The following is a 55,603-nucleotide window of genomic DNA, read 5'->3' as shown; positions in this document are numbered from 1 at the left end:
CCGCGCCACGTGCTCTCGAGCTTCTGGAACTCGGGCGCATGCATCACGGCGCTCAGCTGCGCGGAGATGAGCGCGTCCAGGTCGGCCACGCGGGCGTCGATCATGGCCGAGACGTTGTCCGAGACGATCACGGAGCCTTCGAGCACCTGGCTGACCAGTTCGCCGATGAGGTCCTTGGCGCGCGTGTGTTCGGCGTCGGACTTGGCGACCTTGCTCTTCTCGACGATCTGGTCGAGCAGGTCGACCGAAGCTTCCGGCGAGGCGGCACCGCTCGATGCCGATAGTGCTTGCGCAGTCATGTTCAGCTTTCGTCCTTCTTGCCAGCGCCGTGGCCCAGGCGCTGGAGTTGCTCGGTGTTGTTCAGCACGTCGGCCAGCAGGTCTTCGAGCTTGCTGTTGCCGGCCATCTTGTTGCGCAGGTCCGCCAGCTTGGTGCGCGCGTCGAGCAGGCGCTTGAGCGGCTCGATCTGGTCGACCACGGCCTCGGGCGAGAAGGCGTCCATCGAGTTGAAGGTGAGGTCGACGGCGAAGGTGCCGCCGCGCTGGTCCAGCTTGTTTTCGACCTGGTAGGCCGCACGCGGGGCCAGGCCCTTCATGACGTCGTCGAGGTTGTCGCGATCGACGTTGACGAACTTGCGGTCCTTCAGCTTGGGCTGCTCCACCTCGGACTGGCCGGCCAGGTCGGCGACCACGCCAACGACGAACGGCAATTCCTTTTTCTCGATGGCGTCGCCGAGTTCCACGTCGTACGTGAGTTGCACGCGCGGCGGGCGCACTTTCTGGAGGCGCTTTTGCACGCTCTGTCTTTTGGTCGCCATGGCTTCAATACCTTCCGAATAGGGCTGCGAGACGAATTACTACTTTGTGCGTCCTGTATTTAAAGATCGCACATCCAATTAATGCTTTGGTTTAATTAAAACCAAATCAATACGCCAGAAGATTTACTTGAGCGCATCGAATGGATTGGCGCTGCCACCCGCGCGCGGCGCGGCGGGCGCCGGGCGTGCCGGCGGCGCCGGAGCCGGGCGCACCGCGGCAACCGGTGTGGGCTGCGGTGCGTTCGACGTCGAGGCGGAAGGCGAAGGTGCGGAGGCCGGATTCGCGGCCACGGGACGGCGCGGCGGCGGCTTGGCGTCGGAGCCGGCGGGCACCAGCACCGAGAGACCGAGGGTCTCGCGCAGCAGCGCGGCAAGCCGGTAGGCGTCGGCGTTGGCATCGCCGCTCAGGGTGCTGTCCTTGCCCAGATCCTCGATGGAGCGGGCTGCCAGGCGCAGGCCGCCCACGGCGGTGATGCTCTTGGCCTGGCGGCTGGCGGGGTCCCGGCGCAGCGTTTCCTCGGCGGCCGAGATGGCCAGGCTGTAGCGGCCTTCGTTGAAGTAGATCTGCGCAATACGCGACCACGGCTCACCGCGGGTCGGGTTGTCGGTGGCGATCTTCTGGTACTGGCGGATGGCGGCGGACTTGTCGCCCGTGGCAGCGGCTGCGGCCGCATCGGCTTCCGCCAGGCTCTTGTTGAAGGCTTCGGTGGACTGCGCGACGGCGGCGTCCGGTGTGGTGGTGCAGCCCGACAGAAAGCTGGTGGCCGCAATGGCACCAGCAATCATCGTGCAAGTCATGTACTTTCGAATCAACACAATCCCTCCGCTTGGATCTGACTTTTTTTTGGCAGGTCGCAATCATTCATTAACTTGCGACCAATGACAATACACGATACTACATATTCGCTTACGTTCAATAACGAAAGTCATGTAATGCGAACTGATTAATTGCCGGATTTAGCGGCCAATTATTTAAGCCTAATGACAACTTCTTGAATTCGGTTCCATCCGCTGCCCCAATGAAAATACTGATCACGATCGGCACCCTGCTGATGGCGCTGTTGCTTGGCGGATGCAGTTCTCCGGCCCTCACGATCGCCAACATCGCCCTGGAGGCGAGCGGCCTGAAGAAGCCCGAGTTGCCCGAGTCGCAGAAGCCGCCGCGCAAGGTGTCGATGTCGATCGCGGCGGGCAAGAACCTCAACGCCGACAGCCGCAACCGCCCGCTCGCCGTGGTGGTGCGCATCTACAAGCTGAAGGAAACGACGGGCTTCTACCAGTCGTCGTTCGATGCCTTCGTCACCCCCGGACGCGACAAGACGCAACTTGGCGACGACCTTGTCGAGAGCCGCGAGATCACGCTGATTCCCGACCAGCAATACACCTGGACCGAGACCGTGCCGCGCACCGCCAACGCGGTGGGTGTGGTGGTGCTGTTCCACTCGCCCGACGCCCAGCGCTGGCGTTTCGCGTTCAACGCCGCGGACGCGGAGAAGACCGGCATCGTGATGGGCGCGCACGCCTGCGCGCTGACGGTGACGCAGGGCGCGGTGGTCGGCCAGCAGAACGCGCAGGGCGCCGCAACCGGCGGCGCGCTCAACCTCCTGGGCCCGGTGAACTGCCGGCCTTCGCCCGCCTGACGCGCTTGTTCGTCAGCAAACTACGATGCGATACTGCCGAAAAATTTAGGGGAGCTGATACGACGTGAGCTATGCCGCCAAGGTCCTCTGGGGAGAGGGCTTGTTTCTACGCCCCCAGCATTTCCAGCGCCAGGACGCGTACCACGAGGCACGCCTGCGTGCCACGGCGCAGACGCTGCATCCGTACTTCTGGGGCGTGCGCTCCATCAGCTTCGACCTCGATGCGCTCGCGAGCGGCATGCTCCGCGCCTCGCAGCTGTCGCTGGTCTTCCCCGATGGCGAACCCTACTCCGCGCCGCAGGCCGACGCGCTGCCCCCGCCCATCTCGCTCGACACACTGAACCCGGGCCAGAACGAGATCACCTTCTACCTGGTGCTGCACCCGGTGAAGGAGCTGGGCAAGAACTACACCGATCCCAACGAAGAAGGTTTCGCCGCGCGCTACACCAGCGACGCCACGCAATCGCTCGATCTCTTTACGAACGCGGTGAGCGCCGAGGTGGTGTTCCTGCGCAAGAGCGTCAAGCTCCTGGCCGACACCGAGCCGCGCGAGCAGTTCGTGTCGATCCCGGTGATCCGCATCCGGCGCACCGCCGCGGGCGGCTTCGAGATCGACCGCAGCTTCGTGCCGCCGTGCACCTCCATCGATGCCTCGGCCACCATCTTCCAGCAGCTGCGGCGGCTGCTCGACGTGCTGCAGGCCAAGGTCAACTCGCTCTACGGCATCCACCGCGAGCCGAGCAAGAACATCATCGAGTTCCGCTCGGGCGACATCGCCTCGTTCTGGCTGCTGCACACGGCCAACTCGGCGTTCGCCTCGCTCTCGCACCTGTTCCATCACCCGTCGCTGCATCCGGAGCGGCTGTTCCAGGAACTGCTGAGCCTGGCCGGCGCGCTGATGACCTTCGCAAAGACCTATTCGCTGAACGACCTGCCGGTGTACGACCACGAGAAGCCAGGCCCCGCTTTCGCCGAGCTCGACCGCATCGTGCGCGACCTGCTCGACACGGTGATCTCGACGCGCTACTTCGCGATCGCGCTCACCGAGACGCGCAACGCCTTCTACCTCGGGCGCCTCGATTCCGGAAAGATCGACGAGAAGACCGTGTTCTACATGTCGGTCACCGCCAGCATGCCGGCCGCCGAACTGGCCGAGGCGGTGCCGCAGCGCTTCAAGATCGGCGCCCCGGAAGACGTCGACAAGCTGGTGCTCTCGGCCATGCCGGGCGTGCGCATCGTTTATGCACCGCAGGTGCCGCCGGCCATTCCGATCCGCGCGGGCGCCTGCTACTTCTCCATCGACAGCAAGAGCCAGCTGTACGACCGCATGCTGCAGGCGCAGAGCGTCACCATCTACGCGCCGGCCGGCATTCCCGACATGCAGCTCGAACTGATTGCCGTGACCGGCTGATCGCCCGATCGAAATGAACACCACCACCATCAACAAGGCCCCTTCCCTGCTGGGCGCCGACGGGCCCGCCGCGTCGTTCACGCCCGCAGGCGCCGCCCCCGATGCCGACTCGAGCCTGCTCGACCTGCTGTACGACGGCTTCGTGATGCTGTTCCTGTTGAAGAAGAAGCAGCAGCCCGCCACCACCGAGCAGTTCCTGGCCGGCATCCGCAACTACATGGCCGAGTTCGAGCGCAACGCGCGCAAGCTCGATGCAACGGCCGAGCAGATCCACGCGGCCAAGTACGCGTTCTGCGCGACCATCGACGAGTTCGTGCTCTCGGCGCCGGAGTTCGCCATTCGCTCCGAGTGGGAGCGCCGCCCGCTGCAGCTCACGATGTTCGGCGATCAGCTGGCCGGGGAGAACTTCTTCAACATGCTGGAGGTCGAGCGGGCCCACGGCGCCGCGCGCATCCAGACGCTGGAGGTGTTCTACATGTGCCTGCTGCTGGGTTTCCAGGGCAAGTACGCCATCGACGGCACCGAGAAGCTGGCCTACCTCACCGCGCGCGTGGGCGACGAGATCGCCAACGCCCGTGGCAAGCGCACGCCGTTCGCGCCGCACTGGCCACTGCCCGACCTGATCTCGCATTCGCTCAAGCGCGAGGCGCCGCAGTGGGTGGTGGCCGCGCTGTTCGCGCTGATCGGTTTGCTGGGCTTCATCGGCCTGTCGGCGCACCTGGGCAGCACCACGCAGGGCACGCTCGCGAGCTACCAGGACATTGTGAAGCTCGGCCCGCGCCAGGCCAACCTGACCATCTCGCTGCCATGACGACGCGGCTCGACCTGCCGGCCCTGCTGGCCCCGATCTCGGAGGCCTCGCCATGCGGCGAGGACATGCTGTTCTCGCGCCAGTTCGACGCCATTCAGGAAGCGCGCAAGCACGACGACCCGTCGCTCGAACAGGGCGAGTGGGTCATCGAGTTGAAGGAAGCCAACTGGCCCTTCGTGATTTCCGAGTGCGAGAAGCTGCTGCGCGAATCCACCAAGGACCTGCGGCTGGCCGTGTGGCTCACCGATGCGCTGGCCAGCCAGCGCGGCTTCGAGGGCCTGGCCGACGGCTACCGTCTGCTCACCGGCCTGTGCCAGCAGTACTGGGACCAACTGCATCCACTGCCCGAGGGCGGCGACATCGAGATGCGCGTGGGCAACGTCACATGGCTGATCGGGCGTTCGGTCGAGCTGCTGCAGCGCGCGTCGATCGTGAGCGATGCCAACACCGGCTACAGCGCGCTGGTCTGGGAGACCGCGCTCGCACTCGACCAGAGCATCCGCCGCACGCCCGCGCAGGCCGACGAGCTGCAACGCAACAAGGTGACGGTCGAGCAGTTCGACCGCATCCGCCGCGCCACGCCGGCGAAGTTCTTCCAGAAGACGCACCGCGACGTGCAGGCCTGCGAACAGGCGCTGGCCGAGTTCGAAGCTGTGTTCGACGAGCGCACCGCATCGAACGGTCCCAGCTTTCGCGCCGCGAAGGATGCGGCCGCGGCCATCCGCCAGACGGTCGAGCGCTTTGCGCGCGAGGCCGGCGTGCCGATGGACAACGGCGCACCGCCCGCCCCCACGGCCGCTCCGGCCGAAGCAGGCGCGCCCGCGCCCTCCCGCATCGAGCCAGTTTTCGACGCCGTGATGCCACATCCACACCACGCCCCTTCGACGGCGCCCGCCGCGTTGCCGCCCGGCATCCACAGCCGCGCGCAGGCCATCGCCCAACTCAAGGAAGTGGCGGCGTATTTCGAGAAGACCGAGCCCTCGAGCCCCGCCGCCTACATGGCGAACAAGGCCGCGCGCTGGGCCGACATGCCGCTGCATGCGTGGCTGCGCAACGTGATCAAGAACGAGCAGGAACTGGCCCAGCTGGTGGACCTGCTCGACCTGCCCAAGAACGACGACGAGTCGCGCTGATGCGCAACGGCCTGCGCAGGCAGGCCGCGTCGCTGTTCAAACGCTTCAGGTCCGTCCGACCCGGAACTCGATGCGACGGTTGCGCGAGCGCCCTTCGTCGGTCGCGTTGCTCGCGATCGGCTGGTCCGGACCCACGCCCGAAGTCGTGAGGTTCATCGGATCGATCCCCTTGCCCACGAGGTAGCCCTTCACCGCCTCGGCGCGCGACTGGCTCAGCGCCAGGTTCGACGCGCGGCTGCCCGCGTTGTCGGTGTGGCCGACCACCGCCACCGACTTGTTCGTGAGCTTCTGCAGGATCGGCGCCATCTCGTCGAGGATGTCGCGGCCCTTGCGCGTGAGCGTGGCGCTGCCCAGTTCGAATTCGATGGTGCGGTTGGCCAGCGCCTGATCGACCGTGATCTGCTCCGACGCGGGCACGCGCAGGCTGTTCTTGATGGTGTAGGTGGGGTTGAGCGCGCTCGCCATGTCGCTCACGATCTTCTGGCGCATCGCCTCGTTGCCGACCTCGCCGCTCAGCGCCATCTGCGTGCCTTCGATCTGGAACTGGCCGCGATGGATGTCCTTGAGCGAAGGCGTGATCAGCCGCTGCACGTTGGCAGCCCAGTTGGCCGGCATGCTGACGGTGTTCACCACCTCGATCTTGTCGATGACGCTGGCAGGGCCGTAGATGCGGCGCAGCGCCTCGATGACGGCGACGCGCGTGGCCTCGTCGGGCACCTGCCCGCCGGCCACGACCTGCTCGCCCTTGGCACCGGCCGCAGGCGTGGTTTCGACCAGGGCACCGGGGGCGCCTGCCGTCTGCGCGTGCACGGCGCCGACGAATGCGAGGCCCAAGGCCAGCGACAGAACGCGCAAAGAACTTTTCATGACCGTGTCATTCCCCGATGAAGACTTCGCGAAACGCGGAGAGCACGATGTCCAGCGGCAGCTGCGGCTGGTCGAGGTAGCTCACCAGCTTGAACATCGCGTAGTTGCTGTGGATGGTGTCCTCGACCCACTCCGGGTTGTCGATGTCGATGTTGTGCTCGGTATAGACCTGCGGGTGCAGCACGCTCTGCAGGCTGCGCGGCGACAGGCCGTTGAAGCCGATCACCAGCCGCGAGCGGCCGTCGATCTCGGTGGCCATCAGCACCAGCTCGAAGTCGGCCTTGGCGAGGAACTGGGACACCAGCTCGAGCCAGAAGGTGGCGATCAGCGAGCGGTCGACCGGGTCGCGCGGCAGGGGCAGCGTGAGCCCCTTCTCCAGGTGCGACACCGCACTGGCCATCACCGGCTGCAGCAGCAGGCCGAGCGCCAGGATGGCGCGACGCAGCGACACCTTGTGGCCGTCGAAGTTGAGCATCTGCTCGATGCGCAAGAGGCTGTTGTCGCGCGTGAAGGCGGCATAGGTGGCGCGCGAGGCGGACTTCTTGAAGCCTGTCTCGATGGCCGGCTCGAGCGCCTCGAAGCGCTTGAGCTCGCCGTCGAGGTCGGTGCCCTCGGCCAGCGCGTTGACCTGCACCGCCATGCGGTCCCAGTAGGGGCCGATCAGCATCGGCGCGCCGCGCATGAAGTCGAGCGCCTCGTCGACTTCCACCGAGGTGGCCGCGAGGAACGGATAGCGGCGCGACGATTCGTCGCGGCTCGCCTTCAGGTACCCCGCGATGGCCACGCGGCTGCGCGAACCGAGGCACACGAAATGGATGGGCGCCGCGTTGTCGTAGATGATCTTCCAGCGCGGATCTTCCGACAGCATCTCCATGGTCTGCGACAGCCAGTTGTCAAACACCTTGATGAGCTGCGGGTTGTAGAGCCCCTTCACGAAGTCGCCGCGGCCGGGCAACTTGCCGAAGTAGCACAGCTGTTGTGCCTGCAAAGCGCTCATTTGCCGACTCCCAGTGCCGCAGCCGATGCCGGTACTGCTGCCCGCGCTTGCGCGGGAACGCCGATCTCCGCGACCGACGACGGCAGCACGGTACCGCGCAAGCCCTTGCCCTGCGGTGAATCGCCCGAGCCGGCCGACTGCGTGTTCTGGATCACGCGCAGCTTGACCGTCACGCTCGCGTTGTCGCGCGCCCAGGTGAGCTCGAAGCTGCCATCGGGCAGCCGCGTGCGCTGTGCCGTGCTGAGCAGGCGCTCCAGCCCGAAGTTGCCCGGCTCGTTGATGAGCTCGACCGTGCGTCCATCGAAGGTCACTGCCGTGATCCGTGCCCCCGGCGTGCCCTGCGCGTTGGGCCAGACGAAGTTGGACCACTGCGGCGGCGTGTTGCGGTAGCGCAGCTGCTGGCCGTCGATTTCCACCATGTATTCCGTCAGGCCCGAGACCGGCTGCGGCAGGATCTGGAACAGCGTCTGCGGCTGCGCGGCGCCGCCGCCTCCGCTGGCCGCGGCACCCGAGAGCGGCGCCACCCATTGCGAGAAGCCGTTCACGAAATCGGGACTCAGCGTGAGGCCCTGGTCGCCCCAGGCGCGCGGCGAGAGCAGGTCGCCGCGGCGGATGACAAGTGAACCCAGGGTCGTCGTCACGAACTTGCCGATGGCGCCTTCAGGTCCGAAGAACTGCGCGATCTCCGCCGGCGAGGCTTCGATCTTCGCGCCCGCGGCGAAGGGGTACTTGGTCGCGAGCGACTGCTGGAACGGCTGGTGCACCTGCGCGCTCCAGATCTTGTTGACCTCCACCGCCGTCGGCTGGATCGTCACCGCGTAGGCCTGCAGCAGTGGCCGCACGAGCAGCGGCCTCAAGGCCTGGCGCTGCGAGGCGTCCATGCCCGTGAGCATCTGCTCGTCGACGTACTTGAGCGCATCGGCCAGCTCGGAGCCATTGCCCTCCAGCGTCTGCTGCATGAGCTGGCGCGCGCCCGGTCCGGGGTCGCCCTGGTTCTTGATCTGGTTGAAGCGGCCGCGCAGCTTGGAGAGCGTGCCAAGGTAGCCGCGCAGCAGCGAGGTGTTGTCGCGCTCGACCACCAGGCGCGCGACGCCCGCGAACTCGCGGCCGATCGGGCCCATCGGAATCTCGGTGCGGTTGCCGCTTGCGTCGATGTTCACGTTGACCTGCGACGGCGTGGCGCGGCTGAAGAGGTTCTTGAACCAGTTGAGCGCTCCGGTGCGCGCCTGCTGCAGGCCGGCATTGACCAGCGAGGGGTTGTCCCACGAGGTCTGGTCGTAGACCGTGTCGAAGACCTTGCGGATCGGCGAGTTCTGCGGATCGCCCAAGAGGTTCATCGCCACCACGGCCTGCTCGAAGCTGCCCATGTCCTTGACCGCGATGCCCTGCAGGAAGCGCTGCCACTCCTTGGCGTACTCCAGCTTGTACATGGTGGCCAGCGTCTTGCGGATCTGCTCCGGGCTGCCTTCGAGCGTGAGGTCGTCGTTGCCCGCGACGTTGAGCACCCAGTCCTTGCTCGATGTTTCCTTGTTGGCGGCATCGCGGATCGCGTCGTCCACGTACTGCTGCCAGGCCTCGCGCGTGAAGGCGCCCGAGATGGCGACGCTGCCGGCGATGGTGCCTTCGCTCTCGGCGCCGGCCGTGGCGCCCAGGATGCGCGCCACCGTCATCGGCGCGAAACGCGTGGAGGCGCGCGCCTTTATCTCGGCGTAGACCCGCTCCCGCGCCGGCATGCCGCGCACCACGCGGCGCAGGTTGTCGCGCGTCTGCTCGACCAGTGCGAGGTTGGTGTCGGCGAGCGCCGGCCAGTTGTCGTCGCCCACGCGGCGCAGGTAGAAGGTGATCATCCGCTCGGCATCGCGGATGACCGCGGCGCGCGGCATGTCACCGCGGTTGCTCTCGAGCCAGCCGCGCCAGAAGCGCGAGATCTGGTCCGTGAGGTGCGCGGTCTCCACCTGGCGCTTGTCGGACAGCATCAGATAGGTCTTGAGCGCGTTGTAGGCGTCCTGCACATCGGCCGGCGAGGAGCCCGCATACAGGCCGCCGCTCTCCGCCGCTGGAGGCGTTGCCGGCGTGGCGGCCGAGACCGCGACCGGCGCGGCCGGATTGCCTGCCGCATCGGCACGCTTCAAACGCTCCGGATGCGCATTGACCTCGCGCAGGAACGCCTGCAGGTTGTCGGACACCGGCGCCAGCATCAGCTGCTTGACGCCGCCGTAGTACTCGGCCACGAGCTTGTCTTCGAGCTGGTTGCCCTGGTAGAGACCCAGCGAGAGCGAGAGCGGCCGGTCGTTGCGGAATTTCTCGAGCTGCTCGATGCGGTCCTGCAGGATGCCCAACGCCTCGAAGCGCGTGCGAAGCCCGGCGTCGCTGGCCTGCAGCTTGACCACCTTGTCGAGGTCGGCCTGCACGTTTTCCACCAACTGGCGGTTGCCCAGGTACGACCAGGTCCACCCGCCGAGCAAAAGCCCCAGCACCGCGACGAAAGCGAAGAAGCTCACGTAGCGCACCCGCGCTTTCACGGGGCTCGAGAACTGCCGCACCGTCTTCTTGTCGGCAAAGATCACCTTGGAGAACAGGTCGCGCAGGAAGAACCCATTCTGCGAATAGATTTCCTTGGACTTGGTGGCCGCGTTGTTCAGCGTGAGCCCGAAGCGCTTGGCGATGCGCTCGGTCGAGAGGCTGCGCATCGTGCCCTCTTGCAGCGCACTGGTGAAGTAGAAGCCGCGGAACACCGGCTTGTGCTGGAACGGATTGCTCTCGAACAGCGTGGCCAGGAAAGCGCGCAGCGCAGGCTTGATGGCCGCGAACTCGAGCGGAAAGATCAGGAGCTCGGGCGACGGATCGCTGCTGCGGTGGCTCGCGAAATGCGAGACGCTGATTTCCTTCAGGCCCATGTAGAGCTCGTCGAAGCGCTTGTCGAACAGGGCCACGGCGTCCTGCTTCTCGTCCCCGTCGTAGGGCAGCGATGCGCCCCATACGCGGTCGCGCTCCATCTTGTCGCTGTCGCCGAAGAACTCCGCAAAGCCGGTGATCAGGTCGGCCTTGGTGAACATCACGTAGACCGGCGCGAACACCTCGAGCCGCTCGGTCAACTCCTGCATGCGCTGGCGCAGGTTCTTGGCGAGTTGAATGGCGAAGTCGGGCCGGCTGCCGATCAGCTCGGGAATGCTCGCCGTGATGATGATCCCGTTGATCGGCGCCTTCGGGCGGTACTTCTTGAGCAGGTCCAGAAAGCCGAACCACTCCTTGCGGTCTTCCTGGTGAATGGAATAGCGGCCTGCGGTGTCGAGCACGATGCCTTCGGTGGTGAAGAACCAGTCGCAGTTGCGCGTGCCGCCGATGCCCTGGATCACCGCGTTGCCCTTGTCGGCGAACGGGAACTGCAGGCCCGAATTCAGGATGGCGCTGCTCTTGCCCGCCGCCGGATTGCCGATGACCATGTACCAGGGCAGCTCGTACAGCGCCTCGCTGCCCGACATCTGCCCGATCTTGGAGTTCTTGATCGTCTTGACCGCCTCGACCATGCGCCCGCGCAGCTCGTCGATCTCTGCCTTGCGCTCGGGGTCGCTGTCGCGCACGGCGGCATCGGCCTGGTCCTCGAGCATGTCACCAAGCTTGCGGTTGGCCGAGCGGGTGCGCATGCGCCGCACGAACCACACGAGCAGCCACAGCAGCAGCAGCACGACGAAGATGCCGACCGCCCAGATCGCGCCGATCTCGAGCGTCTGCGCACCGATCAGTAGGAACGCGCCGAGCGCGATGGCGCCGATCACCGAGAGGGTGCGCGGATCGGCCAGGAAACTGAAGAATCGCCGCATAGATGTTTCTGGAGTCGGTCCGGTTTAAGTGGCTTGTGGCACAGGGCTCGGGGGGATCGCGGGCCCGGCCAGCATGGCGGTCCGGGCGCGCGCGTCCTGCACGGAAAGCGCGAGCACGTACCGTGAATCTCGCAGGGCAAGGTGACAGGCGAGTGCCACGGCGGTCATGTCCGCCGCAGCCCCGAGATGGCCGAGGCTTGCGCAGACGGAAAGGTTGTTTTCGAACGGCACATGGGGGAGCCGCTCCTGCACAAGCTTGGCCACCTCGGTGACCCGGCTCGTGCGGTGATCGGCATCGCTCACGACCCAGTCGACGGCGTCGGGTTGCAGCGTAGAGGCAGCCAGCAGACGCTGGGCGAACAGGTCGAGCAGGCCGGCATCGGGCATGCGCGCGGTATCGGCGGATTCATCGCGCTGGCCGCTCGCGCTGCGCGAGAGCAGAACGGCGTGCGGCTGCGCGAACAGCGCATCGCCGGCGCGCGCCAGCAGCAATCCCGCGGCCGCTTCGCCGGGCACATGCCCGTTGCGGCGCGCAGCCGAATGAAGCAGGCCTTCGGCCTCCCAGCGGGCGATGCACTCGTTGGAGATCGCGGAATCGGCGGCCACGGCCATCCACAGCGCGGGCCGCTGCTCGCGATGGAGCGCAAGGTTGATGCGGTCGAGCAGCGCCATCGCGGAGACGCCGGCCTCGCTCTTGAAGCAGTCGACCGTCCAGTGCTGCGAAGGGTCGGCCTCGCGCGCCAGTTGCTGCACCCATTGCGTGGCAACCGCGCGCTCGCTCTCGCTCCACGCCCCGGGCAACAGCAGCGAGATGCACAGCTGCGGCGCAGATGCGGAACCGGGAACGATCGCACCGCTCGACACGAAACGCCCGGGCGCGCGCACCGAGAGCGCATCGCCGGCATTCAGCAGCGCGTCGGTCGCCGAAGCCAGCAGCTCCTGCAGCACGTCGGACATCAGGTGAATGGCGCGCAGCCTGTCGTCGGTCAGCGCATCGGCATTGAAGGCCTCCGGCGCGGGACGCAGCGACTCGCGCAGGTGTTCGCGAAGTTCGTTCGGATCGATGCCGGCGACACAGCCCGCGAGCATTGGAAAGCCTTCGCCGTCACGAAGTTCGGGCACCAACTCGGGCGCCCGCGCCTGGACGACGGCGGTGGCCACCGCGTCGGCGTCGTTGCCGCGCGGCGTGTGAAGACTCAACGCGAGCACCGCCATCTGCAGGCGCTCCTGCGTCGCGTCGGCCGCTGCCCCGGTCGACGTGGCGGCAGCTGTGACAGAGGCCGCAGGCGACGCGACGGCGGGCGGCCCAATCGCGAAGATCCGCCGCAGCAAGAGATAGAACACCACCAGCGCCAACGGCAGCACGACAAGATAAAGCGCGATGTCGCTCGTGCTCGGCATGCGCGCCGTGTAGTTCCAATAGACGACCACGATCACCCACACCGTGATGAACACGGCCGAGAACATGAGGGTGGGCTTGACCAGTCGCGCCAGCATCAGGAGTTCAGAGATGCCTTTGTCACGCGACGACGCACGCGGCCGGGACGCCGCATGCCTGCAGCCAAGGAATGGCCTTTGTCATTCGGATGCGGAAGCGATCTGGCTCGACAGCAACGTGCAGCCGCAGCGGGCCTTGTCACCATGCCGCGCGACACGCCGGCCGTCGAGCGTGACATAGCGGCTGCCAGTCACGATCGGATTGATGCCGTGGCCGGGCCGCGGGCACGAGACCAGATCGCCGATGCGGGCGACGCGGCGCTCGTCGATGCTCGTGTTCTCGGACGCGGTGATCACGATGCCGCCGTGGTCGGTCTTGTCGTGCAGGACGATCCACGGACGATCGTTGTCCGCTGCGGGCTGATCCTCATCCATTTGAACTCCCCTTGCTTGCCTCGTTGGTTTGTCGATGCAACCGATGCCGTGCTGGCATTTCAGTCGCGTGGCAATTTGAAACCGGGCTTTCGGTACTCCACATGGCCGTAATCCTTGAAGGACCATCGACCACCCCACACCAGCCCCACGGACTCGGCAACTTCGCCATAAAGACGGTAGCCCTCCATGGCCCATGGGTCCCTTTCCGAGATCACCAATTTGCCATTGCGAAAGAACGCGTTGTCTGCCGCAAGTCCGTACTGATGATAGCTTTGATTGGCCTTGGCGAGCGTCACCGTATTGCCCAACGCGGCGAGCTTGGCCTGTCGTTCGGGGCTGCGATAACCCTCCAGCAATGCGAGGTCGTAGCCATGTTTCTCTTTCATGATCTTGTAGACCAGCAGAAGCCTATTGCGGAAGTCCGCATCGAGCACTGCCCAGTCGCGACTGCCCTCCTTCGTGAGCGGGCGCACCTGCTCGACCTCTGCCGTCGCGAAGATTTCAGGAGGCAACGCAGGTGGCGGCACGAGTTGCTCGCCCTTGAGAAGCGCCTCGATCTTCGGATCGCCCGTCGTTGCCCAGTCGTCGAAAAAAAGAACGCGGCCGGTTCCGAAGGCCACGCTCAACATCACAGGAACAACGAGCAGTCCCATGCCCGACAACAGCAGATAACGATGACGTACGGCAAAAGTACGCACGCCCAAACCACCATCACGCACCAATTGAAAACTTGCTTCGGACACCAGGCCGAACCGATAACCAAACTTGATTAAAAAGACTGCAGTTGCAGTCGACAAAGAGATCGTGGCTCGCAACACACGATCACGAAAAGAAGGGAACAAGAAGATGGCAAGCGCGGCCACCGTCAAGGCAAAATAACAAAAGAGAGCGAAGAAGATCAACGGTGTTCGAAGAGTGCAATTCATTGTATGAGTCGCAAAACAATTCGAACCACTCGCACGCAACAACTGCATCCAAGTTGCAACGTTGCGTCGGTCACACCACAAGCCGCGGGGAGAAAAAACATGCCTGCTTTCGGGACCACCCATCCATGATGGGCGCGCCAGACGCCAACAAGGGACGGCCGAGCCTGCTCGGTTCGAGCGCGCCCGCAGCGGCCGCATCGCCTGCGGCATCCAACGGGGAATCGACGCGCGTGCTCGCGCAGTTCGACGGTCGCGAGAGCGGCGCGCGGTCTTTCATCAAGCGGCCGGGTGTGTGGGCTGTATTGGCACTGCTGATCGGCGTTGCGGGTGCCACGACCTATCAGTTGCAATCGAAGCGCGCCGATGCACCGGTGAACATCGCGGCCGCCGCGCTGGCCAAAGCGGAAACTTCCGCCGAGGCTGCGCCCGCAGCGCCGCCAAAGCCCGAGGCACCTCCTCCCGCCAGTGCGGCAGCACCCGCCACGCCCGAACCGGCCACCGCGCGCGTCGTCGAGGACAACACGCCTTCGCCTTCCCAGCAGCAGTCCACGCCGTTCGCAGCCATCGGCGCGCAGCCCATGGCCGTGCCGCCTGCAGCAAAGCCGGCGCGTGTCGCGGCCGCAAAGCCGCCACGCACCGACAAGACGACGACTGCCGCAGCCGCGAAGAAGCCGGAGCATGTCGCGTCATCGAAGCAGCCCGCGCACGCGGCCCGCGCGGCCGACAGCAAGCCGGTAAAGACAGCCTCCAACACATCGAAGACGCCGCGGCGCGCCAACGACACGACCCAGGCAGCATCGCGCCCCGGCAAGCCCGATCCCGACACCGACCTGCTGACCGCCCTGCTCAGGCGCAGCAAGGCACCCGACCCCGCGCCGCAGCCCTCGGCGCTGGCCGAGGTCGCGGCGGACTGCAAGTCCGGCCAGCGATGCAAACCATGAGCCACCGTGCCGACGCGAATCACGATGCCTTCCGCTGACCGCAGCGCGCTCTGGGCCGAGCTCAGCCAGACCAACCGGCTCTACCGTCTCGAATCCCCAGGCGCTTCGACCCATGCCAGCATCGACGCCCTGCGCGTCGAAGGCTGGGTGCAGCGCGAGGCCGTGTCGCAGCTCTTCGAGATGCGCATCGTCTGCCTGAGCCTGCGCGCCGACCTCGCGCTCTCGTCGATGATCGACCAGCCCCTCACGCTGGTCACCGTGCTGGCCAACGGCGCGCTCGGCAAACGCACGGGCCTCATCCGCGCGGTGGAGTCGCTAGGCTCCAACGGCGGCCTCGCGCGCTATCGCCTCACGCTGGTGCCCTGGCTCTGGCTCGCCACGCAGCAAGGGCGCAGCCAGGTGTTCCAGCAACGCTCGGTGGCAGACATCATCGAGCGCGTGCTCGCGCCGTATGCCGATGCGGGCAGCTGGGCTTTTTCTTCCGAGGTAAGCGGCTTTCTCGCTGATGCGCCGGTTCGCACCTACTGCACGCAGTACCGCGAGAGCGACTTCGATTTCTTCTCACGTTTGCTCACCGAAGAAGGCCTGGCCTGGCGCATCCAGGAAGACGAGAAGGCGCCCCTGGGGCACAAGCTCGTGATCTTCTCGACGAACGATGCGCAGCCTGCGGACCCCGGGTCGCCCATTCGCTTTCATCGCAAGAGTTCGCAGGAGCGCAGCGATGCGGTGCAGGCGCTGGTGCGCCGGATGCGGCAGTCGGTGGCGCAGGTGCACTTGAGCGCATGGAACGTCGACGGCAAGCGCCAGCTGACGGGCAGTGCAGCCGCGCGATTTGCAGTGGGCGGCAAGAACGCACCGCGCATCGAGTACGACGACGTGCTCGGCCTCAATGACCGCAGCCGCGGCTGGGACAGCAACCGCACGCTCGAACGCTATGCCGGCCTGATGATGGAAGCGGCCGAGTGCCGCGCCGACGTGATGCTCGGCCACAGCACCGTGCGCACGCTGCGCGCGGGCACGCGCATCGAAGTCGACGACGCGCCTGCGCTTGGTTTGCAGGCCAAGCCCGCACTGCTGCTGGACACCGTCGAGCATGTGGGCATCAACAATTTGCCGAAGGACACGGCGGCATCGATTGCCGCGCAATTGGGCGATCTGTCGGAGCACCTGGTGTTCGACAGGCCTTGTGCGTCGGTCATCGCCGAAGACGATGTGTTCGGGCTGGTGCCGACGGCCGCGGGCAGTGCCTGCGACGAAGCGAACGACGTCCATCCGCAAGCGCAGAGCCTTGCCGCGGCGAAGACGCTCGGCTACGCCAACAGCTTCTCGGCCGTGCATGTGGATCGTCCATGGCGGCCCGTGCTCGCAGCGGCCGACGGCGCGCGGCTGCATGCCAAGCCCACGGCCAGCGGCGTGCACAGCGCGATCGTGGTCGGGCCCTCGGGCGAGACTTCGCCGAACGGCGCGGACGAGCTGTATTGCAATGACCGCGGCGATGTGCGCGTGCGATTCCACTGGCAGACCGAGTCTGCCGGCGACGGCGATACGCAGAACAACAGCGGCGGTGACGCCAAAGACAACCGCAGCACGCGCTGGATTCGTGTGGCGCAGCGACAGGCGGGCCCCGGCATGGGCTGGCAATGGCTGCCGCGCATCGGGCAGGAGGTGCTGGTGAAGTTCGTCGACCTCGATGTCGACCAGCCGGTGATCGTCGGTGCGCTGTACAACGGGCGCGGCGATGGCGGCATCGAGCCTACGCCTGGGGGTGCATCGCGCAGTCAGGAAGGCTCAGGCCAGGATCAGGAGAGCGACGTCTTTGCGCAGGCGCGCAACGGGTCGCCGAGCGCACAAGCCAATCTCGCTGCGGGCCACGCACCGGCCTGGCACGGTGCCAGTGCGGATGACAAGGGTCATCGCAATGCGGCGGCGCTGAGTGGCTTCAAGACCAAGGAGTTCGGCGGTGAAGGGTTCAGCCAGTTGGTGTTCGATGATTCGAACCAGCAACTGCGCGTGCAGTTGCACGCGAGCACGGCGCACAGCCAGTTGAACCTGGGGCATCTGATTCATCAGGCGGACAACTTCCGAGGCAGCTTCCGTGGGCAAGGGCTCGAGCTGCGTACCGATGGCTACGCAGCGTTGCGCGGCGGCAAGGGCGTGCTGTTGAGCACGTACCACGGGGCGGGTGGGAAGCAACTTGAACCCGTGGGCGACTTCGCTCCTGGCATGGCACTGCTCAAACAGGTGCAGCAGTTGGGGCAGGCGCTGAGCGAGGCCGCGATGAAGCACGAGACCGTGCAGCTGGCCGGGCATATCGGCGCCGACAAAGCCAATGTTTCGCAGCTCGACAAGGAGCGTGCGCCGTATGCGGCGATGCTGCACACGGCGAGTGGCATGGTGACGGGCGATACGCTGGAGACGGCTTACTCGGATGCATCGGACAAGTCCATCGCAACCGGCGATGGCAAGGTGCCGCATACGACCGATGCAGTTGTAGCGCTGGCCGCGCGCGGCGGCTTGGCGATGGTGGCGGGGCAGCAGTTGCAGATGGTGGCAGGTGAGACTGCGACGCTGGCCAGCGGTGGGGATATCAACCTTGCGCTGGCGGATGTGCTGCGGGTGCACAGCGGACAAGCCATCGGGCTGTTGGCTGGTGCGCAGAAGGCGGATGCCGAAGCAGGCCTGTCGATCATTGCGGGCAGCGACGACCTGGACTTTCAGGCGCAGCACGATGAGTTGCGGGTGCAGGCCAAGGATGCGCTGAAGATTGCCAGCACGGACAAGACGGTGGAATTCGCGGCGAAGAAGAAGATTCGCATTGCCACTGCACAGGGTGCATCGATCACGTTGCAGAACGGGGACATCACGTTTGAGTGTCCGGGGAAGATCACTTATCACACGGTGCAGCGGAAGCTTGCAGGACCGACAAACCTGGCCTACCCCTTGCCGCCGTTTCCCAGGAGCGAATTGGCGCCCGACAAGCTCAACTTCGCGTTGCTGCTCAAGGATATTCCCGGCAAGCACGGTGTGCCGTATCCCGACCGGGAATGGGCAGTGGTCGTTCTCAAGAGTGTGCCGAACGATATGACGGGGGCGGCGGCATTGGACAAGCAGTCATGGCGCGACACCCTCGCCCAAGGCACCTCGACTGCAGATGGCGAATGCGTCTTGAACGTAGCCCAGAAGAAAGTCATATGGGAGGCAGTGCAACGCCAGGCTGGTACGGTCTGGTTGGTGTCCGGTCCCAATGCAACACCGCTGAATTTCTCCTCCTTCACCAGCAGCGATGGCGACACGGAGCATCGCAAGATCATGGATGCCCTGAACTACATTCCATCCTCGCTGGAGCTGCCGTCCGAGGCACAAACAATGCTTTTGCGGGCCTTGGTTGAGCAGGACTACGACACGACTCTCACAAGCACGCCCAACGCGGAAACCAAGGCCTAAGCCTCGCATGAACGCACCACTTCCAGTGCAAGCGACGGTGTCGCTGCACGACGACACCAAGTCCAGCGAAACTGGCCAGTACTTCTGCAACGAGAACCCGTTCGCGCTGCAGGTATCGGGCAACAAGGTCGAACGCCTCGAATCTGGCGAGAAAGCCTTTGCGCAAATGCTGGCAGCCATGAAGTCCGCCCAGAAATTCATCTGGATCGCCGATTGGCAAATGGCATTCGACGTGGAACTGGGAGACCGTGGCAATAAGGACCATCCCGGCCGCCTGATCGAAGTGATTCGATCCATCATCCGCTCGCGCCCCGTACAAGTGCGCGTCTTGCTCTATGGCAGCCCCACCGGCGATCCTGTCGGCGTCGCAGACAAGATGGTGGCTGCACGCATCAACGCAATCAACCAAAAAGACTTCGCAGGCAAGGTCATCGTGCTGAGTCAATCGCCGACCACCGCCCAATACGACTATATCGACTACTCCCATCACCAGAAATTCATGGTGGTTGATGGTGGTGTCGCGTTTATCGGAGGTCTCGATCTTTCCTACGGGCGCTACTCCACGCCAGAGTTCGACTTGGCGATCGATCCCTCGCGGTTTGTGCTCAACGAGATGTACAACCCCGGAGCTACGAGGCTCCGAAAAATGGCCCCTCACGAGAGGCAGCTCGTAGCACTAGGTTTTGCCGATCCCTACGGCGGCAATGTTCTTGGTGAAGGCAAGTTGCTGGACGAAGGCTGCCAACCCCGTATGCCTTGGCAGGACGTCCACATCAAATTCTCCGGCCCAGCTGCTGTAGACATGCATCGCAATTTCGTGCGGCGTTGGAACTCGATCGTGCGGAAAGCGACCTCCAAAGCGCAGAGCAAATACGTCTTCATCCAAGTACCGTCCAGCGCCGCCAGCAACGAGACCGTAGAGAAGCCCTCGGAGATCAATCAAGCTTGGCTCGATGCGTGCGGCGCCACGCCACTGCTGCGCGCAGCGCAAGCGCCTCGGCCTGGAGCGGCAATGGTGCAGGTTGTTCGCTCCGTTTCCTCTAGCCACCTTTCTCAGGAATCTTGGACCAAGGGCGCTGTCAGCATCCCCGACGATGTCCAATTGCTGCCCCAAAAGTTGCAAGCGGCAATGGAAGAAAGTATCCGAGATGGACTTGGCAAGCATCAAGCCAATATCCTCAATGCGATGGTCAACTGCATCCGCAGCGCAGACAACTACATCTACATCGAAACACAGTTCTTCATCTCGGGTTTTGGCACCGCCGGCAGTGTGGACAGCAAGCGAGTGGGCAACGAAGACAACGGCGTCAAGAATGTCATCGTTCGAGAACTAGGTATTCGTATTGCCCAACACATTGGGGGCGGCACCAACTTCCACGTCTATCTGGTACTCCCGGTACATCCGGAAGGCGACATCTCCAGCGGCTCGGTATGGAAGCAGCATTGGCTCGCGTTGGCGAGCATCCACCACGGCAGCGACAGCTTGATCGGATGCATCAAGGCAGCGCTCAAGCAAATGAAGCGCGACCCCGCGGAATGGACCCGCTATCTGACTGTCCTGAATATGCGCAACTATGGTGTCGTCGTGCAGTACGCAAGAGATCCCAAAACTTTTGAAGAAAACTACAACCGGGAGATTGGTCGCTATGTTGTAACGGAGCAGATCTATATCCACTCCAAACTGCTGATCGTGGACGATGCGGCCGCCATCGTAGGCAGCGCGAATACCAACGACCGCAGCCTTACAGGCAATGGCGACACAGAAATCGCGGCCGTGGTGGTCGACACAGAGGGCGTAGAACTCAAGGACCTGGGCGAGCCACGTTTCAAAGTGCAAACACGCAAGTTTGCGCGCGAATTGCGGCGCAGCTTGTGGGAAAAGCACTTTGGGTTTGCACTCAATCCGGAGAACTATTTCAATTCGACCCAGCGCGCCGCCAATGCAAATGCCTCAGCGCCGCCGCTTCAGGAGCATCCACCAAGAGTGAAGACAACTGCCTCCGCTGTGTTCAGCAGATCCAATCAGCAGGCGCAATGGCAGACCATCCTCGACAAGCCCTGCCATCCTGATACGGTCAAGGCAATCCAGACCATCGCCGGCAACAACGCGCGAGCGTACGAAACAGTCTTTCCGCAAGTGCCGCGCAATGGCATGAAGCACTTCGATGACATCCTCAAGCACTACACCCGACCGTATCCCGCTGTAGCAGCGAGCGCGGCACGTGACGGGGTTCAGTCGCTTACAAGAAACCGTGACATGGTGCGGGGCATGGTCAACCAGAACGTTGGCAATGGCATATCGCCCGAGGCCGCAGCCAGGATGCAGAAGAGAGACGACGAAGACTATCGCAAGAGCATCGAGACTCTTCCCACCACTCTGGGCGACAGCACGCACGGTGTGATTCCGCCGGCTTTGGGTAAAACCTACATGACATCCAACCTGATGCCTCACCAGCAGGAAGGACTGCAGACGCCGATGGAAGATTTTGCCAACCGGTACGTCGCCTATGAAGGCAATCAAGTGCACGACATCGCCAAAGCAATCAACTATCTCAAAAGCAACGTGCTGGGATTTTTTGTTTTGATGCCGCTCAATTGGGGCGAAGGTGCCGACGTAGACAGCGGCGTGGTCAAGGAATACTCCGTTGATCTGGCACAGAGCGAGAACAAGTCATCGTCATCGGTGGGGTCGTCTGTATGACGGCGTCCTTGTGATGAGTTGCCTGCGTAAGCCAGCGATGCTGGCCCTCGGCTGGATCTATCTAGGCTTGGCCCAAGCCGCCTGCAACAACCCGGCGAACTGGCTCGAATCACCGAAAGACGGCGTCAAGGTCCTGATCGGCTACGAGCAGGACCTTGGAGGACGCTTCGCATCGCAACCAGCCAACGGACTAGACACGCCGGCATTCGCACCGCCCCTGCCACAAGACATGCAGGCCAAGGGCGCGCAAGGCTCCTTGCTCAAAGACGAAGACAAGGGCGTCGTGTCCTACTACGAACCCGACGGCAAGGACGGCTGGCGCGTTTGCCGCAAGGAGGATTGGTTCCGGCGCAGCGAAAGCACCCGTCCAGCCAGCATCGCCAGGACCGAGAAAAACCAGTCGCGCAACGCCAGCGTCGCGCCCCTTTTGCGATCCCATGTGATGGGAGCCGCACGGGTCTATCTCTACGACCCGAAAGGAAGAATTCAAGAAACGTTCGCGGCGGCTGTTTATGAGCCGGAGAAGAGCGAGCGCGTAACGACGGACGAGCTTCAGTGCTTCCGTTTCGACGATCAGAATCTGCTGCAGTTGTATGTCTCCGCCACCACGACCAACGCTTGCCCGTCAGGCGACCCCGATCCGAGGGACACATGGCGCAGGTTCCGCTACGGTGCGTTCAAGAATGATCGTGGCCAGACCGAAAACGGCAGCCTCTGGATTCAATGGCACTCCGGCAAGGAGGACGGCCGTTGGAGCGAATCCATCGTGTTTCGCGATTCACCCAAGCCGGGCCCTGAACGCCATGGTGGCAACGCAAGCGTCGACTCCAGCAAAGGCGTCACGCGAATTCTCGGCGGCTTCAACATCGGTCTGCGAGACCGCAGCGACGGCCCAGCGCTGAAATACACCGACGGAAGCAGCAAACCGATCGAGTACTACTTCACCAAGCCCCCGGTGCCAGTCTCGATGCTCGACGACATCGATCAGTTGTACCGCCATGACCGCCGACGCGAGACACAGGTGCTCTCGGGCATCAAGCTGATCGAGTTCTACCCCGCGGGCGTGCACCAGCCGCGCGACCGCTTCTACATGGCGGCCGGTCGAACCCTCCGCCAGGAACAGTACGACGACACGGGCAAGCTCAAGCGCGCCATCAACCTGGGTTTCGTCGGGCTGAACAAGAAGAGCGGCGGCTTCTACGATGAAGATCTGCGCGGCAAAGTCGGCCTCAAGCTCAAGGACAACAAGCTGTTGTACCGGGTGTGGGACTACGACGCGGCAGGAAAAGCCAGCTTGGCAGCCATCGGCTGGGACACCAAGTTCGGTTCGGCCATGCGCGAAGAGCCGCTGGATCTTGCGCAACTGGCTTTCGGGTCGCCTGACGGCACGGTGCGTTGGAAGCGTGAAGAGGATTTCTTCAGGGCCTTCGACTTCGACCCGCTGGCCAGCCGGGCGTATCCCGATTCGGTCGCCAAATAGAGAGCTGCAGCCTCGCATGAACGTGATGAAGCAAGAACACTTCAATCCACGTCCTGCGGTACTTGCGTTGCTCGGCATGCTGCTTTCGAATCAAGTCATTGCGCAACCGCCCAAGACCATTCGCACCGAGTGCCTTGGCTATCAAACCATCGATTTGCCCGGCAACATCGAGTACGCCACTCTGCCACCCAACATGTCGCCCGCGAATGGAGGAGGCTATGGATTTGGGAATGGAGTAAGCGCCTGGAAGACGTACCAGTTGGTGGAAACCGACGGGGTATTCGACTCAAGTGAAAGCTCTAGGTCCATCTATGTTTCGAGCTTGACCAGCACGTCGGATCTGCAAGCACATCTTCTTAAGCTCAACAAGGAAATTCAGCGGCAGAAGGATCTTCTGCTTGATCGGGCCAAGTGGCTTGACGAAAATCCGGCGTATGAGATTGATCCCACGGGAACTGATCGAACTGCGCTGCGAAAGCGGGCGGCGGCAATCCGCTTTCAACAGCCCTACAACAACGGTAATGCCTTCGGCTTTATCGACGACTTTGGAAAATTTGATTTTTCCGCGTTGACCGGCGACCACGTGGTGTCCGCCAGCAGAAAACTCGAAGGCACACCGGAACAGACGATCGCAAATTTCCAGAAGCTCCATAGCTCGCGCGCACCGTTCGAGATTCCAGGCAAGCCTGGGGTGTGCTTGCCCTATGGCTTCATGACCGGCGAGAAGAAGCCTGCCTATGTTGCCGCCTCTTTCCGGCTCACCGACAGGCCAGACATTGTGGTGTACCTGAGCGATAGGGACGCTTCGAGTGAGGACAGCATAGATTCCGAAAGATTCGTCAATGAAGCGGTGCAACGAGGCTACTTTTACGGGGCCAAGCTCACAGAGCCGTTGGACGGCCGCGTGCGTCCGCTTCATTCCATCACGGTAGACGGGCGAAAGGGGCTTGGCGGCATGGCCCTCATCACTCGCAGCGTTCTCAGTGGACCGCCAATTCACAACGAAGCCAACAAGAACCAGGACTGGGGCTATCTGGCCTACATACCCGGCGACAAGAACGCAGCGCTCGGTACTTCGTCCAAACTCATCTTCAAGGTCGAGCGTTTCGGCCGCTTCGCCAAATCACCCATGACGGAGAGCGAGTTTCGAGAGCTGGTTAAAAACATCGCGCAAAGCATCAAGCGCAGGCCGGGAGCGTGGCGCGCGCCTTGATGGCGCAGCATCCGCAATCGCGCCAAAAAATGGCACCGCCAATTCCTCACCCTCGCGTCGCGTTCTCCTTCATCTTCGCCAACGCAATAGCCACCGCCGCCCCGCCCAGCGTCTTGATCAACCCCGAGTGCTGCGCGTAGAACCGGCTGACCTCGTCGATCACCCCCGCGTGCTGCTCTTCCGCATGCGCCGCGATCTCCGTCACCTGCGCAGGTGACAGCTGCGAAGCCTGATCCGGCGAGAGTTGCGTCTGACCCGGCTGCAGCAAGCGCCCGAGCACACCCCCAGCCAGCGCCGATGCAGCCGCCGGCCCCAGCGTGGCCAATATCTGGTTGAGCACCCCTGCCTGTTGCGTCGGCGAAGACTGCCCGAACAACTTGCCCACCGTATCGCCGAACGGCGGCGTCTGGTTGGAGCGCATGGCCGCCGCCAGGCCCGCGCCGATCTCGTCGGTCGAGGCGTGCTGCGCGACTTGGTCCAGATGCGCGCTGGCATCGCCGCCGATGGCCTGTTGCAGGATGTCGAGTAATCCCATGGTGCTGCCCTTCCTCGTTGGATAAACGGGCATCCTCGACCTGCAAACCTGATCGCCGGCTGACGGGCCGTTTCCTCGTCGCGCGCGGCTCACCGTCTGCCGGCCTTCTTCGCTATCCTGCCGGCTGGCCAAGACGAAGGATTCGATTTTGCAAACGCACCCCGCCACTCAAGCCGCGATGGAACGCGATTTCGGCGCCATTGCCGACCTGGTTCGCCTTCACGCCCGGCACACGCCCGACCATGCCGCGCTCGCAGACGCGAACGACGCGTTGAACTACGGCGCGCTCGACGCGCTGATGGACCGCATCGCCGCCAGCCTGCAGCGAGATGGCCTCAAGGCCGGCGATGCCATCGCGGTCTGCGCCACTTCGTCGGTGAACTACGCCGCCGTGTTCCTCGGCGCATTGCGCGCGGGTGTTGCCGTTGCGCCGCTCGCGCCTGGCTCCACGACCGCGAGCCTCGCCCGCATGATGGAGGATGCCGATGCGCGCATCCTCTTCACCGATGCCTCGGCCGCCGACGTGGTCGGCCCCGCGACGGAAGGCGGCATTCCGCGCGTCGCGCTCGATGGCTCTTCGGCGGGACGCGATTTCGGCGCCTGGCTCGCACCGGCCGGCGCGCAGCCCGAGGCCGTCGAAGTGCAGCCCTCGTGGGCCTTCAACATCATTTACTCGTCGGGCACCACCGGCGAGCCCAAGGGCATCGTGCAGGGGCACGGCATGCGCTGGTCGCATGTGCAGCGCGGCGCCAGGTACGAGTACAGCGCCGACACGGTCACGCTGCTGTCGACGCCGCTCTACTCCAACACCACGCTGGTGGTGTTCTTCCCCACCATCGCGTTCGGCGGCTGCGTGGTGCAGATGCCCAAGTTCGATGCCGGCGCCTACCTGCAACTGGCCGAGCAGCGCCGCGTGACGCACACGATGCTGGTGCCGGTGCAGTACCAGCGGCTGATGGCGCATCCGCGCTTCGACGCGCACGACCTTTCGTCGTTCCAGTTCAAGTTCAGCACCAGCGCACCTTTCAACGCCGCGCTCAAGGGCGATGTGTTGAAGCGCTGGCCCGGCGGGCTGATCGAGTTCTACGGCATGACCGAAGGCGGCGGCACCTGCATCCTCGAGGCGCACCTGCACCCCACCAAGCTGCACACCGTGGGCCAGCCGGCGCCGGGCAGCGACATCCGCCTGATCGACGAGGAGGGCGACGAACTCCCGCAGGGCAACACCGAGGTGGCCGGCGAAATCGTGGGCCACTCGGCCGGCATGATGACTGGCTATCACCGCCAGCCCGAGAAGACCCGCGAGGCCGAATGGTTCGACGCCACCGGCAAGCGCTTCATCCGCACGGGCGACGTGGGCCGCTTCGACGCCGACGGTTTCCTCACGCTGTTCGACCGCAAGAAGGACATGATCATCAGCGGCGGCTTCAACATCTACCCGAGCGACCTGGAGGCCGTGCTGCGCGGCCATGCGGCGGTGGCCGACGTGGCGGTGGTGGGCGTGCCCTCCGAGCAATGGGGCGAGGCGCCGGTGGCCTTCGTGGTGCGCCGCGAGGGCGATGCGACCACCGAAGCCGCGTTGCTGCAATGGACTAACGACCAGCTCGGCAAGACGCAGCGCCTGGCGCGCCTGCACTTCATCGACGAGCTGCCGCGCAGCGCGATCGGCAAGGTGCTCAAACGCGAGTTGCGTGACCTTGTCGGCCGCTGAAGCCAAGGCCGCGCCGCTGCCTGACGAGCACGGCGGCGGCAACGGCCTGCTGTGGGTGCTGGTGGCCGTCGCGGTGCTGTTCGCATTCCTGCGCCCTCGCGCGCCGATGGACTGGCTGAAACTGGTCGACTGGCAGACCGTGGGCGCGCTCGCCGGCCTGCTGGCCATCACGCAGGGCGTGGAGAAAAGCGGCATGCTGCAGGCCACCGCGCAGCGCCTGCTCGCGCGCACGCACAACCAGCGCAGCCTGGCGATGCTGCTGACGGCCTGCGCTGCATTGCTCTCGGCGCTGGTGACCAACGATGTGAGCCTGTTCCTGCTGGTGCCGCTCACGCGCGTGCTGGCCAACCAGGCGCATCTGCCGCTCGCACGGCTGGTGGTGCTGGAGGCGCTGGCGGTGAATGCAGGCTCGGCCCTCACGCCGATCGGCAATCCCCAGAACCTGTACCTCTGGCACCGCTCGGGCGAGAGCTTCTTCGCCTTCATGGGAATGATGGGACCGACGGTGGCGGTGATGCTGTTCTGGCTCTTCGTCGCGGTCTGGCTGCTGGTGCCGCGCACGCCGATTGCACTCAAGCCTGCGGCGGAGGCGGCGCCGGTGCAGCCTCGGCTCCTGGCATTGGCCGGGGTTCTGTTCATCGGCTTCGTGGTCGCGCTGGACCGGCACTGGCTGCTGGCGGGTCTGGGCGTGGTGTTCGGGGTGTTCCTGGTGACCTATCCGCGCGTGCTGCGCGGCATCGACTGGGCGCTGCTCGCGATCATCGCGCTGATGTTCGTGGACCTGCGCCAGCTGGCCGAGTTGCCGGCCATCACCGCGCTGCTGGGCCACTGGCCGATCACCGAAGGCTGGCGCGCCTACCTCGCGGCGATCGTGACCTCGCAGTTCATCAGCAATGTGCCGGCGGCCATCCTGCTGGACAGCCATGTGCGCGACCTGCCTGCGCTGGCGGCCGGCGTGAGCGTGGGTGGCTTCGGCTGCGTGCTGGGCTCGCTGGCCAACCTGATCGCGCTGCGGCTTGCGAAGCTGCCGAACGGGCTGCGCGAGTTCCATCGCATCAGCTTTCCGTTCCTGCTGGTGTGTGGGGTGTCGGCGCTGCTGTTGCGGCTCTGGTGACAGGCGCGGGGCGGGACAGGACAATCGGCGCCTGCCCGCCATGCCCGCCTCCACCACCCATACCCTTTCGCTGCGCGACTACGGCACCTCGCGCGGCAGCCACGCGCACGATCACTTCCAGGTGCTGATCGGCCTCGATGGCGTGCTCGACATCGAAGTCGAAGGCCGGGGCGCGGGCATCGGGGTCGGCGAGGCGCAGGTGGTCGCGCCGGGCGACCGTCACGATTTCGCGGCGCGCGGCCCGGGCAGCGTCTGCTTGGTGCTCGACACCACGCATGCGGCGTGGGCCCGCTGCGCGGAGCGCGCACCGGCCGATGTGCCGCAGTTGCATGCGCTGGCTCGCTACCTCGCGCATTGCATGAAGCAGCCGCAGCAGTCCGCGCTCGCCCTGCAGCACGGCCCGGCGCTGTTGCTGGAAGCCTGGAGCCCCTTGCCTTCATCCTTGCCGGACACGCGCCGCCGCCGCATCGACTGGCAAGCGCTCGCGGCATGGGCCCGGACACGATGGCACGAACCGTTGGCGGTTTCCGACCTGGCCGACATCGCCTGCCTGAGCCCCAGCCAGTTCGCGCAACGCTGTCGCGAGGAGCAAGGCATGAGCGCGATGCACTGGCTGCGCGGGCTGCGGCTGGCGCATGCGCGTGAGTTGCGGCTGGACGGCGTGGGCGTCGCAGAAACGGCCCGCCGCACGGGCTACCGTTCGCCTTCGGCACTGACAGCGGCACTTCGGCGCTGACCCTGTTTTTTTCCTCCCCTGCCGGGGGAGCAATACCGAGATCGTCGGCCTGCGACGACGAACCGGCATCCCGCGACGATGCCATCGCTTAGCCTTGCCGTGCATGTCATCCACCGTCTACGCCCTGCTCGCCATCGCGCTCTGGACCAGCCTTGCCTCGCTCGGCACGGCCCTGTCGCACCTGCCGCCCTTTCTGCTCACGGGGCTCGCGCTCATCATCGGCAGCGTCCCGAGCTGGCCGCTGGTGCTGCGCGACCGCCGCGCCTGGAAGGTGCCGCCGCGCACGCTGGCGCTGGGCATCTACGGCCTGTTCGGCTACCACTTCCTGCTGTTCATCGCGCTGCGGCATGCGCCGCCGGTCGAAGCGAATCTCGTCAACTACCTGTGGCCGCTGTTCATGGTGGTGCTGGCACCGGTGCTGTTGCCGGGCGTGTCGCTGCGGCCGCTGCATGTCGTCGCAGCGCTGCTGGGGTTCGCGGGCGCGGCGACGGCGATCCTCGGTGCGCGAAGCGGGGTAGCACCGGGGGCGGGGGCCGCCGCAGGGTACTGGGGCTTCCTGCCGGCGCTGGGTTCGGCTTTCATCTGGGCGAGCTATTCGCTGTGGACGAAGCGGGTCGCGGCGTTCCCGACCTCGGCGATCGGGCTGTTCGGGCTGGTCTCGGGGGCGTTGTCGCTGATCTGCCACGCGCTGCTGGAGCCCCCGGTCGCGCTGTCGACCCGGGACTGGCTGCTGGTCGCGCTCTGCGGCCTGGGCCCGCTCGGCGCGGCCTTCTTCGTCTGGGACATGGCGCTCAAGCGCGGCGATGCGCGGCAGATCGGCATCCTGAGCTACATCACACCGCTCGCCTCGACGTCGCTGCTGCTGGCCGTGACCGGCCGCCCGCTCACCTGGAGCATCGCGCTCGCGGCCGCGCTGATCATCGCGGCCGCCGTCATGGGCACGCGCGCCCGCTGAACGAATGAACGAATCACGCCCGTGTCCGACGGATCGGCGTGCTTTTTCTGGCTAGAGTGGAGGCTCAGGAAAAAAAGGAGCCGAACCCATGGACGACAAGAACAAGAACGACGACTTCGAAATCACCCCCAAGCTGGTGTTCGACCTGAACCTGGCGCTGTACCTGGACCTGGTGGCCGCGCTCGAAGGCGCGGGCGCCATCACCTACCGCCAGATGGCCGCCCGGGTGCTCAACATCAGCATGGACGCACGCGCCGACGGCGAGACGGGCCTCTCGACAGCGCTGGAAGGCATCGCCAAGGGCTTCGCGGGCCACGGCGACGGCCTGTCGATCGAACTGCTGAAGGCCGCCCGCGGCCTGCGCGAGGACGACGCGATGGGCGACATCCCCATGCGCCCCGCCGACTGAGTCCGGCTACTTACTTGTAGTCGAGCGTGAAAGTCGCCGTGCCGTTGGCGCGGCCCGGCGTTACCTTGTCGCCGGTCTGGAAATAGCGGGCGGTGTAGGGCAGCACATAAGGGCCGGTCATCGACGGCCCCACTTGCTCCATCTCGTCCAGTACCCCTGTATTGAAGTTCACCGGCCTCCCGCTCTTGTCGCTCACCACCTGGATGCCCACGCCGGTGGCCATGCGCGAGCCGGCCTGCGTGAGCTTCAGCACGCCCTTCTCATTTGTCGAGAGGTCCCGCGTCGCGTCCATGCGCAGCAGGACCGTGTTCTGCGCGTTCTGCCCCGCCTTGCAGTTGAGCTTGATGTTGAACTTGCGGTCGCCCGTGGTGGTGCCTTTGCCCTTGAAGTTGCTCTGCGGCACCTTGCCGAAATCCACCAGGATGTTCTTCGAACCCAGGTCCACCGTGCACGACGGCGTGAGGATCGTGATGCCATTGCCCAGCAGGTTCGTCGTGAGCACCGACTTGTTGTCCGCCACGCTGTAGTACCTGGTGTAAGTGCCCTGCGCGAGCGGGCCGTTGCCGGTCACGGCCGCGATCTTGAAAAGCTCCACCTGGAAGCGCGATGAAGCGTTGAAATCGCCGAAGTCCCTCTGGGTCGAGCGGTCGTGCGGGTAGTAGTTGACCGAGCTCTCGTTGAAATAGCGCGACAGCCGGATGCCGACGCCGGGCACTGTGGTGGTGAACACGTGGTCGTAGCCCGGCACCTCGGTGCCCTGCAACATCACGCCCTTCACGTTGCCCCCGCCTTCGCAGGTCCACGGCTTGTTGATGGCGGTTGACGAAGGAATGGGGAAAAGCTGCGACTTGAACATGGTGCCGACCGCCGCATCGTTCGGAATGATGACGCGGCCCATCGCCATGTCGACCGTCTTCTCGATATAGCCCGGCGTGACGGTGCACGCGGCCCACGCGCTCTGTGTGCCGAGCCACAGCGCGACGGCAGGTGCGGCGAAGCGCACGGAACGGCGCGCGGTCTTCATCGCGCGAAATGGATGGCTGCGGTTCATTCCGTTCCCTTCGGTTGCGCGACGACCGGCACGGCGGCGGCGCATTGGCCGTTCAGCTCGCGGATCGGCGGCGGGTTCTTTTCATCTGGCAGGCTGTAGGGCACGACACATCGGTCGGCCTTGTCCTGGCCCCAGCGCACGGTCAACTGGCCGCTGCTGCCCGCGCCAGTCACAAAGGCTTGGCCGTCGGGACCGACGATGCCGACCTCCTGGCCCGCCTCGTTCTCGATCTTCGAGCCGAGCGGCAGCATGCGGCCCTTGAGGTCGGTGAGCACCATCAGCAGGCGGAAGCCCACCGAGGTCTCGAACTTCGCGACCACCACGGCGCCGCGAGTGGGCACCACCTCGGTGGCGGCATTCTTCACTTCCACTGTGTCGTCGAGGTCGCCAGTGCGGATGGCCAGGCGGTTCAGGCGGTAGGGCGCGAGGTTGGGAATGATCGCGTTGCCGGCCCGGTCGGTCGCCACGCCGGGTTGAGACTCGAAGCCGACGCCAGAGGCCTTGGGCGCCAGCACCAGCGCCACGGTCTCGCCCAGCGGCTGCGACATCGTGACGCCGCCGCCGTGGACCAGCACGCCGCCCGAGATGCCGAAGGTGCTCTGCCCGTAGCCGCTGCCCTGCGAGTGGCCGACGTCGAAGCGGCCCAAGGACGCCAGGTAGCTCGCGCTCGCACTGCCGCTGCTGCCGCCGCCCCGGTTCGCGGCACCGGCTGTCACGTTGTAGGTCAGGCGGCTGTCCTCGAAGGCCGAGCCGTAGACGCTGGCCTGCTGGTTGACCCGTCCGGTGCTGTCGCGGGTGGCCGTGTACATCGCACTGGCGTTGGTGTCGCCCAGCGGAATGCTCAGCGTGAACATCACCTGGCGCACCGAAGGCCGGCTCAGGCTGGCGGTGTGGTTGTAGAAGACGCTGTAGCCGAAGCGCTTGTAGTTGCCCGAGTAGCCCAGTTGCACCAGCCGGTCCTTCGCGCTGGTGCCCCAGTAGCTTTGCTGGCGCGCAGATGCGAACAGCGAGCCCAGGTCGCCGATCTGCTGCGAGACCTCGAACCGCACTTCGTTGCGGCGGCTGTTGAACGACTCGAAGGGCCGCAGATCCTGCATCTGCACTGCCTCCTGGAAGGTGCGATAGCCACTGGTCGAGTAGCGGTAGCCCGCCACGCGGAAGTTGGTGCCCGAACCGAGGAACGACTTCGAATAGAGGAAGCGCACCGACTGGCCGTCATAGGTCTTCACGCTGTCGATGGGCGTGCGGTCGGTGGTGCGCGCGCTCGACAGGTCGACCGACACGGCGCCGAAGTCGCGCAGGTTCTTGCCCATGCCCACGAGCAGCGACTGGTACATGCTCGCCATCAGGACGCCTCCGTAGACCGAGAACTCATTGCCCAGCCCGCGCGCGAGCGTCGCCTGCATGAAGGCCGGTTGGGAGAGCGACGACCGAACGCCCAGCACGCTGCCGCCGTCGGAGCCGTTGCGGTACTTGCCGACAGTGGCCGAATAGCGCCACGTGCCCTCGCGAAGCAGCGTGGGCACGGCCGAGAAGGCCTGTGTGTAGCGGGTCTGGCGGCCGTCGGCCTCCGCGACGCTCACTTCGAGATCGCCACTCGACGCGGTGGGATAGAGGTCGTCGATGACGAACGGACCCGGCGCCACGAAGGTGCTGTAGATGACGTAGCCGTTCTGACGCACCGTCACGCGTGCGTTGGTCTGCGCCACGCCCCGGATGGTGGGCGCGTAGCCCTGCTGGCTGTCGGGCAGCATTGCGTCGTCGGAGGAAAGCTGCACGCCGCGGAACGGCAGGCTGTCGAAGAAGTTGCCGGGCGTGTTGCCGTCGCCAATCAGCAGTCGACCGTTGATCGGGGCGATGTCACGCTGCATGTAGGTGCCGATGCCCTGCCAGCGGCTCTTGCCGTCGATGCCGCGGTTGTAGGTAGAGAAATGGCGGAAGCGCCAGTCGCCGTGGTTGAAGCCGGCGCGAAGGCCCGCGAACAGCGTGTTGCGCTGCAGGGTCTTGTTGCGATCGGCGAAGGGGTTGCCGTCGAACACGTTCTGCGGAGTCCCCACGGGCGTCGGATCGTTGCGGTAAATGTCCCCGCTGTAGCGCGCGAAGTTGACCTGGTAGTCCAGCATGGCGGCGGTGATGCCCTTGTCCCACTTCTCGGGACCGACCGCGCCGCGCGCCGAGCGCTTGAGCGCCGCCTGCGGAATGCTCACGAACAGGCGCTGCTTGCCGGCGTTGTAGGTCACCGCGGCATCGGGAATGATTTTGGTCAATTCGATGCAGGCCTCGTCAGGAGCGTTCGCGAGTTCGGGGAATACCGCCACGTTGACACCCCACGCGTCGAGCATGCCGCGCGTGAGGCAGGGTTCGGCGTCGTTCTTGCCCTCTTTGGCCGCGAAGCGGATCTCGGTCTGCCCGGTGACGCGCTCGTTGAGCGACACGTCGACCATGTACTTGCCCGCCAGCACGCGGTTGCCGAAGGAGAAGAGCGAGAGGTCCGCATGCGGCTGGTCGCCGCCGATGCCGAGGAATTCTTCGTTGAAGCTGGAGCCGGCCAACTGCTCCTGTGCGTGGCTGGGCGCACCAAGTGCGCCCAGCAAGGTGGCGCACAAGGTCAGCTGGAACGGCGCGCGAAGAGCGGGTGAGCGGCGCATGGCGGTTCGGCTCTTGCGTATCAGCGCTTGGCGCTGTCGGTGGAAGGCACCGGCGGTGGGACGACCTCGGCCTTCACGGCCACGGGCTCGGCGCCCATGGGCACCCTGACGAATTCTTCGGGCGTCTCGCCGCCGTAGTCGTTGAGCGTGGTGTAGTTGACCTGGACCGCTTGCGGCGTTTTCACCGCGTCCAACGGATAGCTTGCCTCGCCGAACGGCGGCACCATGTCGGCGTTGATCAGTTGCTGGCCGCTGTTGATGTTCAGCGCGGTAAAAGTCACGTGGTAGGCCGTGGGATTGCCGACCTTCAGCACGGCGCCCTGCCCTTCGGCACCGGCATTCACAGCCCACTTGAGTTGCCCGCGCGATTCCTCGGACTTGCCCGCAAGCTTCGAAGGCCGGTAGAACAGCTTGATGCGACTGCGCACCGCGATCTGCAAGACGTTCTCTTCGTTCGACTTCTCGGGAATCTCCTTGACGTTGAGCCAGAAGACCGATTCGCGGTCGGCCGGCAGTTCGCCGGCCACGCGCATGATGCGCAGGATGTTCTCCATGCCCGGGTCCAGCCGCGACAGCGGCGGCGTGACGAGCAACGCGGTCTTGTTCTTGCCTTCGCCGGCGTCGATCCACGACTGGACCACGTAGGGCGAGGTGCCGGTGTTCTTCACCGGAATGGAGGCTTCGCGGTCCCTCTCGCCGAGGATCACGCGGGTGCCGCCGAGCATCACGCCGGCGTCGGCCGGCCACTGGAAGCCCAGTATCAGCAGGATGGCGAAAGCCCAGCGGAAGCGATGGTTGCTGCACATAAAAAAGAATCCTTGGGCGCGGGTCCAACGCATGGAACGAGCGCACCCCAGCACCGCGGCGCACATCGAGCGCCGTCGGAAAGGGCAAAAAAGAGAGATGCCGGCGCCGGCGGAGACGCGGAGGTCCGAGCGCGGTGCAAGCGGGAGCGGCATCGCCGACCGGCGCGAAGCGTCTGTGCGCTCCGGCCGGCGGCGGGCCGCAGACGCGCCTATTTACTTGTAGGCAACCGTGAACTGCGCAACCGCGTTGGCCGGGCCGGACATCACGGAGGTCTTGGTCGCAACGTACGCAGCCTGGAACTTCAGCGAGTTGTCGCCGAGGCCGAGGACGTAGTCAGACGATGGCGAGCCGAGCGGGATCTTGGTGCCGGCGGAATCGCCGAGCTCGACCGCCACGCCCGAAGCGGCGGATACACCAACCTGACCGGCATTGGCCACGCGCAGAGTGGTCGCGTTGTCGGCATCGGCCGTGCCCGAGAACGTCACGGTGGCGCCCTTGGCGGTTGCGCCGCAACCCAGCAGGTCGATCGTGAAATTGGCGGGGGTCGACTTCTTGCCGACGATGGCGGTGCTCACGGCCGACGCGCCGGTGCCGGTGACACTGCCGAACACCGTACGCGAAACCTTGCCGAGCGGCACGGTCAGGTTCTGGCTGTTTGGGGAGATCGAGCAAGGCGCGTCGACGATTTCACCGGTGAAATTGATGGTCCCGTCAGCGGCGAAAGCGCCTTGCGACATGACGCCGGTCACGGCCAGAGCTGCGAACTTGACGAGTACAGACTTCTTCATTTTTTGCGTTCCCTAGGAATTGAAATAACTGAATTGCGACTGCCTTATGCAGGGCAGGCCGCAGTTTAATTACCCAAAGAAGCAAGAAGACGGCATTTATCGCCGTTTAACAGTGGTTGACAGTGTTATCACGCCGATCGTGACAAACGCCCAAATGCAAACAAGCTTAACTATTCGGCGATCTGCAGCACAAGCTTGCCGAAGTTCTCGCCGCTGAAGAGCCGATTGAGCGCTTCCGGAAAGGTATCGAGGCCCGTAACCACGTCTTCTTTGCTCTTCATGCGGCCATCTTTCAGGTATCCGGCGAGTTCAGCGATGGCAATGTGATAGCGCTCGGCGTAGTCGAACACCACGATGCCTTCCATCCGCGCCCGGTTCACGAGCAGACTCAGGTAGTTCTTCGGCCCGGCGCCCGGCATGCTGTTGGCGTTGTTGTACTGGCTGATCGCGCCGCAGATGATCACGCGGGCCTTGCGTGCGAGCCGTGCCAGCACCGCATCGAGGATTTCGCCACCGACGTTGTCGAAGTAGATGTCCACGCCGTTGGGGCAATGGGCCTTGAGGCCTTCACGCACCGCGCCGGGGCCGGCCTTGTAGTCGATGCAGGCGTCGAAGCCCAGCTCCTTGACCACCCAGTCGCACTTGGCGGCGCCGCCGGCAATGCCGATCACGCGGCAACCCTTGATCTTGGCGAGTTGCCCCACCGTCTGGCCGACGGCACCGGCCGCGCCGGAGATGACGACCGTTTCGCCCGCCTTGGGCTGGCCCACGTCCATCAGGCCGAAATAGCCGGTCATGCCGGGCATGCCCAGCACGTTGAGCCACTGCGTGATCGTGCCGACCTGCAGGTCGATCTTGACCAGGCCGTTGCGCTTGATCTGGTCTTCAGGAATGAGGATGTATTCCTGCACGCCCAGCGTGCCGTACACCGTGTCGCCCACCGCGAACTGCGGGTTCTTCGAGGCGATGACACGGCCGACGCCGCCGGCGCGCATCACCTCGTCGATGGCCACGGGCGCGATGTAGCTCTTGGCATCGTTGAGCCAGCCGCGCATGGCGGGGTCGAGCGACAGCGACAGCGTCTTGACCAGCACTCCGCCCTCGGCCGGCTCGCCGACGGGCTCGGTGGTGAACTTCCAGTTCTCGCGGGTGGCTGTGCCCTCGGGGCGTTTGGCGAGGCGGACCTGGTGGTTGGTGAGTGAGCTGCTCATGGTGTCTCCTTGATTGACGGACGCTGGCACGGAGGCGCATCGTAGCCGTGGCCATCGCGCCGGCTGGTAGCACAGGCGACAGCGGAAAACACCCCGGGCGAGCTCAGATCCGCACGACGATCTGCAGGCCCGGATTCGCGTTGCGCACAGTCAGCGTGCCCCCGTGCGCCTCGGCAACCAGCCGGCACAGGTACATGCCCAGGCCGACGCCGCCGGTGGCCCGAGCCCGTGCCCCGTCGGTCCGGTAGAAGGGCTCGGTAAGCCGCCCGAGCTGCGCTTCGTCGACGCCCGGGCCGTGGTCTCGCACCTCGAGTTCGACGCCTTGCGCGTTGCCGTCCACCACTGCGCGCAGCGACAGGCACGGCGGCCGGGGCGCCTCGGTGCTGTAGCGCAGGGCGTTGTCCAGCAGGTTGCGCACCAGGAGGCGGATGCGCATGCGGTCGATCGAATGCGGCGGCAGGCCTTCCGCAAGGTCGAGGTGCACGTTCTCCGCGCCGGGCATCTCGGCCACGATCTGCCGCACGAACGTCGCAAGGTCGACCGGTTCTCGCTGTAGCGCCGCATGCGGGCTCGCCAAGCGCTCGCTTTCGAGCAGGTCGCTGATCAGGTCGCGCATCTCGTTGAGGTCGCGCAGCAGCGCTTCGCGCTCGGCCTGGCCCTCGGGCGTGGCAGGCAGCAGCTCGGCATTGAGACGGGCGCGCGTGAGCGGCGAGCGCAACTCGTGGCTCAGCGCCAGCAAGAGGCCGCGCTTGGCATCGAGCATCGCCTGGATGTCGTCGGCCATGGTGTTGATGCGCTGCGCGAGGTCGCCCAGGTCGTCGTTGCGGCGCACCGGAATCGGCTGGGTGAACTCGCCGCGGCCGAAGCGCTGCGCGCCTTCGCGGATGTCGATCAGCGGCCGCAGCAGGCGGCTCACATAGGCGTAGCCCAGCAGCACGCACGACAGCAGCAGGCCCAATGTGGCCCAGCCGGTCGCACGCGGCGCGAGCTGCCAGAGCTTGGGCGCCCAGCCGAAGATGACGCGGTGGCCGTCGGCCGTCGGGCGGATGAACCACTTGTCACCGCCGAGCACATCCTCGCGATCGTGCATCCAGCCGCCGGGGCTGTGCGACCCGCCCGGGTTGGAATCCCAGTTGACCGTGGGCCCGACGATGCGGATGGTGATCGGCAGCCGGGCCACCAGCGCCTGCGCGCGCGCCACGTCGGGCGGCGTGCCGATTTCGGCGACGAGCCGGTCGGCATAGTCCACCAGCATCGGCTTCGCCGCCTCGGCCCAGCCGGTGGAGAAGGCCTTCTTCATGCCGCCCATGAAGACGCCGGCCATTACCACCGCCAGCAGCACGAACATCATCACCAGGCGAACGCGCAGCGACCGGCGCCAGCGGCGCTTGCCCTGCACCTTCTCGTGCCACTGGGCGTGCCATTGCCTGCGCATTTCCGCGCGGCGGCAGGCCATTTCGCGCCACGCTTCGCGGTGGTCTCTTCCGCCGAATCTCATGCAGGCTCGCTGCGTGCAACGGCCAGCGCGTAGCCGGCATTGCGCAGCGTCTTGATGCAATCCAGCGGCTCCAGCTTCTTGCGCAGGCGGCTCACCACGATGTCGACCGCGCGGGTGTAGAGCTCGGCCTCGTGGCCGCGCAGGCGGTTCAGGATGTCGTCGCGGCTGAAGACCTTGCCGGGCTCGGCCGCCAGCAGCGCGAGCAGTTCGAACTCGGTGCCGGTGAGCTCGATGCGCTCGCCATGGCGCAGCACCTGGCGCCGGTCGAGATCGATGGAGAGGCCGTCGAACACGCGCAGCTGCGTGCCGTTGTTGCCGTTGCCATTCGTCGTGGCTGGCGTGCTGCGCTGGCGCCGCAGGATGGTCTGCACCCGCGCCACCAGTTCGCGCGGCTCGAAGGGCTTGGGCACGTAGTCGTCGGCGCCGAGCTCCAGGCCGACCACGCGGTCCATCACCTCGCCGCGGGCGGTGAGCATCACGATGGGGATGTCGCTTTCCTTGCGGATCTCGCGGCACAGCGCAAAGCCGTCCATCTCGGGCAGCATCACATCGAGGATGGCCGCGTCGTACTGGCCGGCGCGCAGCATGGCGAGCCCTGCGCTCGGGCGCACGGCGCTTTCGAGCGTGCAACCGAAGCGTGCGAAGTAGGTGGTCAGCGGCGCGGCGAGATGTTCGTCGTCGTCGATCAGCAGGATGCGCGGCATGGCGGGATTGTGCCTCCTGGCAAACATGTGGCGGATGACTTCGCTCACCATCAGACCGGTCGGCATCGCACCGCCAACGTCGGGATCAGGATCACCATGGATCGGCACGGCCGATGCGGCCCAGGTGCGTGAGGCCGAAACCCGAGGCGTACTTGAGTCCGTAGCCGAGTGCGCGGTCCAGGCCGATGTGGGTGAACCAGATCAGCGCGCCAGCCACGGCCCACGGCATGACCGCGAGCACACCGAGCACGAGCAGCGCGACGGGTCCGAGGTACGAGTGCGCCGCGTTGTAGAGCGCCGCGCCGACGCGCGGACCTGCGAGGTAGCCCAGCAGCGAGAGGTCGGGCACGAGCAGCCAGAGCGCGAACACGCCCCAGCCGAGACCGAACTGCGTGTAGGCAGCCAACGCGGCGGCCAGCACGAACGCACCTTCGAGCCGCAGCAGGGTGCGAACGCCGCCCGCGGCCGCGTTCGATGCGTCAGCCGCGGGCGCAGCCCGCGTCACCCATGAAACAGCTGCCGGAGCACGCCGTGTCACGAGTCCGCGCGCGGAGACCGACTCAGCCATGACGGCTCCAGCGACGTCCGCCGCGGTCCATGAAGTCGCGCACCTTCTGTTGCTGCGCGGCGTTCAGGCTGTCGTAGAAGTCGGCAGCGGCGGCGATGATTTCAGGGCTGCCGTTGCGCACCGCAGTCGTCTTCTCGTCGATGAGCCGCGTGGCACCCGCCTGATCGAGCTTGTTGCCCGCGAACAGCGCCTTGAACTGCGAACGCGGATCCCCCGCGCCACCCGCGCCGCGCAAGGCTTCGCGCTGCGCCTGCAGCTTCTCGGCCAGCACGGTGAGCTTCTGCTTTTGCGAGGTGTCGAGTTCGAGCTTGCTGCCCACGCGCTCGACCATCTTGCTGCGGAACTCGGCGCTGTCGCCGCCCCAGCCGTGGCGTTGGCCTGCACAGCCGGCGATGCTGCCAGCCACCATCGCCGCGCCGGCGAAACCGAAGAGAGTGCGTTTGATCCAGTGTTTCATGAGACGTCCTTGTGTTGTCGGAAGAAGAGGAAGCTCGATGGTGCGATTTGCGCGCTCCGAAGTCCTCTCACCGCGGTTTCGGCGTGTTTCGTTTTATTGCGACACGCGAGGCCACAGCGCGATGACTCTTGCTCAGAGCTTGCTGCTGTTGTTGCGTGCGGCTTCGGCGCGTGCGTCGACGGGGTTTTGCATCGTCGAGACGACCTTGCTGTTCACGCGCGAGCCGGAGGTCACGTTCTGGTCCGGGGCGGCGGCGGTGCGCACGGCTTCGGCGACGACACGGGCGCGGTCGGTCGAGACCGCCACAGTTTCCGGGCCGCGCGAGCCGCGCACGATGTTCTGGTCCGGCGCCGACGCGGTGCGCACGGCTTCCGCGCTGACCTCGGCGCGGCTCTTGGCCGATACCGCAGGCTGCACGCCTTCGTAGCTCTCGGCCTTGGCGCCTGCTGCGGCGAGCATGACGAACGAGCCGACGGTGATGATCTGAGTCAGGGAGAGGGACTTCATGGTGCAAACCTTTCAGGGGGTGTTGAGGAGCCCTGATCGTGCTTGCAGAGGCGCGGCAAGTCCTTTCACCGCGGTTTCGGCGTGTTTCGTTTTATTGCGACGCTATTGCTTTCGCAGTAACCCGAGCAACGCGGCCAGTGCGGCGCAGGGCGCGAGCAGTGCCCAGAAGCCCGCATGCGCATAGCCCAGGCCGCCGGCCAGCGAGCCCACCGCGAACGCTGCGATCGGTGGCCAGGCCTTGCGCACACGCCCTGCGGCCGCGTCTGTGGCAGGTGCGCGCACGGCCATGTCGACGAGGTCCATCACGAGCTGCGTGACATTGCCGGTCATCACCGTGCTGGGCGTCAGCCGCGCGAAGACGCTGCGCGCGGCGGTGTTCTGGATCGACATGGTCAGCACGCCCACCAGCCCGACCGCGATGGCCGACACGCCATTGCCGCTCACGAACGGGCCGGCCCACACGCCGGCCACCATGAAGGCCAAGAGAAAGAGCAACTGCGTGGCCATCAACGGCACTGCGGTGTCGAGCCCGCGGCGCTCGCGGCGCAGCTGGAATATCCGCGTGGCGGCCACGCCGAGCACGAACATCGGCAGGGCCAGCAGCTTGCCGACCACGCCCGAATGCGCGCTGCCCGCCATGGCCGCACCGATCAGCACGAAGTTGCCGGTGACATGCGCAGTGAAGAGCCCGAACAGCGCCACGAAGCCAAGGGTGTCGACGAAGCCGCCCGTGAAGGCGAGCAACATGCCGCGCCACGCGCTGTCGGGCGGGTTCTCCGCGGCGGGCGCTCGGGCAGAGGTTGCAGGGGTGGCGTTCGTCATTCCCGCAACCTCCCGCCGCGCATCAGCCCGCGAGGGCCGTGGCAGGGTCGTCGGACTCGAGGATGCCCTTGGCCCACGCCTCGAGCTTGCTGGTGTCCGCGCGCAGCACTTCCTGTTTCACGGCGAGGATGCGCGACGGATGCATCGAGAAGCTGCGCAATCCCAGCCCGAGCAGCAAGCGGGTGAAGGCCACATCGCCCGCCATTTCGCCGCATACGGCCACGCCCTTGCCCTGGCGGCGGCACTCGGCGATGGTGTCGGCCACCAGCTTGAGCACCGCGGGGTGCGCGGGGTCGTAGAGGTGTGCCACCGACTCGTCGGCCCGGTCGATCGCCAGCGTGTACTGGATCAGGTCGTTGGTGCCGATCGACAGGAAATCGAAGTGCTTCAGGAAGAGCTTGAGCGTGAGCGCGGCGGCCGGAATCTCGATCATGGCGCCGAGCTTCACGGGGCCGTACACCGCGCCGCGGTTGTCCAGTTCCACACGTGCAAAGTCGATCAACGAGAGCGTCTGGCGAATTTCGCTCGCGTGCGCGAGCATGGGAATCAGCAGGTGGATCTCGCCGTGCGCCGCAGCGCGCAGGATGGCGCGCAACTGCGTGAGGAACATCGCCGGATCGGCCAGGCTCCAGCGGATGGCGCGCAGGCCGAGCGCGGGGTTCAGGTGCTCCTGCTTGCTGCCGGACTTGCTCTCCAACTGCTTGTCGGCGCCCACGTCGATGGTGCGGATCGTGACCGGCATGCCCTGCATGCCCTCGACCGCGCGCTTGTAGGCCTGATATTGCTCTTCCTCGTCGGGCAGGCGGGTCTGGCGCGCCGACGACTCGCGGCCCATGAAGAGGAATTCGCTGCGGAACAAACCCACGCCCACCGCGCCGGCCTTGACGGCGCCCACGGTGTCCTCGGGCATCTCGATGTTGGCGAGCAGCTCGACGCGCTGGCCGTCGAGCGTGACCGCAGGCTTGTGGCGCAGCCGCGCTAGCCGGCCGCGTTCGAGGTCGCCCTGGCGCTGCTTGAAGCCGTACTCGGCCAGGATGATCGGCGAGGGGTCGATGATCATCACGCCGGCGTCGCCGTCGATGATGACCCAGTCGTCCTGGCGCACCAGCTGGCTCGCGGTGCGCGCGCCGACGATGGCCGGAATGTCCATGCTGCGCGCGACGATGGCCGTGTGCGAGGTGCGCCCGCCCACGTCGGTCACGAAGCCCGCGAACACGCTCTTCTTGAACTGGAGCATGTCGGCCGGCGAGAGATCGTGCGCGATCAGCACCAGCGGCACATCGATGCCGTCGCCCGCGGTGGGGTCGTCGTCCTCGTCGTGGGAGGTGGCGCGCTTGCGGCGCGGCGGGCTGGGCGCGAGCACCGCAGCCGTGCCCTTCATGCGGTGCAGGAGGCGTTCGACCACCTGTTCGAGGTCGGCCTTGCGCTCGCGCAGGTACTCGTCCTCCATCTCGTCGAACTGGCGCGCGATGATTTCCAGCTGCGTGGTCAGCGCCCATTCGGCGTTGTAGAGCCGGTCGGTGATCCAGTGCTTGACGCCGCCGGTGAGGGCCTCGTCCTGCAGCAGCATCTGGTGCACTTCGAGCAGCGCGGCAAGCTCGTGCGGCGCGTCGTTCGGGCCCATCTGCGCGACGCTGGTCTGCAGCTTGGCGAGTTCGTCGGCGACGGCGTTGCGCGCGGTACGCACGCGGTCGATCTCGGTCTCTATCTCTTCGGGCTTGATGAAGTAGTGGGCGACATCGATGCGGCTCGACACCACCAGCACCGCGCGGCCGATGGCAATGCCACGGGCGACAGGGAGGCCGTGGACTGCGAAGGTCATCGCTTCAGACCCTCCGTCCGCCGCGAGCGCGAAGCGAAAGCGAATTCGGAAGATGCCGTCGAACCGGCTTTGCTGGGCGACTGGCATCGCCCCCTGAAAGGGGGTTGGCGTTTACACGAAGTGAAAAAGCCTGGGGGTGAGCCATTTCATTCGCCTTCGCCGAACTTGTCGTCCATCAACTGGACGATGGCGTTCATCGCTTCTTCTTCCTGCTGGCCGTTGGTCTCGAGCTCGACCGTGGAGCCCAGGCCCGCGGCCAGCATCATGACGCCCATGATGCTCTTGGCATTGATGCGGCGGTCGCCGCGCGAGAGCCACACCTCGCAGGGGTAGCTGCCTGCGAGCTTGGTCAGCTTGGCCGATGCGCGTGCATGCAGGCCCAGCTTATTGCTGATGGTCACGGATTTCTTGATCACTGTGCTTTCTTTTTGCCTGGTTCTGGGGAGCCGCCACCGCCACCTGCATGACGCCCGCGGTGCCACCCGCAATGGCGCGCTGCACCAGCGTGTCGAGCGGTTCGTGGCGGTAGGTGACGGCGCGCAGCAGCATCGGCAGGTTGACGCCCGCCACCAGCTTCGAATGAACGCCGTCCACCAGCTTCTGCGCCACGTTGCAGGGCGTGGCGCCGAACACGTCGGCCAGCACCAGCACTTGCGAACGCGGGGCGCGCAGCTGCTGCGCGAGCGTGATGCGTGCGGCGGCCAGCGTTTCCTCGGGCGACACGTTGGGCAGCACGTCGAGCGCGACGACAGCCTGCTCGCAGTCGGGAAACACATGCAGCGCGCACTGCCGCAGCGCCTGCGCGAACGGTGAGTGGGCGATGATGAGGATGCTGTTCATGCGGCTCGGAGGACGACGCGTCGATTATGCGGGGGCGCCCAGGGGAAGTAGAGATAAGACATAACGCATCAGCCCGCGAAAAAACGGACATTGCCGCCGTTCACGGGAGGCGCAGGCCTTCGAAGAAGGTCTTGGACGCCTCGGGAGACGAAGGCCTGCCGAGCACGGTGGCCTGATAAAGCGCCACGGTGCCGTCTTTTTGCGATTGGGCGAACCAGAGCACCTGGACAGGGGCGGCGCCCTGCTGCTGCTGCGGCAGGGCCTCGAGCCGCACCGGTCCGGGCATTGCGGTCGCACGCTGCAGGGCTGCAGGGGCTTCCGTCACCTTCGCCTCGCCCAGTTGGCTGCGCGTGGCCGCGCGCCACGCATTGAGCCAGGCCTCCGCCTGCGCCGGACCGTCGGCAGAGGCATGGGCAATGGCGAACGTCGCGCCGCCGGTCTCGCAGCCGGCCATGTCGACCTGCACGGACTCGGCACCCAGGGGCAGCGCGCGGTTCGCGCGGTCGGGCTTGCAGGGCAGGAGCGCGACCAGGCCCGCATCGGCGATCGACACCTCGCGCCAGTTGAAGGTGGGGCTGCAGGCGGCGAGGAAGACGGCCGCAGCTGTCAGCGCAAACCAGGGACGGGGGGCGAACGACGGCATGGGGGAGCGATTATCGAGCCACAGGATGCGGTATAGGCCCGCGGCCAGCACCAACCTGCGGGCGGAACTAGAATCGCCCCGCCCTTCTCCCCCCCGCTGCCATGAAAAAATACATCGCTGCCACCGCCGTCGCTCTTGCATTGGCCGTCGGCGTGGGCGTGTACCTCGGCTCCGGCAACACGGCCGCCCCGGCTTCGACCTTCGTGCTGCTGGACGGCACCCAGAAGACCACCGCCGACCTGAAGGGCAAGGTCACCCTGGTCAACTTCTGGGCCACCAGCTGCGTGACCTGCGTCGGCGAGATGCCCAAGGTCATCGCGACCTACGACAAGTACAAGTCCAAGGGTTACGACACGCTGGCGGTGGCCATGAGCTACGACCCGCCCAGCTACGTCGTCAACTTCGCCGAAACCCGCAAGCTTCCGTTCAAGGTGGCGATCGACAACACCGGCAGCGTGGCACAGGCCTGGGGCGACGTGAAGCTCACGCCGACCACCTACCTCGTGAACAAGCGGGGCGAGATCGTGAAGCGCTATGTAGGCGAGCCCGACTTTGCCGAGTTGCACAAGCTCATCGAGAAGCTGCTGGCCGAGGCCTGAAGCCGCTCCCAACGAAAAAAGGCGCTACCTGGTAGCGCCTTTTGTTTTTTGCAGCCGCCCTTACTGATTGCGGAAGCTGTCGTGGCAGGCCTTGCAGCTCGCGCCGGTCGGGCCGAACTGGGCCTTGAGCGCATCGATGTTGCCTGCCTTGGCGGCGACCGCCAGCTTGCCGGTCTCCTCGATCAGCTTCTGCTGGCGCTCCTTGAACTTGGCGTCTTCCTTCCAGACTTCGGGCTTGGCCTTGCCGCCCTCGGTGCCTGGGCCGAAGGCGGTCCAGGGCAGCTTCGCCATCTCTGCCACCACCTCGGCGTTGGCGGCGGCAGCTGCCGCATCGTAGGGAACCCGGCCGTTGGCCATGGCGCCCAGGCGGCCGAAATGCTGGCTCATCACGAACAGTGCGCTCTGGCGGTACTTGATGGCGTCTTCGGGCTTGGCGAACTGGGCCGCGGCGGGCAGGGACATCGCAGCGCAGACGGCTGCAAGGGCGAACGAGGCAAGTCGGATCATCGTGGGTCCTTGTTGGGGGTGGGCAACGCCGTCGAACGCGGCGCTGCGGCCGAGTGTAGGGGCGGACCATGTCGCGCGCATAGCGACAACCCGAAGCAACCTGCGACCCGGACTTTGATAATCTGCGCCTTCCGCAGCCTCGCGCGTCCCCGCGCACCCTTCGATGACCGACTCCTCCGCGGCCGCCCTCCAGGCGGCGGACCGCACCGCCGCCCGCACCCGCGTCTGGGACCTGCCGACGCGTCTTTTTCACTGGACACTGGCCATCGCCGTGCTCGGCCTGATCGGCACCGGCCTGAACGGCATCATGGAATGGCACATCCGCCTCGGCTACACAGTGCTTGCGCTGCTGCTGTTCCGGCTGCTCTGGGGCTTCGTGGGCGGGCGCTGGTCGCGCTTCGCGGCGTTCATCTATGCGCCGGGTTCGGTCGTCAACTACCTGCGCGGGCGGGCGCATCCGGATCACCTGATCGGGCACACGCCGCTGGGGGCGCTGTCGGTGTTCGCGGTGCTGGCGATCCTCGCATTCCAGGTCGCCACCGGACTCATGGCCGACGACGAAATCTCCGCCTCCGGACCGCTCACACGCTTCGTCTCGGGTGCGGTCGTGAGCTTCGCCACGGGCTGGCACAAGGCGCAGGGCAAGTGGATCGTGATCGTCCTCGTGAGCCTGCATGTGCTGGCCGTGCTGTTCTATGTGCTGGTCAAGCGGCATCGCCTGGTGCGGCCGATGGTCTCGGGCGACAAGCTGGTCTCGAGCGCGAACGGCCAGGTCGCCGAAAGCCGTGACGACGCGGCTTCGCGCGGACTGGCGCTGGTCTTGTTCGTGTTGTGCGCGGGCGTGGCGTACTGGGTGGCGTCGTTGCGCGCATGAGCTCTTCGGTTTCTCGCCCTTTGCCGCTGGCGGACACGCCGGTCGTCGTGCTGCTCACGCCCGATGAAGCCCACGAGATCGACGCCGCGCGCGCGATCTTTCGCGACTATGCCGGCTCGCTGGACATCGACCTGGGCTTCCAGGATTTCGACGGCGAATTGGCCGGCCTGCCCGGCGAGTACGCCGAGCCGCGTGGCACGCTGCTGCTGGCGCTTGTGGACCCGGCGAACATCAAGGAAGAAGCGGGCCGGCAGGCCCCGACGCTGCAGCGTGCCGATGGTTCGCTGGCGCACGTGGCTGGCTGCTGCGCCCTGCGTCCGCTCGACAACGCGGACTATGCGAATGCGGCGGAAATGAAGCGGCTGTTCGTGCGGCCCGGCTTCCGCGGCCTCGGGCTGGGCCGGCAGCTGGCCGAGGCGATCCTCGATGCCGCACGCGCCGCCGGCTACGGGTGCGTGCTGCTCGACACCCTGGACGACATGGAATCGGCGCGGGCACTCTACGAAGATTTGGGCTTCGTGGAAGTGCCGCCCTACTATCACAACCCCATCGCCGGGGCGCACTACCTCAAGGCAGATCTCTGATCGATCAGCCGCGGGCTTGCGCGAGCAGCGTGTCCGCGTCGCTGACTTCGAACTTGCCCGGTGCCTCGACGTTGAGCGTCGCGACCTTGCCGTCCTTCACGAGCATCGAATAGCGATTGCTGCGCAGGCCCATGCCGCGGCCCGTCAGGTCGAGCGTGAGGCCGGTGGCCTTGGCGAAATCGGCGCTGCCGTCGGCCAGCATGCGCACCTTGGCGCCGGTCTTCTGGTCGCGCGCCCAGGCGCCCATCACGAAGGCGTCGTTCACGCTCACGCACCAGATCTCGTCCACGCCGGCGGCCTTGAAGTCATCGAAGTGCTGCACGTAGCCCGGCACGTGCTTGGCCGAGCAGGTGGGCGTGAAGGCGCCCGGCAGCGCGAACAGCGCGATGGTCTTGCCGGCCGAAGCCTTGCTCACGTCCACGGCGTTCGGACCGATGCTGCAGCCTTCGCCCTCGACTTCGGAATATTCCTGCAGGGTGGCCGAAGGAAGGGTGTCACCGACTTTGATCATTGAATGCTCCTGAAAATGAAAAACGGCCCACATTGTGGGCCGTTTCCGGTTGAGTCGTCGGACTCGAAGATCAGACCAGCACGGCCTTCTCGACCAAGCGGGTCACAACCCAGTTCTTGGTCTTCGAGATCGGACGGCTTTCCGTGATCTCGATGGTGTCGCCCAGCTTGTACTCGCCCTTTTCGTCATGGGCGTGGTACTTGCTCGTCTTGGCCACGATCTTGCCGTAGAGCTCGTGCTTCACACGGCGCTCGACCAGCACGGTCACGGTCTTGGCACGCTTGTCGCTGACCACCTTGCCGATCAAGGTGCGCTTGAGGGATTTTTTAGCTTCCGTCATGTTCACTCCTTACTTGGCGGCTTGGGCTTCTTGCTGCTTCTGCGCAAGAATGGTCTTGGCGCGCGCGATGTCGCGGCGCGTCACGCGCAGCGTCGAGGTGTTCGACAGCTGTTGCGTGGCTTTCTGCATGCGCAGGCCGAAATGGGCCTTTTGCAGGTCTTTGACTTCGGCTTGCAGCGCTGCGACGTCCTTCGTGCGCAGGGTTGCAGCCTTGGTCACCTTGGCCGGAGCCGCGGTTTCTTTTTTCTTACGTGTTGCCATCAGTGTTCTCCTCTCAGGCGCCGAGCTGGCGAGCGACGAAGGTCGTACGCAGCGGAAGCTTGGCGGCCGCCAGGCGGAACGCTTCGCGGGCGAGTTCTTCGGGCACGCCGACGATCTCGAACACGATCTTGCCAGGCTGGATTTCAGCGACGTAGTACTCGGGGTTGCCCTTGCCGTTACCCATCCGAACTTCGGCGGGCTTGGTAGAGATCGGCTTGTCCGGGAACACGCGGATCCAGATACGGCCACCGCGCTTCACGTGACGCGAAATCGCGCGACGAGCGGCTTCGATCTGGCGCGCCGTAAGGCGGCCGCGGTCGGTGCATTTGAGACCGAAGTCACCGAAGGCAACCGAGTTGCCCCGGGTTGCGATGCCGGTGTTGCGGCCCTTTTGTTCCTTGCGGAACTTTCTGCGTGCAGGTTGCAGCATTTTTTAATACTCCGTAGTTCTAAGACCGATCACTCGGTCTTGGCACCGTCAGCTGCTGCAGCTGGCGCGGCTTTGCGGACGCGCTTAACGGCGGGTTTCGAGTCTGCACCGGCGCCGCCGGTTGCTTCTGCGGGCTTGTCGCTGCCATCGGCCGGGGCGGTGTTGCCACCGATCGGGCCACGGGCACCGGCGCGCGGGCCGGGACCACGACGATCCGAACCCGGACGGTCGCCACCCGGGCGGCCATCACGGCGCGGACCGCGCGGACGACGTTCTTCTTCAGGACGCGGCGTTTCGACGGCCGGCAGGTCATTGCGACCCAGCGTGTCGCCCTTGTAGACCCAGACCTTGACGCCGATGACGCCGTACGTGGTCTTGGCTTCCGAGGTGCCGTAGTCGATGTCGGCGCGCAGGGTGTGAAGCGGCACGCGGCCTTCGCGGTACCACTCGGTACGTGCGATCTCGATGCCGTTCAGGCGGCCAGCCGACATGATCTTGATGCCCAGGGCACCCAGACGCATGGCGTTCTGCATGGCGCGCTTCATGGCGCGGCGGAACATGATCCGCTTTTCGAGCTGCTGCGTGATGCTGTCGGCGATCAGTTGCGCATCGATTTCAGGCTTGCGCACTTCTTCGATGTTGACCGCAACCGGCACGCCGAGCTGCTTGCCCAGTTCGCGCTTGAGGTTCTCGATGTCTTCGCCCTTTTTGCCGATCACGACGCCCGGACGTGCCGAGTAGATCGTGATGCGAGCGTTCTTGGCGGGACGTTCGATCATGACGCGCGAAACCGAAGCGTTCTTCAGCTTCTTCTTCAGGTATTCGCGGACCTTGATGTCTTCGGCCAGCATGCCCGCGAAATCGCGGTCGCTTGCGTACCAGCGGCTGGACCAGTTACGGGTGACCGCAAGGCGGAACCCGGTTGGGTGGATTTTCTGTCCCATATTTCTTCCAGGCCTTCTTAGTTGCCAACCGTCACGTACACATGGCACGTGGGCTTGCTGATGCGATTGCCGCGACCCTTGGCCCGCGCCGTGAAGCGCTTGAGCGTTGCACCTTGCTCGACGTAGATGGTCTTGACCTTCAGCTCGTCGATGTCGGCACCGTCGTTGTGCTCGGCGTTGGCAATTGCCGACTCGAGCACCTTCTTGATGATCACAGCGGCCTTTTTCTGCGTGAACTGCAGAACGTTGAGCGCTTGATCGACCTTCTTGCCGCGAATGAGGTCCGCGACCAGACGGCCCTTGTCGACCGACAGGCGGACACCGCGGAGGACTGCACGTGTTTCAGACATGGTCGTTCCTTACTTCTTCTGGACTTTTTTGTCCGCGGGGTGCCCCTTGAACGTGCGCGTGAGCGCAAATTCGCCGAGCTTGTGGCCGACCATCTGGTCGGTGATGTACACAGGCACGTGTTGCTTGCCGTTGTGCACGGCGATGGTCAAACCGATGAACTCGGGCAGAACCATCGAACGACGCGACCAGGTCTTGATCGGCTTCTTGTCCTTGGTCGTCACGGCCTTGTCGGCCTTGGCCACCAGGTGGTGGTCGACGAAAGGACCCTTTTTGAGAGAGCGAGTCATGGGCTATCCCTTACTTCTTGCGACGCGACACGATGAAGACCTGCGTGCGCTTGTTGTTACGGGTGCGATAGCCCTTGGTCAGGTTGCCCCATGGGTCGACAGGGTGGCGGCCTTCGCCAGTCTTGCCTTCGCCACCACCGTGCGGGTGGTCGACCGGGTTCATCACCACACCGCGAACGGTCGGGCGAATACCCATGTGACGCTTCACACCGGCCTTGCCGAGTTGGCGCAGGCTGTGCTCTTCGTTGGCCACTTCGCCGATGGTTGCGCGGCATTCGATGTGGATGCGACGCACCTCACCCGAGCGCATGCGGACCTGGGCGTAGACGCCTTCGCGAGCCAGCAGCGTGGCCGACGTACCGGCCGAACGCGCGATCTGCGCGCCCTTGCCGGGTTGCAGTTCGATGCAGTGGATCGTCGAGCCGACCGGGATGTTGCGGATCGGCAGGGTGTTGCCGGCGCGGATCGGGGCTTCGGCGCCCGACAGCAGCGTTGCACCAGCTTCCAGACCGCGCGGGGCGATGATGTAGCGGCGCTCGCCGTCGGCGTAGCAGACCAGAGCGATGTGGGCGGTGCGGTTCGGGTCGTACTCGATGCGTTCGACCTTGGCCGGGATGCCGTCCTTGTTGCGCACGAAGTCGACAATGCGGTAGTGGTGCTTGGCACCACCGCCACGATGGCGGATCGTGATGTGACCGTTGTTGTTACGGCCGGCCTTCTGGAACTGGGGTTCCAGCAGGGCTGCGTGAGGAGCACCCTTGTGCAGGTGGTCACGCGAAATCTTCACCGCGCCGCGTTGGCCCGGCGAAGTGGGTTTCATCTTGATGACGGCCATGATTAAGCGCCTTCCCCGACGAGGTTGAGCTCTTGACCGGGCTTGAGCGTCACATAGGCCTTGCGAACGTTGTCGCGGCGGCCGATGGACTTGCCAAAGCGCTTGGTCTTGCCCTTGGTGTTGAGCACCGACACGCCCTGGACTTCGACCTTGAACATCAGTTCGACAGCGGCCTTGATCTCGGGCTTGGTGGCGTCTTGCAGCACCTTGAAAGTGACAGCGTTCGACTTCTCGCCGACCATCGTTGCCTTTTCGGACACGATCGGGGCGACCAGCACCGCCATCAGGCGGCCTTCTTCGAACGTACGTTCAGCGGCGGTAGGGTTCACGCGGCTCATGCGAACATCTCCTTGAGCTTGTCGACGGCACCCTTGGTGACCAGCACCTTCTTGTAGTGAACCAGCGACACCGGATCGGCGTAACGGGGTTCGACCACGAGGATGTTGACCAGATTGCGCGAGGCAAGGTACAGGTTTTCGTCGACTTCTTCGGCGATCACGAGCACGGACTCGAGATTCATTGCCTTGAAACGGGCTGCCAGCGGCTTCGTCTTGGGCGAATCCACGGTCAGCGAATCGACCACGGCCAGACGGCCTTCGCGAGCGAGCTGCGAGAAGATGGCGGCCATGCCGGCGCGGTACATCTTCTTGTTGATCTTCTGCGAGAAGTTTTCGTCAGGCATGTTCGGGAAAATCCGGCCACCCCCGCGCCACAGCGGCGAGGACGTCATACCGGCACGGGCGCGGCCCGTTCCCTTTTGCTTGAAAGGCTTCTTGGTCGAGTGCTTGACCTGCTCGCGGTCCTTCTGGGCGCGGGTGCCTTGGCGGGCATTGGCCTGGAATGCAACGACGATCTGGTGAACCAGGTCTTCGTTGTAGTCACGGCCGAACACGGTCTCGGGGGCGTCGTACTTCGACGCGGCCTGGCCTTGTTCGTTCAGGAGTTCGAGTTGCATTACTTCGCTCCTTCAGCCGCTTGCGGCTTGGCCTTGATGGCGGGACGCACGGTGACGAAGCCACCCTTCGAACCCGGGATCGCGCCCTTGATGAGCAGCAGTTGACGCGCTTCGTCGATGCGGAACACGTCGAGGTTTTGCGTGGTCTTGGTCACATCGCCGAGGTGACCCGTCATGCGCTTGCCGGGGAACACGCGACCGGGGTCTTGTGCCATGCCGATCGAGCCGGGAACGTTGTGCGAACGGCTGTTACCGTGCGACGCGCGTTGCGACTTCATGTTGTGGCGCTTGATAGTGCCTGCGAAACCCTTGCCGATGGAGGTGCCCTGCACGTCCACCTTCTGGCCCACGGAAAACACGCTGCCAGCCGTGATCACGCCGCCAGCCTTGTGCTGACCTGCGGTTTCTGCGGTAACGCGGAATTCCTGGATGATTTCACCAGCTTCGACACCCGCCTTGGCGAGGTGGCCGGCTTCGGGCTTGGTCACGCGCGATGCTTTGCGCGAACCGAACGTCACTTGCAGGGCGACGTAGCCATCGGTCTCTTGGGACTTGATCTGGGTCACACGGTTGTTGGACACATCCACCACCGTGACAGGAACTGCGTCCCCGTCATCGGTGAAGAGACGCATCATCCCCACCTTGCGGCCCAGCAACCCGAGGGAGTTGCTCAGACTCATTTGTTTTCTCCAAAAATGGAAGCTCCCTTCGCCGCTGCCACTTCAATTGGCGACAGCGTTTGGCTGGTTGCCCAGCCTGCGGAAGGAGGTTGATAAATCTCTGCTCGAACTACACCCCTACGGACGCACCAAGGGCAGAGCCAGCGATTATAGCCCGCGATGCGGGCACCGTGCAAGCGGAGTTGCGGGCCGGATTCTCAGGGGCGATCCGGCCCTTGTCGCCTGTTTTCCTGCCTATTTGGCAGGCATCGTGATGATGTTTTCCCCGTCCGGCGTGGATTTCAGCTCACCGGACGACTTCATGACCGGGGCCACTGTGCCAGTCTGGACGGGAATGGAAATGGCACTCACGGCGCCCTTTTGCGTGATGAAGACATTGAGGTATGCAAGACCTTCTCGCTCACTCACCACGGTGACAGTCGCGGAAGTCCGCTTTGCCGTCGGCAGCGCCAGGGTGTCGGCTCCCGAGACCGTCAATCCCGCGTCTGCACCGAAACGCACTGTCGCGCCCTCCGGGTCGGTCACGCCATCGAACTGCAGTACGACGGGCGTGCCGCGGCCCACCTGCGGTACGGCGTCCAGCCGGTACTGCAGCGTTACGCCGGAGTCGTTCGGCTTGCGCACAGCAGTCGTCATGGGCGCCGCACGATGCGCACCGGATTTGGCATGGCGCGCACCCGGTACGCCATCTGCCACCGCCGGTGCCGACAACGCCGCCAGAGCGAGCCATGCCATGGAAATCATCGAGCCCGATCGGATGTTCATGACAAGCCTCTCTATTGAATGGAGACGTTGAAGCACGTCTTTGGGCCGGAGTTGTTGAGGTCGCTGACCGCCAGAACGTAATCGCCGGCGCCAAGGCTGACCTTGTTGCTCGACCGATTGACCAGGCCGCCCCGGAAAATGTCGAAATCGGGATTGGACCCCGTGGGGCCGCCATTGATCGTGAACTGGTAATCGCGGTTCGCCGGCGCGGTGAATCGGAGGTAGGCGAAGCTTCCAAGCTTGTTGCCATTGCCTGCGACGCTGGAAACGCATGCCTGGGTTGCCACCGGAACCGTGGCCGCTGCGGCATACATCGGCAACACGCCCGAAACCGCCGGTGCACCCCCGTTGTTCGTTTCCTGGTCGCCATAAGGATCGTTGGCCGCCGTGCTGATGTTCTGTCCGGCGAGCAAGCCGTTCAGCGCCGAAGCGCTTCCCGGTGTCGTCGTATTGAACGCCGCGGCGAAAGGATGGATCGACGTGACGGGCGCGCCACTGCGGAACAGGATGCCGGTCATCGCGTCGTGAATCGGCTTGAAGCCGACCTGCTGGTTGAGATTCCAGAAGATGGACTGGATCGAACCCTCCCGGTACCAGCCCGGATTGCTTGCCGGTCCCACCGAAAGATTCACATTGCCACCCCCGCCCTGCTGGGCGCCCATCGAATCCACATAGTTGCTCCGCCCGAGCGCGATGCCCGACCAGCCGTTGCCCCATCCCTCGGAAAACGCGAGCCGGCGGTCGACCCGATCGTCCAGAGAATGGGAGCCACCCGGCGAATCGTCCCGGCTGAAGGCCGACTGGTAGTAGTGGCCCCATTCATGCGCAATCACTGGCGAATCGTATTCGTCGGTGTCGACGTTTTCCTTGCCCAGAACATAGATCTCCCGACCGGTGCTCCGGTTGATGAAGAAGGTGGTGCCAATCTGCCCCGCCGCGATGCTGCCCCCGGCCGGCGCATTGTTGGGGCTCCAGAACATGCGCAGCACCGGGAATGTCGTTGCCGGTGCAACCGACAGCACTTTCTGCATCGCCGTGTAGACCGTGTCGAGCACAGCGAAGGGGGCCGCCACGCGCTGGCCGGTGTAGCCTGAGCCGTCCCAGCCGGATCCGGCGCGAAGATCGCGCGTCAGTGCAGCAAATCCAGACGGGAAGGCGGTCGACTGCATGGAGTACAGGGCGCTGCCCTGGGTGTTGTCGCGCACGCTGACATCCCAGGTTGGCCCGGCGCCGGTGCGGGTCAGTTGGGCCCTCACGCGCACGACGATCGTCGTGTTCGCAGGCACCGAAACCGAGTACGCCCCGTTGTCGTCGGTGGTGCTCGTCGCGAGCTGTGCGGAAGAGGTTGCATCGAGCACCTCCACCATCGCGCCGCGCACGGGCTTGGCTGTCGTTGCGGAGTAGACGAGCGGACCATTCGTGTTCGGCACGGATTCATAGGTGGCCTTGCCGGTCAAGGCGACCGGATTTGCCACCGGCAGGATCGGAAATCCGCCACCCCCACCGCCGCCGCCTCCTCCCCCACCGCAGCCCGCGAGCAATGCCGCGGTGATGCACACCGTGCTCCACTTAAAAGAGAACTTTTCAGTCATATCTTGCTGCCCTCGTTTCAGCCACGGCCGATGCTTGAAAGAATTGCCGGTGCGAGAGGATGCCATAGCCGACCGACAAAAAACGAAGCCCACCTGCATTTCTGCAGGCGGGCTTCGTCAAAACGCGACGCTGGGAGTTCTTACTGCTTACTGCAGCTTGATCTCGACGTCCACGCCAGCCGGCAGGTCGAGCTTCATCAGAGCGTCCACGGTCTTGTCGGTCGGGTCGACGATGTCCATCAGGCGCTGGTGCGTGCGGATCTCGAGCTGGTCGCGCGACGTCTTGTTGACGTGCGGCGAGCGCAGGATGTCGAAACGCTTCATGCGGGTCGGCAGGGGCACTGGGCCCTTGACGATCGCGCCGGTGCGCTTGGCGGTATCAACGATTTCAGCGGCCGATTGATCGATCAGCTTGTAATCGAACGCCTTCAGGCGGATGCGGATTTTTTGCTTGGTAGCCATGGTGTTTCCTTTGCGTCCGGCTTAGATGTCGAGGATCTTTGCCACGACGCCCGAACCCACGGTACGGCCGCCTTCACGGATGGCGAAGCGCAGGCCTTCTTCCATCGCGATCGGGTTGATCAGCTTCACAGTGATGCTGACGTTGTCGCCAGGCATGACCATTTCCTTGTCCTTGGGCAGCTCGATCGCGCCGGTCACGTCCGTCGTGCGGAAGTAGAACTGCGGACGGTAGTTGTTGAAGAACGGCGTGTGACGGCCACCTTCGTCCTTGGACAGCACATACACCTCGGCGGTGAAGTGCGTGTGCGGCTTGATCGAGCCGGGCTTGCACAGCACTTGGCCGCGCTCGACTTCTTCGCGCTTGGTGCCGCGCAGCAGCACGCCGACGTTGTCGCCAGCCTGGCCTTGATCGAGCAGCTTGCGGAACATTTCCACGCCGGTGCAGGTGGTCTTGACGGTCGGGCGGATGCCGACGATCTCGATTTCCTCGCCGACCTTGATCACGCCACGCTCGACGGCGCCGGTCACCACGGTGCCGCGACCCGAGATCGAGAACACGTCTTCGACGGGCATCAGGAACGTACCGTCCACGGCGCGCTCAGGCGTCGGGATGTAGGTGTCCAGCGCCTCGGCCAGCTTCATGATGGCTTCTTCGCCCAGCTTGCCCTTGTCGCCTTCCAGGGCGAGCTTGGCCGAGCCGTGAATGATCGGGGTGTCGTCGCCAGG

58 protein-coding genes (1 of these 58 cut by a window edge) are annotated in these 55,603 nt (G+C 65.1%); 17 read left to right on the top strand and 41 right to left on the bottom strand.

Annotated features, from left to right (window positions below):
• The 3 genes from tssC to M2282_RS29135 form a co-directional block, all read right to left on the bottom strand.
• On the bottom strand, positions 1 to 299 hold the 5' end (the start) of the coding sequence (tssC, locus tag M2282_RS29145; RefSeq protein ID WP_280812259.1) for a type VI secretion system contractile sheath large subunit. The gene continues 1,192 nt to the left of window position 1, outside the view; only the first 299 of its 1,491 coding nucleotides appear in the window; the start codon lies at positions 297 to 299; its stop codon lies off the left edge, out of view.
• Positions 300 to 301: 2 nt separating this feature from the next.
• The gene (tssB, locus tag M2282_RS29140) at positions 302 to 817 is read right to left on the bottom strand and encodes a type VI secretion system contractile sheath small subunit (RefSeq protein WP_280812258.1); all 516 of its coding nucleotides are present in this window, start codon (positions 815 to 817) and stop codon (positions 302 to 304) included.
• Between the two features lie 123 nt (positions 818 to 940).
• Positions 941 to 1,603, bottom strand: a complete 663-nt coding sequence (locus M2282_RS29135; protein ID WP_280812257.1) for a hypothetical protein — start codon at positions 1,601 to 1,603, stop codon at positions 941 to 943.
• Between the two features lie 233 nt (positions 1,604 to 1,836).
• Here M2282_RS29135 and tssJ point away from each other — a divergent pair, with 233 nt between their 5' ends.
• The 4 genes from tssJ (at position 1,837) to tssA (ending at position 5,812) form a co-directional block, all read left to right on the top strand.
• Positions 1,837 to 2,457, top strand: coding sequence for a type VI secretion system lipoprotein TssJ (tssJ, locus tag M2282_RS29130; RefSeq protein ID WP_280812256.1), 621 nt, complete (start codon positions 1,837 to 1,839; stop codon positions 2,455 to 2,457).
• Between the two features lie 64 nt (positions 2,458 to 2,521).
• Positions 2,522 to 3,868 (top strand): type VI secretion system baseplate subunit TssK, encoded by a 1,347-nt coding sequence (gene tssK, locus M2282_RS29125; RefSeq protein WP_013543893.1) that lies wholly within the window; start codon positions 2,522 to 2,524, stop codon positions 3,866 to 3,868.
• Between the two features lie 28 nt (positions 3,869 to 3,896).
• On the top strand, positions 3,897 to 4,679 hold the full coding sequence (gene icmH / locus M2282_RS29120; RefSeq protein WP_280812269.1) for a type IVB secretion system protein IcmH/DotU: 783 nt from the start codon (positions 3,897 to 3,899) through the stop codon (positions 4,677 to 4,679).
• Positions 4,676 to 5,812: a type VI secretion system protein TssA gene (gene tssA / locus M2282_RS29115; protein ID WP_280812255.1), complete on the top strand. Its 1,137-nt coding sequence runs from the start codon at positions 4,676 to 4,678 to the stop codon at positions 5,810 to 5,812. Before icmH ends, tssA begins: the two co-directional genes overlap by 4 nt.
• Before the next feature lie 45 nt (positions 5,813 to 5,857).
• On the opposite strand, the gene M2282_RS29110 is transcribed toward tssA, so the two are convergent.
• The 6 genes from M2282_RS29110 to M2282_RS29085 form a co-directional block, all read right to left on the bottom strand.
• A complete protein-coding gene (locus tag M2282_RS29110) occupies positions 5,858 to 6,679 on the bottom strand; it encodes an OmpA family protein (protein ID WP_280812254.1) in 822 nt (273 codons plus the stop codon).
• A 7-nt stretch (positions 6,680 to 6,686) separates the two neighbouring features.
• The gene (tagF, locus tag M2282_RS29105) at positions 6,687 to 7,676 is read right to left on the bottom strand and encodes a type VI secretion system-associated protein TagF (protein ID WP_280812253.1); all 990 of its coding nucleotides are present in this window, start codon (positions 7,674 to 7,676) and stop codon (positions 6,687 to 6,689) included.
• Positions 7,673 to 11,497 carry a type VI secretion system membrane subunit TssM gene (tssM, locus tag M2282_RS29100; protein ID WP_280812252.1) on the bottom strand — a complete coding sequence of 1,275 codons (3,825 nt, stop codon included), beginning with the start codon at positions 11,495 to 11,497 and terminating at the stop codon, positions 7,673 to 7,675. The genes tagF and tssM overlap by 4 nt, the downstream gene beginning before the upstream one ends.
• Before the next feature lie 24 nt (positions 11,498 to 11,521).
• On the bottom strand, positions 11,522 to 12,994 hold the full coding sequence (locus M2282_RS29095; RefSeq protein ID WP_280812251.1) for a hypothetical protein: 1,473 nt from the start codon (positions 12,992 to 12,994) through the stop codon (positions 11,522 to 11,524).
• Positions 12,995 to 13,075: 81 nt separating this feature from the next.
• Positions 13,076 to 13,369, bottom strand: a complete 294-nt coding sequence (locus M2282_RS29090; RefSeq protein WP_280812250.1) for a PAAR domain-containing protein — start codon at positions 13,367 to 13,369, stop codon at positions 13,076 to 13,078.
• Positions 13,370 to 13,428: 59 nt separating this feature from the next.
• Complete coding sequence (locus tag M2282_RS29085) at positions 13,429 to 14,271, bottom strand: M15 family metallopeptidase (protein ID WP_280812249.1); 843 nt, start codon at positions 14,269 to 14,271, stop codon at positions 13,429 to 13,431.
• A gap of 149 nt (positions 14,272 to 14,420) precedes the next feature.
• Between M2282_RS29085 and M2282_RS29080 the strand changes: the two genes are divergently transcribed.
• The 5 genes from M2282_RS29080 to M2282_RS29060 are packed head-to-tail and all read left to right on the top strand — an operon-like array spanning position 14,421 to position 24,074.
• Positions 14,421 to 15,236 (top strand): hypothetical protein, encoded by an 816-nt coding sequence (locus M2282_RS29080; protein ID WP_280812248.1) that lies wholly within the window; start codon positions 14,421 to 14,423, stop codon positions 15,234 to 15,236.
• A 24-nt stretch (positions 15,237 to 15,260) separates the two neighbouring features.
• Entirely contained in the window at positions 15,261 to 18,680 is a 3,420-nt protein-coding gene (locus tag M2282_RS29075; RefSeq protein WP_280812247.1) for a type VI secretion system Vgr family protein, read from the top strand.
• 7 nt (positions 18,681 to 18,687) lie between these two features.
• Positions 18,688 to 21,381, top strand: coding sequence for a phospholipase D-like domain-containing protein (locus tag M2282_RS29070; protein WP_280812246.1), 2,694 nt, complete (start codon positions 18,688 to 18,690; stop codon positions 21,379 to 21,381).
• Between the two features lie 37 nt (positions 21,382 to 21,418).
• Positions 21,419 to 22,861, top strand: a complete 1,443-nt coding sequence (locus M2282_RS29065; RefSeq protein ID WP_280812245.1) for a hypothetical protein — start codon at positions 21,419 to 21,421, stop codon at positions 22,859 to 22,861.
• A 16-nt stretch (positions 22,862 to 22,877) separates the two neighbouring features.
• Positions 22,878 to 24,074, top strand: coding sequence for a hypothetical protein (locus tag M2282_RS29060; protein WP_280812244.1), 1,197 nt, complete (start codon positions 22,878 to 22,880; stop codon positions 24,072 to 24,074).
• Between the two features lie 46 nt (positions 24,075 to 24,120).
• On the opposite strand, the gene M2282_RS29055 is transcribed toward M2282_RS29060, so the two are convergent.
• On the bottom strand, positions 24,121 to 24,609 hold the full coding sequence (locus M2282_RS29055; protein WP_280812243.1) for a hypothetical protein: 489 nt from the start codon (positions 24,607 to 24,609) through the stop codon (positions 24,121 to 24,123).
• A gap of 178 nt (positions 24,610 to 24,787) precedes the next feature.
• Here M2282_RS29055 and M2282_RS29050 point away from each other — a divergent pair, with 178 nt between their 5' ends.
• From M2282_RS29050 to M2282_RS29030, 5 genes are all read left to right on the top strand, one after another.
• Entirely contained in the window at positions 24,788 to 26,320 is a 1,533-nt protein-coding gene (locus tag M2282_RS29050; protein WP_280812242.1) for a class I adenylate-forming enzyme family protein, read from the top strand.
• Complete coding sequence (locus M2282_RS29045; protein ID WP_280812241.1) at positions 26,301 to 27,434, top strand: SLC13 family permease; 1,134 nt, start codon at positions 26,301 to 26,303, stop codon at positions 27,432 to 27,434. The genes M2282_RS29050 and M2282_RS29045 overlap by 20 nt, the downstream gene beginning before the upstream one ends.
• Before the next feature lie 40 nt (positions 27,435 to 27,474).
• Complete coding sequence (locus M2282_RS29040) at positions 27,475 to 28,170, top strand: AraC family transcriptional regulator (protein ID WP_280812240.1); 696 nt, start codon at positions 27,475 to 27,477, stop codon at positions 28,168 to 28,170.
• Positions 28,171 to 28,273: 103 nt separating this feature from the next.
• Positions 28,274 to 29,125: a DMT family transporter gene (locus M2282_RS29035; protein ID WP_280812239.1), complete on the top strand. Its 852-nt coding sequence runs from the start codon at positions 28,274 to 28,276 to the stop codon at positions 29,123 to 29,125.
• Between the two features lie 88 nt (positions 29,126 to 29,213).
• A complete protein-coding gene (locus tag M2282_RS29030; RefSeq protein ID WP_093443858.1) occupies positions 29,214 to 29,534 on the top strand; it encodes a hypothetical protein in 321 nt (106 codons plus the stop codon).
• Between the two features lie 10 nt (positions 29,535 to 29,544).
• Here M2282_RS29030 and M2282_RS29025 read toward each other — a convergent pair whose 3' ends face one another.
• The 15 genes from M2282_RS29025 to M2282_RS28955 all read right to left on the bottom strand — a co-directional run bounded on the left by M2282_RS29025 (position 29,545) and on the right by M2282_RS28955 (position 43,900).
• Positions 29,545 to 30,585 carry a fimbrial protein gene (locus M2282_RS29025; protein ID WP_280812238.1) on the bottom strand — a complete coding sequence of 347 codons (1,041 nt, stop codon included), beginning with the start codon at positions 30,583 to 30,585 and terminating at the stop codon, positions 29,545 to 29,547.
• Positions 30,582 to 33,233: a fimbria/pilus outer membrane usher protein gene (locus M2282_RS29020; protein ID WP_280812237.1), complete on the bottom strand. Its 2,652-nt coding sequence runs from the start codon at positions 33,231 to 33,233 to the stop codon at positions 30,582 to 30,584. The genes M2282_RS29025 and M2282_RS29020 overlap by 4 nt, the downstream gene beginning before the upstream one ends.
• 20 nt (positions 33,234 to 33,253) lie before the next feature.
• Positions 33,254 to 34,039, bottom strand: a complete 786-nt coding sequence (locus tag M2282_RS29015; RefSeq protein ID WP_280812236.1) for a fimbrial biogenesis chaperone — start codon at positions 34,037 to 34,039, stop codon at positions 33,254 to 33,256.
• Between the two features lie 213 nt (positions 34,040 to 34,252).
• Positions 34,253 to 34,828, bottom strand: a complete 576-nt coding sequence (locus M2282_RS29010) for a fimbrial protein (RefSeq protein WP_280812235.1) — start codon at positions 34,826 to 34,828, stop codon at positions 34,253 to 34,255.
• 170 nt (positions 34,829 to 34,998) lie between these two features.
• Complete coding sequence (locus M2282_RS29005; RefSeq protein ID WP_280812234.1) at positions 34,999 to 36,039, bottom strand: NADP-dependent oxidoreductase; 1,041 nt, start codon at positions 36,037 to 36,039, stop codon at positions 34,999 to 35,001.
• A 103-nt stretch (positions 36,040 to 36,142) separates the two neighbouring features.
• Positions 36,143 to 37,537 carry a HAMP domain-containing sensor histidine kinase gene (locus M2282_RS29000; protein ID WP_280812233.1) on the bottom strand — a complete coding sequence of 465 codons (1,395 nt, stop codon included), beginning with the start codon at positions 37,535 to 37,537 and terminating at the stop codon, positions 36,143 to 36,145.
• A complete protein-coding gene (locus M2282_RS28995; RefSeq protein WP_280812232.1) occupies positions 37,534 to 38,241 on the bottom strand; it encodes a response regulator transcription factor in 708 nt (235 codons plus the stop codon). Before M2282_RS28995 ends, M2282_RS29000 begins: the two co-directional genes overlap by 4 nt.
• Positions 38,242 to 38,332: 91 nt before the next feature.
• Complete coding sequence (locus tag M2282_RS28990) at positions 38,333 to 38,809, bottom strand: DUF4260 domain-containing protein (protein ID WP_280812231.1); 477 nt, start codon at positions 38,807 to 38,809, stop codon at positions 38,333 to 38,335.
• Entirely contained in the window at positions 38,802 to 39,266 is a 465-nt protein-coding gene (locus tag M2282_RS28985) for a Spy/CpxP family protein refolding chaperone (protein WP_280812230.1), read from the bottom strand. Before M2282_RS28985 ends, M2282_RS28990 begins: the two co-directional genes overlap by 8 nt.
• A gap of 132 nt (positions 39,267 to 39,398) precedes the next feature.
• A complete protein-coding gene (locus tag M2282_RS28980; RefSeq protein ID WP_280812229.1) occupies positions 39,399 to 39,773 on the bottom strand; it encodes a DUF4148 domain-containing protein in 375 nt (124 codons plus the stop codon).
• Positions 39,774 to 39,875: 102 nt separating this feature from the next.
• Positions 39,876 to 40,595, bottom strand: a complete 720-nt coding sequence (locus M2282_RS28975) for a YoaK family protein (protein ID WP_280812228.1) — start codon at positions 40,593 to 40,595, stop codon at positions 39,876 to 39,878.
• Between the two features lie 22 nt (positions 40,596 to 40,617).
• On the bottom strand, positions 40,618 to 42,417 hold the full coding sequence (gene ptsP / locus M2282_RS28970; protein ID WP_280812227.1) for a phosphoenolpyruvate--protein phosphotransferase: 1,800 nt from the start codon (positions 42,415 to 42,417) through the stop codon (positions 40,618 to 40,620).
• A gap of 146 nt (positions 42,418 to 42,563) precedes the next feature.
• The gene (locus M2282_RS28965; RefSeq protein ID WP_013543930.1) at positions 42,564 to 42,833 is read right to left on the bottom strand and encodes an HPr family phosphocarrier protein; all 270 of its coding nucleotides are present in this window, start codon (positions 42,831 to 42,833) and stop codon (positions 42,564 to 42,566) included.
• Positions 42,802 to 43,257 (bottom strand): PTS sugar transporter subunit IIA, encoded by a 456-nt coding sequence (locus M2282_RS28960; RefSeq protein ID WP_280812226.1) that lies wholly within the window; start codon positions 43,255 to 43,257, stop codon positions 42,802 to 42,804. The genes M2282_RS28965 and M2282_RS28960 overlap by 32 nt, the downstream gene beginning before the upstream one ends.
• 100 nt (positions 43,258 to 43,357) lie before the next feature.
• Positions 43,358 to 43,900: a hypothetical protein gene (locus M2282_RS28955; protein WP_280812225.1), complete on the bottom strand. Its 543-nt coding sequence runs from the start codon at positions 43,898 to 43,900 to the stop codon at positions 43,358 to 43,360.
• Between the two features lie 101 nt (positions 43,901 to 44,001).
• On the opposite strand from M2282_RS28955, the gene M2282_RS28950 reads away from it, so the two are divergent.
• Positions 44,002 to 44,499, top strand: coding sequence for a TlpA disulfide reductase family protein (locus tag M2282_RS28950; protein ID WP_280812224.1), 498 nt, complete (start codon positions 44,002 to 44,004; stop codon positions 44,497 to 44,499).
• A gap of 60 nt (positions 44,500 to 44,559) precedes the next feature.
• On the opposite strand, the gene M2282_RS28945 is transcribed toward M2282_RS28950, so the two are convergent.
• The gene (locus M2282_RS28945; protein ID WP_280812223.1) at positions 44,560 to 45,006 is read right to left on the bottom strand and encodes a c-type cytochrome; all 447 of its coding nucleotides are present in this window, start codon (positions 45,004 to 45,006) and stop codon (positions 44,560 to 44,562) included.
• Positions 45,007 to 45,169: 163 nt separating this feature from the next.
• Here M2282_RS28945 and M2282_RS28940 point away from each other — a divergent pair, with 163 nt between their 5' ends.
• Complete coding sequence (locus tag M2282_RS28940) at positions 45,170 to 45,880, top strand: cytochrome b/b6 domain-containing protein (RefSeq protein ID WP_280812222.1); 711 nt, start codon at positions 45,170 to 45,172, stop codon at positions 45,878 to 45,880.
• Positions 45,877 to 46,464, top strand: coding sequence for a GNAT family N-acetyltransferase (locus M2282_RS28935; protein WP_280812221.1), 588 nt, complete (start codon positions 45,877 to 45,879; stop codon positions 46,462 to 46,464). Before M2282_RS28940 ends, M2282_RS28935 begins: the two co-directional genes overlap by 4 nt.
• 4 nt (positions 46,465 to 46,468) lie before the next feature.
• On the opposite strand, the gene M2282_RS28930 is transcribed toward M2282_RS28935, so the two are convergent.
• The 15 genes from M2282_RS28930 to M2282_RS28860 all read right to left on the bottom strand — a co-directional run.
• The gene (locus M2282_RS28930) at positions 46,469 to 46,975 is read right to left on the bottom strand and encodes a peroxiredoxin (protein ID WP_093079077.1); all 507 of its coding nucleotides are present in this window, start codon (positions 46,973 to 46,975) and stop codon (positions 46,469 to 46,471) included.
• A gap of 70 nt (positions 46,976 to 47,045) precedes the next feature.
• Entirely contained in the window at positions 47,046 to 47,315 is a 270-nt protein-coding gene (gene rpsQ / locus M2282_RS28925; protein WP_015867662.1) for a 30S ribosomal protein S17, read from the bottom strand.
• A gap of 9 nt (positions 47,316 to 47,324) precedes the next feature.
• Positions 47,325 to 47,534, bottom strand: a complete 210-nt coding sequence (gene rpmC / locus M2282_RS28920) for a 50S ribosomal protein L29 (protein ID WP_280812268.1) — start codon at positions 47,532 to 47,534, stop codon at positions 47,325 to 47,327.
• Positions 47,535 to 47,589: 55 nt separating this feature from the next.
• On the bottom strand, positions 47,590 to 48,006 hold the full coding sequence (gene rplP / locus M2282_RS28915; protein ID WP_021012789.1) for a 50S ribosomal protein L16: 417 nt from the start codon (positions 48,004 to 48,006) through the stop codon (positions 47,590 to 47,592).
• 29 nt (positions 48,007 to 48,035) lie between these two features.
• Entirely contained in the window at positions 48,036 to 48,950 is a 915-nt protein-coding gene (gene rpsC / locus M2282_RS28910; protein WP_093057771.1) for a 30S ribosomal protein S3, read from the bottom strand.
• A 17-nt stretch (positions 48,951 to 48,967) separates the two neighbouring features.
• Entirely contained in the window at positions 48,968 to 49,300 is a 333-nt protein-coding gene (gene rplV, locus M2282_RS28905) for a 50S ribosomal protein L22 (RefSeq protein WP_007838134.1), read from the bottom strand.
• A gap of 9 nt (positions 49,301 to 49,309) precedes the next feature.
• A complete protein-coding gene (gene rpsS / locus M2282_RS28900; RefSeq protein ID WP_007838132.1) occupies positions 49,310 to 49,588 on the bottom strand; it encodes a 30S ribosomal protein S19 in 279 nt (92 codons plus the stop codon).
• A gap of 10 nt (positions 49,589 to 49,598) precedes the next feature.
• Positions 49,599 to 50,423, bottom strand: a complete 825-nt coding sequence (rplB, locus tag M2282_RS28895) for a 50S ribosomal protein L2 (RefSeq protein ID WP_280812220.1) — start codon at positions 50,421 to 50,423, stop codon at positions 49,599 to 49,601.
• Between the two features lie 2 nt (positions 50,424 to 50,425).
• Positions 50,426 to 50,761, bottom strand: a complete 336-nt coding sequence (gene rplW, locus M2282_RS28890) for a 50S ribosomal protein L23 (protein WP_007838129.1) — start codon at positions 50,759 to 50,761, stop codon at positions 50,426 to 50,428.
• Positions 50,758 to 51,378 carry a 50S ribosomal protein L4 gene (gene rplD, locus M2282_RS28885; RefSeq protein WP_013543942.1) on the bottom strand — a complete coding sequence of 207 codons (621 nt, stop codon included), beginning with the start codon at positions 51,376 to 51,378 and terminating at the stop codon, positions 50,758 to 50,760. Before rplD ends, rplW begins: the two co-directional genes overlap by 4 nt.
• Entirely contained in the window at positions 51,378 to 52,058 is a 681-nt protein-coding gene (gene rplC, locus M2282_RS28880; protein WP_280812219.1) for a 50S ribosomal protein L3, read from the bottom strand. The genes rplD and rplC overlap by 1 nt, the downstream gene beginning before the upstream one ends.
• 234 nt (positions 52,059 to 52,292) lie before the next feature.
• Positions 52,293 to 52,823 (bottom strand): hypothetical protein, encoded by a 531-nt coding sequence (locus tag M2282_RS28875; RefSeq protein ID WP_280812218.1) that lies wholly within the window; start codon positions 52,821 to 52,823, stop codon positions 52,293 to 52,295.
• 11 nt (positions 52,824 to 52,834) lie between these two features.
• Entirely contained in the window at positions 52,835 to 54,415 is a 1,581-nt protein-coding gene (locus M2282_RS28870; protein ID WP_280812217.1) for a hypothetical protein, read from the bottom strand.
• Positions 54,416 to 54,562: 147 nt separating this feature from the next.
• Positions 54,563 to 54,877, bottom strand: coding sequence for a 30S ribosomal protein S10 (rpsJ, locus tag M2282_RS28865; RefSeq protein WP_007838118.1), 315 nt, complete (start codon positions 54,875 to 54,877; stop codon positions 54,563 to 54,565).
• A 21-nt stretch (positions 54,878 to 54,898) separates the two neighbouring features.
• On the bottom strand, positions 54,899 to 55,603 hold a 705-nt coding region (locus tag M2282_RS28860; protein ID WP_280812216.1), incomplete at its 5' end, for an EF-Tu/IF-2/RF-3 family GTPase.

The sequence above is a fragment of the Variovorax boronicumulans genome, assembly GCF_029892485.1.
In the GTDB taxonomy this organism is placed as follows: Bacteria; Pseudomonadota; Gammaproteobacteria; order Burkholderiales; family Burkholderiaceae_C; genus Variovorax; species Variovorax boronicumulans_B.
This window is presented reverse-complemented; position numbering and strand designations above follow the sequence as displayed.

Excerpts from the sequence above, each read along its gene's own strand:
- M2282_RS28950 (WP_280812224.1), top strand. The coding sequence starts at position 44,002 with ATGAAAAAATACATCGCTGCCACCGCCGTCGCTCTTGCATTGGCCGTC.
- M2282_RS28985 (WP_280812230.1), bottom strand. The coding sequence starts at position 39,266 with ATGAAACACTGGATCAAACGCACTCTCTTCGGTTTCGCCGGCGCGGCG.
- rplD (WP_013543942.1), bottom strand. The coding sequence starts at position 51,378 with ATGCAACTCGAACTCCTGAACGAACAAGGCCAGGCCGCGTCGAAGTAC.
- ptsP (WP_280812227.1), bottom strand. The coding sequence starts at position 42,417 with ATGACCTTCGCAGTCCACGGCCTCCCTGTCGCCCGTGGCATTGCCATC.
- M2282_RS29025 (WP_280812238.1), bottom strand. The coding sequence starts at position 30,585 with ATGAACCGCAGCCATCCATTTCGCGCGATGAAGACCGCGCGCCGTTCC.
- M2282_RS28875 (WP_280812218.1), bottom strand. The coding sequence starts at position 52,823 with ATGAACATCCGATCGGGCTCGATGATTTCCATGGCATGGCTCGCTCTG.
- M2282_RS29020 (WP_280812237.1), bottom strand. The coding sequence starts at position 33,233 with ATGCGCCGCTCACCCGCTCTTCGCGCGCCGTTCCAGCTGACCTTGTGC.
- M2282_RS29055 (WP_280812243.1), bottom strand. The coding sequence starts at position 24,609 with ATGGGATTACTCGACATCCTGCAACAGGCCATCGGCGGCGATGCCAGC.
- rplW (WP_007838129.1), bottom strand. The coding sequence starts at position 50,761 with ATGAGCCGCGTGAACCCTACCGCCGCTGAACGTACGTTCGAAGAAGGC.
- M2282_RS28935 (WP_280812221.1), top strand. The coding sequence starts at position 45,877 with ATGAGCTCTTCGGTTTCTCGCCCTTTGCCGCTGGCGGACACGCCGGTC.
- tagF (WP_280812253.1), bottom strand. The coding sequence starts at position 7,676 with ATGAGCGCTTTGCAGGCACAACAGCTGTGCTACTTCGGCAAGTTGCCC.
- M2282_RS29080 (WP_280812248.1), top strand. The coding sequence starts at position 14,421 with ATGATGGGCGCGCCAGACGCCAACAAGGGACGGCCGAGCCTGCTCGGT.
- M2282_RS28945 (WP_280812223.1), bottom strand. The coding sequence starts at position 45,006 with ATGATCCGACTTGCCTCGTTCGCCCTTGCAGCCGTCTGCGCTGCGATG.
- M2282_RS28990 (WP_280812231.1), bottom strand. The coding sequence starts at position 38,809 with ATGGCTGAGTCGGTCTCCGCGCGCGGACTCGTGACACGGCGTGCTCCG.
- M2282_RS28980 (WP_280812229.1), bottom strand. The coding sequence starts at position 39,773 with ATGAAGTCCCTCTCCCTGACTCAGATCATCACCGTCGGCTCGTTCGTC.
- M2282_RS28940 (WP_280812222.1), top strand. The coding sequence starts at position 45,170 with ATGACCGACTCCTCCGCGGCCGCCCTCCAGGCGGCGGACCGCACCGCC.
- rplB (WP_280812220.1), bottom strand. The coding sequence starts at position 50,423 with ATGGCCGTCATCAAGATGAAACCCACTTCGCCGGGCCAACGCGGCGCG.
- M2282_RS28995 (WP_280812232.1), bottom strand. The coding sequence starts at position 38,241 with ATGCCGCGCATCCTGCTGATCGACGACGACGAACATCTCGCCGCGCCG.
- M2282_RS29090 (WP_280812250.1), bottom strand. The coding sequence starts at position 13,369 with ATGGATGAGGATCAGCCCGCAGCGGACAACGATCGTCCGTGGATCGTC.
- tssM (WP_280812252.1), bottom strand. The coding sequence starts at position 11,497 with ATGCGGCGATTCTTCAGTTTCCTGGCCGATCCGCGCACCCTCTCGGTG.
- M2282_RS29035 (WP_280812239.1), top strand. The coding sequence starts at position 28,274 with ATGTCATCCACCGTCTACGCCCTGCTCGCCATCGCGCTCTGGACCAGC.
- M2282_RS29065 (WP_280812245.1), top strand. The coding sequence starts at position 21,419 with ATGCTGGCCCTCGGCTGGATCTATCTAGGCTTGGCCCAAGCCGCCTGC.
- M2282_RS28960 (WP_280812226.1), bottom strand. The coding sequence starts at position 43,257 with ATGAACAGCATCCTCATCATCGCCCACTCACCGTTCGCGCAGGCGCTG.
- M2282_RS29135 (WP_280812257.1), bottom strand. The coding sequence starts at position 1,603 with ATGATTGCTGGTGCCATTGCGGCCACCAGCTTTCTGTCGGGCTGCACC.
- M2282_RS29075 (WP_280812247.1), top strand. The coding sequence starts at position 15,261 with ATGCCTTCCGCTGACCGCAGCGCGCTCTGGGCCGAGCTCAGCCAGACC.
- M2282_RS29040 (WP_280812240.1), top strand. The coding sequence starts at position 27,475 with ATGCCCGCCTCCACCACCCATACCCTTTCGCTGCGCGACTACGGCACC.
- M2282_RS28930 (WP_093079077.1), bottom strand. The coding sequence starts at position 46,975 with ATGATCAAAGTCGGTGACACCCTTCCTTCGGCCACCCTGCAGGAATAT.
- M2282_RS29050 (WP_280812242.1), top strand. The coding sequence starts at position 24,788 with ATGGAACGCGATTTCGGCGCCATTGCCGACCTGGTTCGCCTTCACGCC.
- M2282_RS28870 (WP_280812217.1), bottom strand. The coding sequence starts at position 54,415 with ATGACTGAAAAGTTCTCTTTTAAGTGGAGCACGGTGTGCATCACCGCG.
- rplC (WP_280812219.1), bottom strand. The coding sequence starts at position 52,058 with ATGAGTCTGAGCAACTCCCTCGGGTTGCTGGGCCGCAAGGTGGGGATG.
- M2282_RS29110 (WP_280812254.1), bottom strand. The coding sequence starts at position 6,679 with ATGAAAAGTTCTTTGCGCGTTCTGTCGCTGGCCTTGGGCCTCGCATTC.
- M2282_RS29005 (WP_280812234.1), bottom strand. The coding sequence starts at position 36,039 with ATGAGCAGCTCACTCACCAACCACCAGGTCCGCCTCGCCAAACGCCCC.
- tssJ (WP_280812256.1), top strand. The coding sequence starts at position 1,837 with ATGAAAATACTGATCACGATCGGCACCCTGCTGATGGCGCTGTTGCTT.
- M2282_RS29015 (WP_280812236.1), bottom strand. The coding sequence starts at position 34,039 with ATGTGCAGCAACCATCGCTTCCGCTGGGCTTTCGCCATCCTGCTGATA.
- M2282_RS28975 (WP_280812228.1), bottom strand. The coding sequence starts at position 40,595 with ATGACGAACGCCACCCCTGCAACCTCTGCCCGAGCGCCCGCCGCGGAG.
- M2282_RS29000 (WP_280812233.1), bottom strand. The coding sequence starts at position 37,537 with ATGAGATTCGGCGGAAGAGACCACCGCGAAGCGTGGCGCGAAATGGCC.
- M2282_RS29095 (WP_280812251.1), bottom strand. The coding sequence starts at position 12,994 with ATGCTGGCGCGACTGGTCAAGCCCACCCTCATGTTCTCGGCCGTGTTC.
- M2282_RS29070 (WP_280812246.1), top strand. The coding sequence starts at position 18,688 with ATGAACGCACCACTTCCAGTGCAAGCGACGGTGTCGCTGCACGACGAC.
- M2282_RS28955 (WP_280812225.1), bottom strand. The coding sequence starts at position 43,900 with ATGCCGTCGTTCGCCCCCCGTCCCTGGTTTGCGCTGACAGCTGCGGCC.
- rplP (WP_021012789.1), bottom strand. The coding sequence starts at position 48,006 with ATGCTGCAACCTGCACGCAGAAAGTTCCGCAAGGAACAAAAGGGCCGC.
- rpsQ (WP_015867662.1), bottom strand. The coding sequence starts at position 47,315 with ATGACGGAAGCTAAAAAATCCCTCAAGCGCACCTTGATCGGCAAGGTG.
- rpsC (WP_093057771.1), bottom strand. The coding sequence starts at position 48,950 with ATGGGACAGAAAATCCACCCAACCGGGTTCCGCCTTGCGGTCACCCGT.
- M2282_RS29030 (WP_093443858.1), top strand. The coding sequence starts at position 29,214 with ATGGACGACAAGAACAAGAACGACGACTTCGAAATCACCCCCAAGCTG.
- M2282_RS29010 (WP_280812235.1), bottom strand. The coding sequence starts at position 34,828 with ATGAAGAAGTCTGTACTCGTCAAGTTCGCAGCTCTGGCCGTGACCGGC.
- rpsS (WP_007838132.1), bottom strand. The coding sequence starts at position 49,588 with ATGACTCGCTCTCTCAAAAAGGGTCCTTTCGTCGACCACCACCTGGTG.
- rpsJ (WP_007838118.1), bottom strand. The coding sequence starts at position 54,877 with ATGGCTACCAAGCAAAAAATCCGCATCCGCCTGAAGGCGTTCGATTAC.
- tssB (WP_280812258.1), bottom strand. The coding sequence starts at position 817 with ATGGCGACCAAAAGACAGAGCGTGCAAAAGCGCCTCCAGAAAGTGCGC.
- rplV (WP_007838134.1), bottom strand. The coding sequence starts at position 49,300 with ATGTCTGAAACACGTGCAGTCCTCCGCGGTGTCCGCCTGTCGGTCGAC.
- M2282_RS29060 (WP_280812244.1), top strand. The coding sequence starts at position 22,878 with ATGAACGTGATGAAGCAAGAACACTTCAATCCACGTCCTGCGGTACTT.
- tssA (WP_280812255.1), top strand. The coding sequence starts at position 4,676 with ATGACGACGCGGCTCGACCTGCCGGCCCTGCTGGCCCCGATCTCGGAG.